Genomic DNA, 57671 nt, shown 5'->3' with positions numbered 1-57671 from the left:
GAGAAAATTCTTTACTTTCGTAGGCTCTTTCCATTAAGTGCAGTGACCACGCCACCAGGGCGACATCAAAAAGTAAAATAGGAAGCAACATATTTTTTAATATTTGTTAATACTTGTAAAATAATATTAACACCCTTTCAGATAAGTGTGTCTAACCTAAGATAGATGTCATTAAATGCTAAATAGTCATTTAAGAGAATGTTCTTACTGGCACGTTGCGAGCGCGCAGGTAATTTTTGATTTCTGCTACGCTTAAATGTCCGTAATGTAACAAGGATGCCAGTAATGCTGCTTCAGCTTTGCCTTCAGTTAGGGCAGTGTAGATATGTTCACAATTACCTGCACCACCAGAAGCAATCACTGGAATTTCGACAGTATCGGCAATTGCCCGTGTGATCTCGATGTCATACCCAGCTTGGGTTCCATCGGCATCCATACTTGTGACTAGGAGTTCTCCGGCCCCCCGTTTTTCAACTTCTTGTGCCCACAATAGGGCATCTAAGCCTGTATTTTCCCTGCCACCCCGCACATACACATCCCAACCTAGATTCTCCGGGTTATTTCTGCGTCTGGCATCAATAGCAACAACTATGCACTGATTACCAAAGCGATCGCTTGCCCGATTAATCAAGTCTGGATCACGCACCGCCGCAGAATTAATACTAACCTTATCTGCACCTGCTCTTAATAAAGCTTTAACATTTTCTAAGGATTGAATGCCACCACCCACAGTCAATGGAATAAAGACTTGTTCAGCAGTCCGGTAGACCACATCTAAAATAGTAGCTCGGTCTTCATGAGTAGCTGTAATATCCAGAAATACTAATTCATCTGCACCAGCTTCATTGTAAACCTTGGCCAGCTCTACCGGATCGCCTGCATCTTGGAGATTGACAAAGTTAACTCCTTTTACAACCCGTCCCGCCTTCACATCTAAGCACGGTAAGATTCTTTTAGATAACATAATAACTTTTGTACTTCTGGGTAATTGACCCGAATTTAAATTTTAAATTGGCGCGGGTATTTTAAAACGAAAATTTTCACATCCCTTGTTTTAAGCACGTATTGCAAAATGGGGCATCGGGCATGGAGCATTGGGCATTGGTTATTCTTTCTCGCCCTGCCTCACGGCAGTTGCTACAACGCTCTTAACCCGCGCAACGCACTGCCTCCCCTCCCTCCCTCACCACTCCTTAATCCCTCCCTAATCCATTAAAAGTAGATAGCTGAATTATGGCGATAATCTCCTCGAAAAAACAGCCTCCAGAACCTAACGGAGAACCAAAGCAGCGTCGAGAGTCGGCGAGGACACCTTGTACAGACAATATTTTGCAACCTGAAGCTGCTATTGATGAACAAGAACAGCAAGAAGAAGGTATTCGGCCGCATCGATTTGCCGATTATATTGGGCAAAAAGATTTAAAGGATGTGCTAGATATTGCCATCAAAGCAGCCAAGTCTCGTGGTGAAGTGCTGGATCACTTGCTGCTGTACGGACCGCCAGGATTGGGCAAAACCACAATGGCAATGATTTTAGCATCGGAAATGGGGGTAAATTACAAAATTACCAGTGCGCCAGCCTTAGAACGTCCACGGGATATTGTCGGGCTACTGGTGAACATGAAACCAGGAGATATTTTATTTGTGGATGAAATTCATCGCCTCTCGCGGATGACGGAGGAAATTCTTTATCCAGCGATGGAAGATTATCGCTTAGATATTACTATTGGTAAGGGTTCGAGCGCTCGGATCAGAAGTTTACCTCTGTCAAAGTTTACCTTAGTGGGAGCTACAACCCGTGTGGGTGCTTTAACTTCACCACTGCGCGATCGCTTCGGTTTGATTCAAAAACTCCGATTTTACGAAGTTGACGAACTGACTAAAATTGTACTGCGAACCGCTCAATTACTCAAAACCCCCGTTACAGAAGATGGTGCCACAGAAATTGCCCGTCGGTCACGCGGAACGCCACGTATTGCAAATAGGTTACTTAAAAGAGTCCGTGATTATGCGGAGGTAAAGTTATCTGGGGAGATTAATGAAAGCGTTGCATCAGAGGCATTGCAGCTATTTCAAGTAGATCCTTGCGGTTTAGATTGGACAGACCGCCAGATGCTAAGTGTCATAATTGAACAATTTAACGGCGGGCCAGTGGGGTTGGAAACAATGGCAGCAGCGACGGGTGAAGATACCCAAACAATTGAAGAGGTGTATGAACCTTACCTGATGCAGATTGGGTATTTAACTCGGACTCATCGGGGGAGGATAGCGACAAAGGCAGCATATAAGCATTTAGGATTCACGCCGCCTAATGAACAGTTGTCATTATTGTAATTATGGGAAATTGGGCATTGGGCATTAATTATGCTCCTCTGCTCCCCTGCCCCGCCATGTTTAAGATAGACACAGGTAAATCCAGATGATTAAGTTGATTGCTATTTTTTTCAGTCTATTACTTGTGTTTGGCTGGGGTACTCCAGTCATGGCACAATCTCAACCGCCCATTACTCAAGAACAGTTAAAACAAGGCGATGAGTGGGCAAATCAAGCGTTTACAGCAACGAATCAAGGTGATTTTGCCACGGCTGAAACTTACTGGACAAAGATTATTGAGCAATTTCCCACTAATGCAGGGGCGTGGAGTAACCGAGGAAATTCGCGGGTGAGTCAGAACAAATTACAAGAGGCGCTGGCAGATTATAACAAAGCGATAGAACTAGCGCCAAATGTCACCGATCCTTATTTGAATCGGGGTGCGGCGTTGGAAGGATTGGGAAAATGGGACGATGCGATCGCAGATTATAATCATGTCTTAGAACTCGATCCTCAGGATGCGATGGCGTACAATAATCGCGGTAATGCTACAGCCGGTTTAGGAAAATGGTTAGATGCGATCGCTGACTACAAAAAATCTAATGAGATAGCGCCAAATTTTGCTTTCGCCCGTGCTAACTATGCCCTCGCTCTTTATGAAACTAGTCAAATAGAGCAAGCAATCCGGGAAATGCGGAATATTGTCCGTAAATATCCCAAGTTTGCCGATATGCGTGCCGCCCTCACAGCTGCCTATTGGGTAAATGGAGAACAAGGGGAAGCCGAAAGTAACTGGGTAGCAGCTTATGGACTGGATAGCCGTTATAAGGACATCAACTGGGTAACAAATATCCGGCGTTGGCCCCCAAGTATGGTATCAGCTTTAAATAAGTTCTTGAAACTCCAGTAACATCTGTGAGGCATCATAACTATGTGGATTGTTTGATAATAAAATTATGCCCATAAATTTTGCACCCAATCGTGGATAATAGTTGTATTTACCTTGCATTTTTTTAAGTTTAGCTATGACTCATTTTGGGATTCTTTGTCCTGCTGCGATCGCTTCCACCCTATCCCATATCATTTCAAACTTTCTACACTAAAGTAGTCTCAAGAACTTGCTGATTTTGCTGACGCTTTCCAATTAGCACCATTGATACACCACCGCTTGGTGCTAATAGGACGCTTTTCCGAACTGGCAGTACTGGCTTTGTATCAGCTAGTTTCATTTGCCAACTAGATAGTATAGTTGCCAATACCAGTTTCATCTCAAACAGGGCAAATGCCATGCCAATACAGCGACGATTACCACCACCAAAGGGCAAAAATTCAGCCGAAGTAAATTGTCGTTCTAGAAACCGCTCTGGCTTAAACTGCTTTGAATTGGGATATAAATCTTCTCGATGATGGCTCAAATAAATACAAGGAACCAATATAGTACCAGGGTCAAATTTGTAGCCTGCAATTTCTAAAGGTGATTTAACCAATCGATTTAATCCCAACATCGCCACCGGATACAGGCGCATTGTTTCCGAACAAACAGCATTTAAATAAGGTAATCGGAAAATGGCGTTCGGGTCTTTATTGTCACCCAGGCTATCCAGTTCTTGCACCAGTTTTTCACGTATTTCAGGCTGATGATGAATCCAGTACAGCGCCCATGCCAAAGAACTAGCCGTAGTTTCATGACCTGCAACCAACAAAGTCATCAACTCATCACGTAATTCCAAGTCTGTCATCGGCTCACCTGCTTCATCACGAGCCGCCATCATTAAAGATAGAATATCACTTCGAGACTGGTCTGCAAGCGATCGCCTCTCTTGAATTTCAGCATAGATGAGATCATCCATTTCTTGCCGCAAACGTAGAAAACTTCCCCAAGGACTGCGAGGCCCTAAATCCTGTCGTAATAATGGGAACAGGAGCAGTATTGCCCGGAAAATAGGTCTTTTTGGATTCAGGATAGCAATCAGGATTTCTTTGAGTTTTTCATAACGAAGTCCGTCCTTTAGACCAAATACAGCCTTCAAAATCACTTGAAAGGAGATTTCTTGCATGGATGGCAAGACTGTAAAGGTTTCTCCGACTAGCCACTGGCTAGTTACTTGCTTGGTGATCTCACAGATTAAATCACCATAAGCCTGCATTCTTTCCCCGTGTAGAGGAGGTGTCAGCAATTTACGCTGGCGCTGGTGAGGTTTTCCTTCTAAGGATAGTAGAGAATTTGGCCCCAATAAAGGCGTTGTTGAACCTGCTGCTACACCAGAGTCTAAGTGTTTTGGATCTGTAGTAAAAATCTGCTGAATCGCCTGAGGATTACTAATGAATACTTGAGGAGTAAAAACTGGGCCAATCCGGAGAGTAAACGTATCACCATAGCGTTTAGCACAGGCTTCCATATATTCTAAGGGATTAGTAAGCCACTGATACGTCTGTACCCAAGGGTGAGTTTGGGGACCGTTAGGCAGTTTAAGTGCAGACATTTTTATTAATCTCCCAATGATTAAAGCAAGATTGTTCTCAGCTAATGATTCATGCACGCATAGCTTGATTGATCTTAGAACACAGATCAGGCAGATGAACTTACCAATTCCTGAATCTGCCTTGGGGTCAATTCTTGCACATTACTTAAAACTACCACTGCTCCTGCTGCTAGCAGTGTCTCAGCATAGGCATCACCACGGGCTGATGTTTCCTGCACATGGGGCGGTAAAACCCCTACACCAATCCAAAGGCGAGAAGAATCCAAAGCATGTGCTTTGTTGATGGTATACATATCTGCTACTGTATCTCCCACATACACTACAGCTAATTTTTGTTCAATTCCATTTTCTAATTCACGAACTGTAGCAAAAAGTCCAGTGGGGTCAGGTTTACCTGGCGCATCTTCCATCGCAATCAATACTGGAGATTTCAAACCCAGACGCTTTTCCAAAATGTAGTTAGCTGAACCACGAGTAGCACCGCTAAAAAACCCCCAAGCAATCCCAGCTTGGGTAAGTTGCTCTAAATAGCTAGGTTGTAATAATAAGGGTTCATTACAAATATACCCAGTAAAATTATTTGGGTCTGGGCCTCGGTAACGCGATTGAAAAAAAGCAACGATCGCATTGTAATCTAGTTGCAGTTGCTCGCGGGTCTGTTTTTGGGTTTCAAAGTAGCGGTAAATTAATTCTTGCGATGCTTCCCAATCATTATTCCACACACCTTCAGACTTGAGTTGGTCAATATCTAATGGTGTTGGACGATATGCTTGGGTAGTAAAATATTCTACGGTATCTGCGATCGCTCGACGATAGGAACCGCTAACATCACGCACAACGCCATCAATATCGAAAACAACAATCGCTTTTATTGAGGATTTTTCAGTCATGGGAGGGGTAAATTTGGGCGGGGAGCATAAAAAAGTTTAACCCCATTATGGATGCTCAATAGTTTCATTTTTCAACCTAAGGTAAAAAATCGGGGTCGAGGGCTTGTGGCGAGTCATAAGCATCTGTAGTTAGCGCCGACTACACCTTATGTTAGCCCATTCTCTAATTACCGAAACAGTGCTGAATAAAAAGTAAAATGATTAGGCTTAGGCATCAAATCAGTTCTGAGTAGTGAGGGCTGAATAAGAAGATTCATAAGTAATACTTTTTACCGAGTACTCCATTGTGTCCTTACTTCAATCCCCCGTTTCGCTCTCTTAGTAACCCAGCACTCCCGAATATTTGGTCATTTGATAGGGTATTGAGTTAAAATAAGCGATCGCTATCCTAGTTAAGTAATGCCTGGAAATTCCCGGAGGTGTGATTGACCAAGTTTATTTTGAAAATTTTGTGGTTAGACGAAAACGTTGCTCTAGCAGTCGATCAAATTGTAGGCAAAGGCACAAGTCCTTTGACTAAGTACTTTTTTTGGCCCAGAAATGATGCCTGGGAAGAGTTAAAAAAGGAACTAGAAGCCAAACATTGGATTACTGACCTGGATCGTGTCGAGTTGCTTAATAAAGCGACAGAAGTGATTAATTACTGGCAAGAGGAAGGCAGAAACCGTCCAATGGCAGAAGCTCAGTTGAAATTTCCAGAAGTTGCCTTCACAGGTAGCGCTTGATATAACAATATTAGCGATTGTGGTGTTCTACAAGCTGCCACAGTTTGATAGTTTTGTCCCTGCTACCACTTGCAATTAATTGTCTAACTTTGCTCACAGCAACAGCAGATACTGAGTCTACATGACCAGAGAGAGTAACAACCTCTTCTGCTGTGCTTACCCTCCAAAGTTTAACTGTTTTGTCGCAACTTGCACTTAGGAGCGTTCCGCCATCGGCAGTAAAAGCCACAGCCACCACAGACCAAGAATGGCCTACAAGTGTGCAAATTAGCTGACCAGTGTTTACCTCCCACAATTTAATAGTGTTATCATCACTACCCGTCGCCAAAATTTTCCCATCAGGACTAAAAGCGACTGTCAAAACCGCCCATGCATGACCCGAAAGGGTGCCTAACAAGCTATAGCATGGGCGGTTTTGAAATTCTTTGTGGGAACTTTCTAATGCAGGTATCTGCCATAGGCGAATTGTTCTGTCATAACTAGCGCTGGCTAAAAGCTTTCCTTGGGGACTAAATGCCACTGAATTTACTTGTAATTGATGTCCAGTTATCGTGCAAATTTCAGTGCCAGTATTTACATCCCAGAGTTTGATTGTCTTATCCCAACTACCACTAGCGAGAATCTCGCCATCTGGACTGAAAGCAACTGATTTCACAGCGTGTGAGTGTCCCAAGAGAGTGCAGATTTCTTCTAATGTCTCAATCTGCCACAATTTAATAGTTTTATCATCGCTAGCAGTTGCCAAAATTTTCCCATCAGGACTGAAGGCAACTGATTTTACAGCTTGAGAATGTCCTGATAAGCTAGCTAGGACTTTTTTGGTATTTAAATCCCACAATTTGACGATTTTATGATCACTAGCACTGGCTAAAGTTTTACTGTCAGGATTGATGGCAAGAGCATTCACACTACTCAATCTCCCAGAATGCTCAATTAGGGTATGCAAGCATCGCCAAGGAGGATTTGGTAATTTAAAATTTTGAGTTTTACATTCCATACCCATTGCTTGCATAACTTCATCAGCTGATTGAAAACGGCGATTAATAGCATTTTGCAGCAGCTTGTTGAGGATTTGCGCTAGGCGATCGCTAACCTTGGTAGTAAGATATTGTTGCCAAACCCAGCAATCATTAGCAATATCAAATAAATCAAAGGGAGGAATCTGGGTAAGTAAGTAAATGCAAGTTACACCTAAGCTATATAAATCACTAGCAAAAACCGCTTTTCCCCTCGCTTGTTCTGGGGCAGCATATTCTGGACTGCCGATACTGGTTTGTGATATTAGCCGATCAATTTCTGTGAAAATTTTCGCAGTGGTAAAATCGACTATGACTAAATCCCCTTTCTTAGTAATTGGGGATCTCCGAATGATATTGTGGGGTTTAATATCGCGGTGAATGATGTTGCGATCGCTAATAAACTGAAAAACTGGCAACACATCTTCTAAAAGTTCCCAAATCTGAGTTTCATTAAAAGCCCCTTCCTCCTCAACCACCTGAGCTAAATTAATGCCTGCAATAAACTCCTGCACTAAATAAAAATACCCGTTCTGCGGAAAATAAGCCAGTAAAGCCGGAATTTGGGGATGCTTGCCTAATTCTTCTAACTGTTGCGCCTTTTGCTGAAAACCTTTAGATGTTTCGGATTTTAGTGATAATTCTTGAACGACGCAAGGAACTGGAGGAAACTGAGCCTCATCTACAACGAGGAAGGTTTTACAGAATCCCCCTTTACCAATCTGCTTCATTAAACGATAACGTTCTTGTAAAAGCAAAACTTTCCTTTCAGTTAAATCGGCGGTTAGAAACCGCGTCTATACAGGCAAAACCCACCTCCGTGGGTTCTCAAACCCTTAATTTCTCCTTAGTCCGCGGAGGCGGACTACCCTTCAAGAACGCCAAGGGCGAACGTTTGTATAGCCGCGAATTCTATTCGCCCTGGCTCTAAGTTGACACGTATGGACAGATGTGCTGTCCTATTGGATGTTACTTATCCGCCGGGAAATTCACAATTATAGGTGGAAAACCATTTTCTGCGGTTGGTTGGGCTTTGGTAACTACTGGTTGGGAATGCAAAGGTGTTGGTGTTAATTCACCCTTACCAGTTTGATTCCATAAAATCATCGATAGTAGCCCATCTACTAAACCATTATTGCTGCCATTACTGCCAACTAAGACATCTGGAATCAAGCGGACATTGCGATCGCCTATAATCTGCATTAGTTGCATTGCTGTATAACCTTGTGGCCCCAAAGCTTCTACACCAGCGCGGTAGGTTTCAGCTTTGGCATTACCCGTAGCCCGAATCCCTTCAGCCTCAGCAATTGCCCGGAGTTTTGTCCCCTCAGCTTCACCGTTCGCCTGTTTAATTTGGGCTTGGGCTTTCAAATCAGCAATCTGCACACTCTGCTCTGATTTCACCATTTCTTGTTGGATATCAGCCATTGCTGTCTCCCGAACAAGTTGTTGCCGTTGGGTTTGCGCCATCTGCTGAACTTCATAAGTTTTGCGGTTTTCCTCAGCAATTTTCCGGTCTGTGAGTGTCTGCATTAATTCTTCTGGTGGGGTAATCAAACCAATCAACGAATCCACCGCTTGCACATCATAAGCACGCAAGGCAGATTTAACGTATTCGGAGGCTTCAGCTTGGCGCTCACTTCGCGCAATTAAGAAATCTAAGATAGTATACTCTTGAGCCGAGTTGCGGAAGTAATTTCCCACAATTGGACGCAAAACTTGATCGATGACGTTTTGCATCGAACCTAAGCGGGAAATCACTTTTGGGGCATCTGAAGCACCAATGTGAATAATTTGGAATATCTCTAAACTAAAGCTAAAACCATCAAATGACAGCAGTTTTAGTGCTTGCAAGTTTGTATCATAACCGTGATTTCCAGTAATTCTTTCAGTGAAGTTTAAGACAATATTTGTTGTCGGTACTAGCTCAATTTTCATCACCTTAGTGTTGAGCGGGTGTTTCCCAGGATACAATGGCTCAACCCAAACGCCCTTATGTCCTTGGTTTACCAAATTTCCGTGAGTGAAAGCTGCTCCGCTCACATCTTGGTGTTCCTTGCCTACGAAAGAAATCACCACACCCACATAACCGATCGGGATTTCAGTCATCGGGACTTGTTCAATATGGACAAACCAAGGGTTTAGGTTCCACGAACCCGATAATAATACGTGTTCTTGTAAACCCCGTTGTCCTCCAGCATCGATAAATTTTTGACCATTCTGGAAATTATCATGCCCGGTAATGATGCGTCCCGCGATTTCACCTGCTGCAATCGGTGAACCATCCAAAGTAGCAACAATACCAACCTTCTCTGCTGCTATTTCATAAATCTGCAACTGTTGTGGACTCATGCCATGAGTGCTAGCATTTGCTGCTGTAATCACTTTAAACAGGGCAGTATTAATCCGGTAGGTACCTGCGGTGAGAAAACCCATCTGTCGCCCTTTTTCTCCACCTTCAGTGAGGAATTTTCGAGCATCTTGGAAGTTGTCACAACTGACAATTTTACCCAAAATCCGCTCTGGTGGGTTGGATGCGCCATCTGCCGCCACAATCAAAGCGATCTCCCCTTGGGGAACGACAACTACCGGCTCTTTCTTTACAGAATATTGCCAAGGCCAATAGCCCCAGTGCCAACCAGGAGCTAAAGTATCTGCCTGCAAGCCAGCTTCCCCGTTGAGGGCAATCAAACTGCCGGCGGGGAGTCCGCGCCCGGAAAGGGTAAATTTCCTCACCACAATGCCGACTTCACGTTCGCCAATAACCACTAATCCGCCAAAGAACAGAGGCACAAATATGACTAAACCGCCGACAAGTAGGATGGGAACCAGTACAACAGGATTAATTCCAGCAGCTTGATATTGAGTTCTGCTAATTGGTAACTGGGCAATATTTGGTTTGGTCTGATTTAGCTGGACAGTCGCCGAAGTGATTTCTTTTACAGTAGTTATTTTTACAGGAGTAGCATTGGCAGAATGAATATTACCAGCGATCGCCAAAGACGTTGGCGCAGCCATCGCCAATGTTGCTACGATAGATGCTGCAAAACGAGCTACCTTATTTTGTTTACGAGTATCAAGCAAAGATGAAAAGCTTTTCATAATTTGTGCCCATTTGGGCAACTAATTAGTTAATTTAACACTTCACCAAGACTTGCCTCGATTTCTTAAACTTGGCGTAATTTTTTTTAAATTTAATAAATATCTTGTAGGTTAGAACATTGCCCAACCTACAAACTTGAAATAGAAATTTAAATTAGACCAAACCGCCAGCCGCTTGAAACCGAGCGCGGGCCCGTTTGAAGCCTTGAGTTGCTTGGATTTGGGCTTGGCGATCGTCTGCTGACACTTGACTTAGACGCGCTTCTGCTTGGTTGTAAGCAGCACGGGCTTCCTCAAGGTTAATTTTGTCGCCACGTTCAGCACCGTTAACCAGAATTGTCACTTCATTTTCTTCGACTTCGGCAAAGCCACCCAAAAGAGCGATCGCTTGCCAATTCTCATTTTTAGCAGCACGGACTCGCATTACACCAGTATCCAGGGCGGTCAAAAGTGGTGCATGTCCAGTGAGGATACCTAGTTGACCAGTAGTGCTAGGCAAAACAACTTCTTCAGCTGGGGCATCCCATACTGTTTTATCTGGGGAAATTACACGAACGGTTAATGTCATTTGTCTTTTGTCCTTTGTCTTCTATCCTCTGTCTTTTGCCACTAGTCATTAGCGATCGCACTAATGACTAATGACCAATGACTAATGACTAACCTTTGACTTTTTCAGCTTTGGCGATCGCTTCGTTAATATCGCCTACCAAGTAGAAAGCCTGTTCTGGCAGAGCATCCAACTCACCAGACAGAATCTTCTGGAAGCCTTTGATGGTATCTTCCAACTTCACGTATTTACCAGGAGAACCTGTGAACACTTCTGCCACAAAGAACGGCTGGGACAAGAAGCGCTCAACCTTCCGCGCCCGCGCCACGATTAGACGGTCTTCTTCAGACAATTCATCTAGACCAAGAATGGCGATAATGTCTTGGAGTTCTTTATAACGTTGCAGAGTTGATTGCACCGCACGGGCAGTATTGTAGTGTTCCTCACCGACAATGTTGGGCTGGAGCATGGTGGAAGTTGAACCAAGGGGGTCAACTGCGGGATAAATTCCTTTAGCTGCCAAACCACGAGACAGCACTGTTGTACCGTCCAAGTGGGCGAAGGTGGTAGCAGGTGCGGGGTCAGTGAGGTCATCTGCTGGTACGTACACTGCCTGAATGGAGGTAATCGAACCCTCTGTAGTTGAGGTAATCCGCTCTTGCAGTTCACCCACGTCAGTTCCCAATGTGGGCTGATATCCTACTGCTGAGGGCATCCGACCCAGTAGTGCCGACACTTCCGAACCTGCTTGTACAAACCGGAAGATATTATCAATAAATAGCAGCACATCCTGCTTGTTCACATCCCGGAAGTACTCTGCTACTGTCAATCCTGAAAGACCAACCCGCATTCTCGCTCCGGGTGGTTCGTTCATTTGACCGTACACTAGAGCAATTTTTGATTCGTTGAGGTTCTCGTTATTGATTACCCCAGACTCAATCATTTCGTTGTAGAGGTCATTGCCTTCACGGGTGCGCTCACCCACACCAGCAAATACGGATACTCCACCGTGCTGGGTAGCAATGTTGTTGATCAACTCCATCATGATCACGGTTTTACCAACACCAGCACCGCCGAATAGACCAATCTTACCGCCGCGTCGATAGGGAGTCAGAAGGTCAACAACTTTAATCCCAGTCTCGAACACCGAAGGTTTGGTTTCCAGGTCAGTGAATTTGGGAGCAGAGCGGTGGATGGGTAAACTTGCCTCAGCATTTACAGGGCCCCTGTTGTCCACAGGTTCGCCAAGGACGTTGAAAATCCGACCCAAAGTGGCTTTCCCAACTGGTACGTTGATGGGAGCGCCTGTATCGGTGACTTCAAAACCACGCACTAAGCCTTCGGTGGAACTCATCGCAACAGTTCGCACCTGGTTGTCGCCTAACAGTTGCTGTACTTCAACGGTGATGTTGATTTCCTGTCCAGCTTCGTTGGTGCCAACGATTTTCAAAGCGTTGAAGATTTGTGGCAATTTCCCACCGGGAAATTTAACGTCTACAACTGGACCAATGATTTGGGTGATGTAACCAATGTTTGTTTTTTCTGCGGTTGTGACCATGCTGCGCCTAATGATTGAAGCTAGATTTCAGATAAGGTCGGAGAAGACATAAAATTAAGCAATGTCACCTTTCACTGTAGCACCGCAAGGGGACACAACTCCCTTAGTAATTCCTTAAAAAGCAGCTTGGCGGCTGAGGTTGTAGTCCTCATCCTGACTAGATTCACAGAATAGACTCCAGTTCTTTATCCCTAATCTCATTTATCGGATGCGATCGCCCTTGTGCTATTGGGCTTTGTAACGAAAGATACCACTATGTAAAATTACTGAAGTATTTGCATTTAGAGCAAAAAAGCGAGATTTTGACACCTAACTTTTGCTTAATAGATTAAAGGTTTTATTAGCAGTTAACTTGCGGCTTTCTGTTGCGCTTGAGTTTAGAAATTACACCAAAACTACCCAAACCAAGCAAGCCAATCAAAGAAGCTGGTTCAGGAACAGCAGCAGTGTGATATGTTACATTATCTAGGGCTGTTTCGCTATTGTACCAATTTACACGAACTTCATCAACCAGTCCTGTATAACCCGATGACAGAAAAGTTGGTGTAGAAGAAGGTGTAAGCGATGCAGATGTTGCCTGTAGTGTTCCTTCATTGTAGAGTGAAAAGCTTGCGGGGTAAGAGGAATCCATTCCAGAAAAATAGCCGCCATCGAAGATTACGGGTGATGCAAAGTAGAATGGAATACTGGTTAAACCATTACTTCCCCACTTGATATAGTTCCCATAGATTCGGTTCGGAATTGACTCAGCAGTGTATGGGTTTTGCTCAAAACCGTAATAAGTCCAATTATTATCCCATTGGATTCCACCATAGCCATCCGGTACTAGAAGATTATCACCTTTTAGATCGTCAAACGTTACGACAGTAGACGCATTGGCACTTGTGGAGATGGCTAAAGCTGACAAAGTACAAGTTGCTAATGTCAGTGTTCCCTGTAAAACGTGATAAGTTTTCATTAATTAACCCTGTTGGATCTAAATGTACACAAACTTGCCAGTGAAATTAAACAAAAATCTCTCATAGCAGATGAAATTTAGCCTTTCGCTGCGATCGCAGATACAAGCAGTAATTATTAGGCTAATGGCATTGTATTAACTTGATTTCAGTAAACTAGTATAACTACAAGCATTATTGGTAAATAAAGTTGGAAAAACAAGTATTATGATTGGGATTCACTAAAAATTTACAATGTAACTTGTATTTTTATAAAAAATAAAACCTGTTAAAAGTATAATAGATAAAGCTTTTATGGCAATTTTACAGTTATTACTAAATTAATATATACAAATTTATCAAATTTTCGGATAAGTTTGTATAAGATAATACATATCTATCGGATATCATGTGTTTTATGTAGGCGCAGCCCATTGTAGACATCATCAACATAGCATTCACTAAAAATCAGTTGGGAAGATGCATATATCATGAAAGCTATCTACAAACTACATTTCCAAATCTTCTGAATATCCATAATATAAAGATAGATACTAAAAAACTGTTTTTAGCCAAGCCGCGATGTCTGAGTTGAGCGTAGCTGTGGCTTCATCCTCACACTTCCACCGAGCAACAGCTTATGAATTTCTCGTCAGCACGACAATATTTTTATCAGGAGATTCAGCAGTCTGACGAGCAGATTGACCTAGCAAAGGCAGCTTTGTATATTGCACAAGAAGAATATCCCAAGCTAGACCCAGAGGAATATCTCAACGCCCTTGATACAATGGCATGGGAGCTTCAAGAACGCCTGCCTGATTCACGATATCCTTTGCGGATAGTTCAAAGTATTAATCAGTATCTCTACGAGGATTTAAAGTTTTCTGGTAATAAAATTGACTATTACGACCCGCGCAACAGCTTTTTCAATGATGTAATCGACCGACGATTGGGGATTCCCATTACCTTAGCATTGGTTTACTTGGAGGTTGCGCGACGGATTGATTTTCCGATGGTGGGTGTGGGGATGCCAGGACATTTCCTAATCCGCCCAGATGTTCCAGATATAGAGATTTTTGTGGATGCTTTCAGTAGCGGTGAAATAATATTTGCTCAAGATTGCGAAGAACGACTGTCTCAACTTTATCAGCAACCCGTGACGCTACAACCAGAATTTTTAGCTGTAGTCAGTCATCGGCAATTTTTGGCGCGGATGCTGACAAATTTAAAATTTATTTACCTGAAACAGCAAGAATTAGAAAAAACGCTAGCAGCAGTTGAACGAATTTTATTGCTGTTTCCTAATCTAACTTTAGAATTGCGCGATCGCGGTCTGATCTATTATCAACTAGGTTACTATCCCCAAGCCATAAACGACCTACAAAATTATTTAGCAAAAGTTCCTAATGCCGAGGATGCATCTATGATTCGGCGGCTACTTACCGAATTGGGTAAGGATGGGTAGGGGAGTGGGGATTGACTGCTAACTCTAGACTATCGACTAATTTGCGCTTCCTCTGCGACTCGTTTGAGGTGGCGTAGCTGGGATTGCATATCTTCTTTTGTCCAAGACGCAGCAAAGGTGTTGAAACCCCAACTAATTAAAGGGTTAGGGATATCGTACTCAAAGCGGTTGAGTAGAAGCGTTCCTTTTTCTGTGGGTTGACATTCCCAGCGATCGCGCCCGTGAAAAAATCCCTTAAATTCCCAAACTACCAAACCCGGTTGTCGTTCCACAACTACGCTATTCAACGTAGGTTTTAGTAGAGGAATTTGAATGATAAAACGACTTTGACTGCCGACATCGGTACTCCAAGCTTCGCTTACAGGTTCGCAACGGAGAACGGGGTTAAGCCAGCGGTGCATGAGAGCTAAATCACTAATACAGCGCTCCACCACCGTAGCTGTTGCATTAATTTGAATCGATTGTTCCAAAACTTGGGACATTCTACATCTTTGGTGCTGTTGCTGCAATTAGAGTAACGCAAAATTCGCCATTGCCAGTAGATTAAATCAAATATTTGGTAACAAAGTCAAAAATTACTCTTGATATCAATGCCATAGATGTACGTTTTTACTGGTAAATTGATAGGCAAAACACTGACTCAGTGTTTGCGGCGAATACTTAAGCTTAATTCCCGAAAACCATGAATACAACTTGGCAAGGAATAACCCAGGTGATAGGAGTTGCTTTGTCCACGGGGGTGCAGCAATTTTTGGCACAATCGCCCAACCTGCAACTGGCGCAACCAGCAGTGAATCAAGGAATCGCTGATGTGCAAGGTATTGTTCAACAGTTGATTCTGTTTATACCCCGTCTGCTGGGGGCAGTGGCAATTTTGTTAGTAGGTTGGTTAATTGCAGCGATCGCAGCAGCAGTGACGCGAGGAATCCTCAATCGCACAAACATAGATAACCGCATTGCCGCAGGCATAACGGGTCGTCAAGATGTTCCCCAAGTGGAGAAATTAATCTCCAGCTTAGTCTTTTGGAGCATTATCCTGTTGACGGCGGTAGCTGTTTTACAGACATTGGATCTGGAGATAGCGTCTCGACCCCTGAATAATTTTCTCAATCAACTTATTGGCTTTTTGCCAAAGTTGGTTGGTGCGGGAATCCTTTTGGTAACCGCCTGGTTTTTGGCGACCATTGTGAAGATTATCACTGTGCGCTCATTACAGGCATTTAACCTGGATGAGCGTTTGAATCCAGAACCAGCAGACAGGGCACCCAGCCTGAATCAGGTGTCTCTGAGTCAGACGATTGGCAATGCTCTGTATTGGTTTATATTTTTACTGTTTCTTGCCCCAGTTTTGGATACTCTCGGACTACAGCAGGCTCTACAACCAGTACAAGCTCTAATTACAGAAATTCTGCTAATTCTGCCAAACATTTTAGCGGCAATATTAATTGCTGTAGTTGGCTGGTTCATCGCTAATGTGGTACGCCGGATTGTGACGAACTTGCTGGCGACAACTGGCATTGACTATTTAGGTAGTCGGTTGGGATTATCTTCCACTGCCGGAGTGCAACCTCTATCGAGTATTATCGGCACAATTGTCTATGTTCTAATTTTGATTCCTGTAGCGATCGCAGCGTTGAATGCCTTGCGAATTGATGCGATATCTGTGCCTGCGATCGCAATGCTGCAACAGGTTCTCAACGCTCTACCTGCCATCTTTACAGCCGTAGCAATTTTGATTGTTGCCTATTTCGTGGGGCGGTTTGTAGCGGATCTGGTTACAAGTATCCTCACCAATTTCGGCTTTAATAACATTTTCACCATTTTGGGTTTGACAACACCCAGCAGACGAATCGTAATTTCAACAGAATTAACAACTCCCCCGATTCCAAGCCGCACGCCATCGGAAATTGCAGGCATTGTTGCCTTAGTGGGAATCATGCTGTTTGCCACGGTGGCAGCGGTGAATATCCTGAATATTCCAGCCCTGACAGCATTAGTGTCTGGGATTGTGATCGTATTCGGGCGGATTTTGGCGGGATTGATAATATTTGCTATTGGCTTATTCCTGGCAAATCTGGCTTTTAACATCATTACCAGTTCCGGCGAACGCCAAGCCCAGATTTTGGGACAAGTGGCGCGGATTGCCATCATTGGCTTAGTTTCTGCAATGGCACTGCAACAGATTGGAGTTGCCAGTGATATTGTGAATTTAGCCTTTGGACTTTTACTAGGTGCGATCGCTGTTGCTATTGCCCTAGCTTTTGGTCTTGGAGGGCGCGATATTGCCCGCGAACAAGTTCAAGAATGGCTAAACTCTTTCAAAGGTAGAAACTAAAAGTTGATGAAGGCGCAATTTCATCTGTAAATCTCGGAAAGTGCGGTCATAAGCATCAATAGTGGAGAAAATCTATCGGCAATTGTGCTTAAAATGTTGAAAGTTAGAGTTTAGAAGCTCGGAGTTTGAGTGTAAAACTTGACGTTTCGAGTTCTAAAGCTCAAGTTCCGAGTTCAGAGGTCAAAGTTCCAAGTTCAGAGGTCAAAGTTCCGAGTTCAGAGGTTGAAGTTCCGAGTTCTAAAGCTCAAGTTCCGAGTTCCAAGGTCGAAGTTCCAAGTTCAGAGGTCGAAGTTCCGAGTTCAGAGGTCGAAGTTCCGAGTTCAGACTCGCGCAATCGAGTAACTACAATATTTTTATAACTTGAAAAAATCAAATTTTCAAAGGGTATTTTTAGTGGCGTTAACTGCGTAGGCGTAGCCCGTCGTAGACATCGCATCGAGGAAAGTTCTATCTCGCAGCAAAGTAAGCTCATACAAGGGAGCAACCTGCACAAATTTTTAATGCTAAGAAGCAGTAATCGCTTTAAAGAACAATAAATATCACTTAAATAGCTTTCTTTTAACTTACATATCAACTCAATTTGTTTAGCATCAAAGACTTTAATTATTGGTATAACTTTTTGATTGCATATTGGTTATTAATGTTGGGTTTTGTTCCTAAATCTAAACAAGGTTTATAATGCGGTCGATTCTATCGTCAGCAATTCTGGAACAATCGCTAGACTTGGCATTACTGCAACGGGAACAGCTATTCTCACCCAAGTTGTAGTAACGGCGATTTCCTACTCTTTGGATCTTTATCGGGGCGACATTACTGTTGAAGAGTATAAAAATCTAATTTTTGAAGCAGCAAAGGCAGCAGGTATTGCTACACCAATTGTTTTTTTAATATTAGTGGCTGTGTTAGCTTTATTTCCAGAATTTACAGTCATTTTGTCCGCACCAGTGGTTGTTGCAGGCTTCAATGCTTTATTTAGTATTAGTATTGCTACACCTATCATTCAATCGCTAGTTCGTCATGTCGAAGCTGGAGGTTTTGGGATAGAAACTGCTGATGCTTACAAGAGTGCGTTTGATAGTTCTGCGCTCTAAAATAAGCTCTTCCACATTATAAATTGCATAATTAGGGTGGGTGTCTCGCCCACCCGTAGCCAAAAGCGGGCTTTTCAATCCATCTGACAAGATTGGATAATTTATTTGTTGTAATTCCTAAATAATCCATAAAATCAGGTGCAACCTTTATAGATGGCAGAATATGACAACCTTTGTAAAATACTCGCAGAAAAATATCCCCGTGATTTTACCCGTTGGTTATTAAATCAAGAACCGCGAACAATTGAAATCTTAAAAACAGAATTGAGCATCGAACCGATACGTGCTGATTCTGTGACATTTCTGCAAACAGAAAATCTGATTTTACACCTGGAATTTCAAACTACAATCAAATCCCAAAAATCAATTGCTCTGCGGATACTAGATTATTACGTCCGATTGACACGGACATATCAAGTTCCTGTTACACAGATAGTGATTTTCTTGCAAGAGACAAGTAACGAAATCGCTTTTACTGAAGAATATGTCAGCGAAGTTACAACCCACCGTTATCGAGTTATCCGAATGTGTGAACAAGATTCAGCACTACTTCTTAGCAATCTGGCGTTATTACCTTTAGCACCGTTAACGCGAACAGATTCAGCCCAAGTGTTATTATCGCAGGTTGCCGAAGAAATTGCTAAAATTCCAGATATCGAGACAAGACAAAATACTGCTGCTTACACGGAGATTTTAGCAGGGTTGAAGTTTGAGAAAGATTTTATTCGTCAATTATTGCGGGAAGATATTATGCAAGAATCAGTGATTTATCAGGATATTTTGCAGAAGGGAGAACAAAAAGAAGCTTTTCGCTTCTTAAATCGTCAGTTAAATCGGCGATTTGGAGAAATCGATTCTTCAATATTCGAGATAATTCGAGTCTTATCTACTGAACAATTGGAACAATTAGGAGAAGAATTTTTAGACTTTTCAAATATATCTGATTTAGTTACTTGGCTTGAGCAGAATACAAGTAGCTAAAATAATTTATAATTTGTAATTACGAATTAGTTAAAGCCAGCTTACACGCAGCCTAGTCTCAACCTGAGAAGTAAGTGGGTGGATTGGGAGTCTTGTAAGGATGAACATGGCTAACCAAACCTTTATTAACTTCACGTCTATGCATCACTTTTTGAGTTTTACCTTGTGGAGTAATTCATCTTTAATGCGGTTGAGAATTGAAGTCTCATCCAGGTTTGCCAAAATCCGATTAATCACTGCTTTCGGCCCATCAGGCCCCCAAGTCGCGCCATTGGCTAAATAAACTTTGGTAACTTGTCCAATACCGTAAGAAGAAACACCAGCTACTCCCGCTTGGGTGATTGCCACCGATATATAAGGGCCCAGCGCCGCACCTGCGGTAGCTGTTGCAGAGATACCAAGTAAAGTTTTTAATCCACTCAAGCCCAAATTTGCTAACAACTCACTCGCACCAATTCCGCCCATACTCAGGGCGATTTTTTGTAGCAATTGTACAGCCCCAGCTTCGGTCATCGAGAAGCCATAGAGTTTAGATAAACCCAAAATCAGAGCAATATCAATGACCACACTACTGAGAATATCTACCACAGTTACAGGATTGAGTGCGATCGCTAATGCCTTAGTCATTACAGCCTTCCAAATCAACTGATTGGCATTCTGTTCCCGAATCATCAGTTTTCGCTCTACCAATTGCTCGTTTACAATGTCAGCATAAAGCATAGTATTGAGGGCAACCAAAGCTTTACCCTCACGGTGCAAAATCTCCAAAATTTTCAGCTTGAGTTCCTCAACTTTCGCACTACCTGTACGCAACTGTATGCCCCTGGTACCATCAGTGCGACGAATCGCCGTCTTCACCAATGGTGATGCCGCAGCCATGACAATTTCTAGAGGTGTGAGTAATTCCCGCACCCTTTCATCCCGAATTTTGTGATAAATTGCCATCCGGTCTGCTTCTGGATACTGGTCTACTTTGTTGAACACCAGAATGATCGGTTTGCCTGCTTCCCGCAACTGAGAAAGGGCCATGTATTCTAGCTTTGTCATGTCGCCAGATATCACAAACAGAATCAGATCCGCCTGTTTGGCAATCTGTTCAGCTAATGCGGCCCGGGTTGCACCATCTACTTCGTCTAACCCAGGAGTGTCAATTAATTCCACCTGGGATTGACCTACACCAGGGAGAGTGACTCGCAAAGCCCGTTCAGTTTCCCCAATCGCTTCCTCACTAATACTCCAATGAACTGTTTGTGCAGCACGTGTGACACCGTGCAGCGGTCCAGTTTCAAATACTGTTTGCCCAACTAAAGCATTGAGTAGCGAAGACTTACCACGTCCCACCATACCGAAAGCCGCAATCTGTACAACCATGCGGTCTAACTTCCCCAGCATGGTTTCCAAATCAGCAATTTCCGTCTCTAATCCGGTTTTCTCTTGGGGGGTGAGGTCGAGATTGGCTACCAAGTTTCGCAGCGCCGTTTGTGCTTGTTTATAATTCAGTTCCGTCTGAATATCTTCAAAACTGAAAATGGCACTATTCAGTTCTTCCTCCCAGCTGGGAGAATTTGCGTCAGTGTTGGCAGAATCGCCTTGATCAGGTTCTGGCAAGGGCAATGTCGAAGTCATATCAATTTGAGATTTGAATTTTGGGATTTTTAAATTAGCCCTGTCTCTTATCCTAATTATTTTTAACAGGGGTTTGTGGAGATAAAAGAGCAGGGAGAGCAGTAAGACACAAGAGTGGAAGTCATTCGATTTTGGATTTTGGATAATGGAATTGACCCCATGCATTAATGCACTTGCTCTGGATGATGAAATTTTTTGATTTCTCCACGACTCTTGTCGCTTGCTCTGGAACCTTTTAATAGAAGCTAGATTTTAATTTAATCCAAATTCTATTATCTAAAATCTAAAATTGTCTCGGTCAAAGACTCATCGGCGAGTATTAAAGACTCATTAACGGAGTTCAAAGACTCATCGGCGAGTATTAAAGACTCATTCACGAGTATCAAAGACTCATTAACGGAGTTTAAAGACTCATTCACGAGTATCAAAGACTCGTTGGCGAGTATCAAAGACTCGTTGGCGAGTATTAAAGACTCATTCACAAGTATTAAAGACTCGTTGGCGAGCATTAAAGACTCATCCCCTATTCCCGATGCCCAACTAGTGAACTAATGGCTAACAAAAAGTCATAAACTGAAAAATGCATCTAAATAACTCGTTAGGATCTTGACTAAATTACCTGTGCGGAAAATCGTTATTGCCGGCAACTGGAAAATGTTCAAAACCCAGGCAGAGACCCAGGAGTTTTTACAAGGATTTCTGCCCCACTTAGACGAAAGCCCCGAAGGACGAGAAGTGATATTGTGCCCTCCGTTCACTGATTTAAGCCTTTTGTCCCAGAGTTTGCACGGTAGCCTTATCCACCTGGGGGCACAAAATGTCCATTGGGAAGAATATGCAGCCTATACAGGCGAGATTTCTGGCCCAATGCTCACAGAAATTGGTGTGCGCTTTGTGATTGTCGGTCATAGTGAACGAAGGCAATACTTTGGTGAAACGGATGCAACCGTTAATCTGCGCGTCCGAGCTGCTCAAAGGTTTGGTTTGACCCCAATTTTATGTGTTGGCGAAACTAAACAACAACGAGATGCGGGAGAAGCGGAATCAGTGATTACTCTCCAACTCGACAAAGGCTTGCTAGATATTGATCAGGAAAATTTGGTGATTGCCTACGAACCTATTTGGGCGATCGGTACTGGTGATACCTGTGAAGTAACGGAGGCGAATCGGATAATTGGCTTAATTCGGAGCAAGTTGAGTAATCAGAATGTATCAATTCAATATGGCGGCTCAGTCAAGCCAAATAATATTGATGAAATCATGGCTCAACCAGAAATTGATGGTGTTTTAGTAGGAGGAGCAAGTCTAGAACCTGAGAGTTTCGCTCGAATTGTGAATTTTCAGTCAGTGTAATGTGCCTTTTTCTCGTTCCCATGCAGAGCATGGGAATGCCTAATGTAGATTTATGCCAAGCAACTTGATAATTCGAGAACGCTGTTTTGAGTGGGGACAGCGGACTTATTTGATGGGCATTTTGAATGTGACGCCTGATAGCTTTAGTGATGGGGGTGAGTTTAACACTACCTCTGCTGCTTTAGTACAGGCGCAAGCACTGGTAGCTGCTGGTGTTGACATTATCGATGTGGGCGGTCAATCAACTCGACCAGGGGCAAAGCAAATAACTCTAGCGGAGGAACTTGACCGAGTACTATCAGTGTTACAGGTGCTGAGACCAGAAATTTCAGTCCCGATTTCTGTAGATACAACTCGTGCTGCTGTAGCCAGGTCATCTGTACAAGCTGGAGCGGATATTATTAATGATATTTCTGGCGGCACTTTTGACTCAGAAATGTTGCCAACAGTGGCAGAATTAAATGTGCCGATTATTTTAATGCACATCCGGGGAACACCACAGACAATGCAACAACATACTGATTATCAAGATTTGCTCAAAGAGATTTATAGTTTTTTGGCAAGGCAAATTGGGATAGCAACTGCTGCGGGCATTGAGCAGGATAAAATTATTATTGATCCTGGTATTGGCTTTGCTAAGAACTATGAGCAAAATTTAGAAATTTTTCGCGGCTTGCGATCGCTCGCACCACTCAACTGTCCTATCTTGGTAGGAGCATCTCGCAAAAGTTTCATTGGTCGCATTTTAAATCAACCAGATCCAAAAGGCCGAGTTTGGGGAACGGCAGCAGCTTGTTGTGCTGCTATTTTTAATGGCGCTGATATTCTGCGAGTTCACGATGTTCAAGAAATGCGCGATGTGTCATTGGTAGCTGATGCACTACTGAGAAAATTCGCACAGCCTGAGTGTTAGGTATTACCATTTTCGGATTTTTTGCCGTGACCTTCTGTCATTATCGACTCATTGATCAACTCATGAAACATTTCAGTTGAGTTGGCTGGGTCTACAAAGACAATTTTGGCATTATTACTCTCACCAAGTTTTTGGCTAGCATCTACGTAATCTTGAGCCACAAGATACCGCAAAATGTCCCTAGTATCTGGATTGGAACGTAGAGCTTGAGAAATGATTTGCACTGAAGCCATAGTTCCTTCTGCTTTTTTAATGGCAGCTTCCTTTTCCCCTTCTGCTTCGGTAATCAGCGCCCGTTTTTTGATTACAGCGGCTTGCTCCTCTTCCCTCGACTTTCGTACACTTTCAGGTAGTGTAATACTCTGAAGGTCTAACCGGAGAATATCAATTCCCCAATCTACCGTTATATTATTCAACTGGTCTAAGAGGGCTGAGTCCATCTCTGCCCTGGAGACATTGGTCTGCTCTAGGGTGTTTTGGGCAATAATTTCCCTGAGCGTGGTTGTAGTTACCTGTGTCAATGCCCCTTGCAGATCCTCAATAGCATAAAAGCTTTTCTCAATATCTCTAATGCGCCAGTAGACAATAGCATCCACTTCCACGTAAATATTATCTTGGGTGATCACATTCTGAGGTTTGATGTCTAAAAACTGCTCTCGTGTAGTATCTTCCATCACAACCTGATCGACCAAGGGAACAATAAAGTTTAGCCCAGGTTTAAGTTTCCGATGATACCGCCCCAGGCGTTCGACTAGGGCTTCATTACCTTGATTAATCAGTTTTGCAGAACCTAAGGCATAACCTATAAGCACTAAAACTATAAAAATGATTGGCTCCATATATACTCCTATTCAGCTTTTGGGAGAATTTAGTGTCAAGGATATGCTACTAGCTTGTCATATCTTTGAGTTTAATGTTTTGAGTCTGTAATTTTATCAATACTAGCAGCGATGTTTGATGTCGAGTCGCTGCACGGCTTATACATATTCTGTAAGTACGATAGTTTCGCAGAATGCGATCGCTATTAAAGCACCTTGATCACACGCTGGCAAGGATTACTTTATCTAATCAACATTATTTGTACTGATATCTTCAGACAGTTGGGAATTTTATTCAGTATATTCACTTAATAACATATAGCATGTGTAAAATTTATAACAACTTAAAAAACTCCACTATAATTGGATTTAAATTGGCTTCAGCCATTAAAAATCTAAAAATATTATGGGCAGGTTGTTAATCAAACTTATAGGTTTAATCCTACTTTTCATCGGCTTATACTTTTTTGGTCAAAATATCATATTTGTTAGCAGTTATTATTCATATTTTTTCGGTAGTTTACCTGCTACTGCTTCAGTTTTAGCAACTATGACAGGTGTATTTGCATTAGTTTTTTTTCGTAGAGAAACTGGTAACTTGGGATGGATTTTTCTAGGCATTGGTATAGTACTAGTTTTCTTAAGTGGTGGAGTTATTTTAAAGCCAACTAGCTTATGGAATTTCATAATTGCTTTCACCGCATTAGCATCTGGATATAAATTATTGAATGAGGGTAGAATCAACTTTTAAAATCTGTAAATATAATCTATCTTCTCATGTTTATTAGTAGTTAATACCAATTCTGAAATATGCGCCATATATGAGGAACGAACCGCAAAGGAGAGGCAGCGCGTTGCGAACTTTCCCAAAGTTGGAGCGACGGTAGTCGCAAAGAACACAAATAAAGAAATAAGAAGTCAATAAAATTTGGTGCTGGCTCACAAAGAAATGGTATATAGCGGTTCCTGCATGGGTAAGGTAGAGAAAAAATGATTAACCACATATAAATAGGACTTACGCAATAACTCTCTGAAACCTTATTCCTTTATGTCCTACCCTGCGGGAAGCCACTTCATGTCTATGCGTCCTTTGCAGTTCGTTTTTTCATGATTTTGCGTAAGTCCTGATAAAGACAGATACAAGGTAGAACATAGCAATGGCGTGTCTCTACCCGTGTACCTTATTCTAATGAGAATCGCTATATAACCAGCTTTTAGAGATTGTCTCCTTAAAAGTCTCTAACTGGGAATGAGTAATGGGGGGCTACCGCCTCAAGACTAGCTCCAGAGCCGCTATAAGGTATATTTTCAGTCAGAGGCTCTTAATGAGGTTTTAAAGGAGTTTTAGCTTAAGTTGACACCAATGAGCTTTTTCTGTGCCCCTACCAAAGACAGTATTCATTCACCCTTAAGACTCAGAATTATTAATGGTGCGGCTATTACAAAGATTCATCGCCTTTTCTACTCCCTGCTTGAGGCTTAGTTCAATACACTCAACCACGAACTGAAGTACAAGAGACATTTGCTGATTTTCGGCTGCGGAAAATCGCCCCAACACATGGGAGATAGCATCAGAATCATCGTTATTAGCTGCACCTTTCGGTTTACCAATACCGATTCGCAAACGGGGAAAGTTTTGGGTACTAAGATGTGCGATCGCACTTTTCATGCCGTTATGTCCCCCAGCTGAACCAGACAACCGCAGGCGAGTTTTCCCCAAAGGTAAATCCATATCGTCATAAATCACTAGCACTAACTCAGGAGCTAATTTATACCAACTTGTTACCGCTTGTATTGCTTGTCCTGAGCGATTCATATAAGTTAACGGCTTTAGCAAGCGAATCTTACCTCCATTTGGGGCCATACCTTCGCCATATTCACCCTGAAATTTACGATTTTCTGCTAAGGGAATGCACCAAGAACGGGAGAGAGTTTCTAGAGCAGCAAAGCCGATATTATGTCGTGTTTGGTCGTATTTAGCTTCTGGATTCCCCAACCCGACAATTAGCTGGGGAATCACCAAAGCTGGTTGTGTAACAGCTTCTGTCATTTTGGCTACAGTCGATCAATTTTAGATTTTAGATTTGCGCTAGCGTAGCGTAAAGCCTTCTCTTCTCCCTACAGCCCTTCTCAAGACAGGAGACGCTACGCGTAGCTTACTTCCACGTTCGCGGAGCGTCCCGTAGGGAAGTGGTATGGGCATCCTACGGCAGGCGCTAGCCTCTCCCTTTGGGAGAAGGGGAAATGCACTCGCGTTTGAGAGGCTTCGCTTAGAGCGAGTCTCTGAGCGTCTTTTGGATTGAAAGAAACCACAAGGGTATAAGGCTTGTGATTTTATATTGACGATTTTGATTTGTTCCGTCCACTAGAGACGTTGCTGTAAACCGCAAAACAATCTAAAATCCAAAATCCGAAATCCAAAATTGGTATAGTGCAATCTCCTAGCTAAGTTGGGAAGAACTAGTGGTATCCTGCTCAGATTTAGCAGGATGGATTTGTTTAGGTTCCAATTCAGCAGTAGTCTTTACAGTTTCTTCTAACTGTTCTGCTTCTTTTTGAAACTCGTTTTGAAACTCCTTGGAAGCTTCTTGGAAACTACGAATTGTTTTGCCCACACTCCGACCAATTTCTGGCAGCTTCTTTGGGCCAAAGATTAACAATGCCACTACCATAATTACAGCCATTTCCGGCAGACCGATACCAAATATATTCATTTTTGTCTCCTGTAAACTATAGAATCACTATAGAAACTCACATATTATGTAGTCTACTCAATAGTTAGTGTGAACTGAGCGTTAACAAAAAAACCCGGCGGAACCGGGTGTAACTTAACTTGTTATCCAAACTTGATAGCTATGTATTCGTTAGCGTCCTAAAGTCCGCCAATCGACAAGTACATCCTGAACCAACAGTGATTTATTGTAAAGTTGCAGAATAATTAGCAGAAACACTAAAAATAGCGCCATAAAAACAGCCATCACAGGGGTAGTACCCCAACCTGGAGCCACTTTCCCATACTCAGAGTTCAGTGGTTTCAGGATATCTCCCAACCTAGTCCTTTGTGCCATAGTTCACCTAAGATTACTTGCCAAAGCTTTTTTTAATCTTCTGTAATATTCTATAAGAATAGCACTCATAATCTATCCCTCAATTATGGAACCCGCAATAGTTCTTAGTATTTCTGTGGCTGCCGTGGTGATTGTCATCACCGGACTGTCGATTTATACCTCCTTTGGCCCTCCTAGCAAGCAATTGAACGATCCGTTTGATGATCACGAAGATTAAAAGAGTTAGGAGTTAGAAGCTAGGAATCAATGCTAGTAGAGTTTGGCAAAAATCCAGCTTAACAAGACTTGGGGCAAAATCCCCTTATTAAAGGTAGGCAAACTTCCGCCCCAGTGTTAGTAATGACTCATTCAAGCCTGGGATTAATCGCTGGTACCACCTTGAAACTGGCGATTTTCCAAGGCTGTATTGTCAAGATTTGTTGCTGAGATGAGAATTCAGTAGTAGAGGGACGCTCTAACAAATCTACTGTATCTCCTAAATTCAAACCTAAATCACTTTGCAAAGATAACTCCGCTGTTTCTCCGTGACATTCATAACACCGCAAAATTAGCTGCTGTGGGTCATCCTCAGATGGTTTCAAGGCCATTAAGATTAGATTTTCAGCTGATAAATCTAGAAATTTTACCTCTAACCCCTGTTTGCTAGCAAACAGGGGAGAATTTTTATGTAGGTTTTGATTAACGGGATTCAATAGCACTTGCAACGGGATGTTCAATTCATAGCCGCGCCGTACCGTATGGGCTGATTCCCAGCTATCAACATGAGGATACAAGACATAGGTAAATTCATGCCAACCTCTATCAGCCTCTGAGTCCGGCCAATTCGGACTGCGTAGAAGTGTCAAGCGGAGTTGATTTGGTTTGCTGTCATAACCGTATTTACAATCATTTAGCAAACTAACTCCGTGAATACCCTCCTGTGTTTCTCCTGTTAAATCAGCCCAACGCAAAGCGGGAACTTCCCATTTTGCTTGTTCTGCGGGGGTTTTTGGTTTAGTTGGGCGGCGAATCGCGCCACAGGGAATTTCATAGGTAGCAAAGTCTGCTTCAACATTCAGAGGAAAAGCAGCTTTCACCAATACATGATTTTCTTGCCAATTGACGGTAGTAGCTATGTTCAGCAGAGGTGAACCAGCTTGTAAAATATAGTCTTGGCAAAATTCTGATTCACCCAACTGACGCACCACGCGCACACGACTTTGCACTGGCCCTTGTTCTAGCCACTGAATAGATTGAAGATTTGTTGAAGGTAAGGGATGCTGGGCATAATTGGGGTCTATATTCCAAGCATCCCAATATTGACCACTGTCTTTAAAAGCTTGTAGTTGATTCCCCGCCCCACTCAAAACTTCTCGTTGATAAGTTTTGTCAAAAACACTTGATAAATCTCCGGTGTCAGGATCAATGACAACTCGCAGGAATTCATTTTCTAAAATCCAGTCTGGGAGGAGTAGGGGGGATGGGGGAGATGAGGGGGATGAGGGGGAAAGCCAAAATATGCGGTAGCCAACGGGTGGAATTTCGGTGGCGAGAAATAGTAAGGTTGATGGTTCAGATAATTGTGAGACAAGTTGCTTTCCAAAAGCATCGTAAATTTGCCATTCTTGGGTAAATGTTGCTGGCGTAGGTAAGGCTACAAAGACTACTTCAGAACGCTGCCAATTGAGAGAATTGAAAACGAAAACAGGCAAACTATCAGATTTTGGTGGTTCTGGTCGGGTAATGTGAGATGCGATCGCTAAGAGTGATTTATCCAATATCTTCGTTCCCACTTGTTCCACTTGTTGCCACTGGGGCAACGCATCCAGATAAACTTGGGTAATTGAAGAACCAGGTAAAATATCGTGAAACTGCTGAAATAACATTAGTTTCCAAGCTGCTTCGATTTCTGCTTTGGGATATGTCACACCACAGCTTACAGTTGCCAAGGTAGCAAATAGTTCAGCTTGATACAATAAATTTTCACAACGACGATTCCAACGTTTTTGATCTGCGTGGGTAGTGTAGCAACCGCGATGGAATTCGAGGTATAGTTCGTCATTCCAAGTGGGGCTTTTGATTTTGGATTTTGGGTCGCACCTTTGGTGCGCTGATAGCGCAACTTGGATTTTGGATTGTGAAGTTAACTGACTACTAATCTCCTGTAAATACTTTTCAGCCGTCGTAAATTCTAAGTCTGGGAACAAAGGTGACTTTTGCCAGCGTTGGGCAGTTTCTAACATATCACGGGTGGGACCGCCGCCGTGGTCGCCGACACCGGCAAGCCAGAGGGATTCTGGTAAACCAGTTTGGGCTTGCCATTCAAGAGCATAAGATGCCATTTTAACTGGGTTAATGCTTTCACCGATAAGTGCAGACATCAAACTAAAAACTTCGCTCCCGTCAGGCGATCGCCACCAAAAAGCCCCATAATCAAACTTAGTAGTATCATTCCACCGCAACTTCTGCGTGACAAAATACTCAATTCCGGCATTAGCGAAAAACTGCGGTAAAGTTGCACAGAAACCAAAACTATCTGGAACCCAAACTATAGTTGAAAGCTTACCGAATTTTTCTTGGATGTAACGCTGACCATACAATAGCTGACGGACTATTGATTCACCAGCAATCAGGTTGAGTTCCGGTTCCACCCACATTCCGCCAACAACTTCCCAACGTCCAGCGGCTACCTGTGCTTGAATTGCCTCAAATAAATCCGGGCGATGTTCCTCAATCCAAGCATAAAGTGCAGGAGTCGAATGACAGAAAATTAACTCAGGAAAATCTTCTTGCAACTTCAGAACCGACTCAAAGGTGTTTTGCGCCACATTCCAAGTTTCACTCACAGTCCATAACCATGCTAAATCTAAATGAGCATGACCCAACAATAAAATTTTAGATTTTGGACTTCCGCTCCTTTCGGCAACTCTACCAGACGCTACGCGATCGCTCAGTCGAACGATTTTGGATTGAATTAAATTTTGACGTAGAGATAAAAACGATTTTACTAATCCCTTCTCTTCCTCGGTGTCCTCTGCGCCTCTGCGGTTCGTAATCTCCCCCACCATCGCCGCCAAAACATCCAACTTCTGTGGCGCAAACCTTTCCAAATAAAGTTGCACCACAGCTAACTCATCAGCCACAAAACCCGGATCGGGATTATTATCATCAATAGACTCATAAACTAGGAGCGATCGCACTAAAGCACCATCACTATGTCCCGGACTCACTAACCGCAAAGCGACAATAAACTCTTCCCCTGGCGTCACCCCTTGACTGATAAGCACTCTAGGCGAACAATCAAATAAATCACCCTCCAGCACTAACTCCCCATTCACATAAATCTCAGCAGAATCTGCCCACCAAACCAGCGCCAGCCGCAAAGATAAGCCAGCTAAGGGATAGCCCTGTAAATCTTGAGGCACTACCAATCTTTGCACTAGCCATAGTACTTTTTTCCCGCCTGTCCAAGTGATATGTTCTTGAGCATTCAATTGAACAGGTTGCCAATGAGACAAATCAGCAGCTACAACATTAGTAATAATCAGGTTAGATTCCTGATATAGCCAAGTAGACTGAAGATTAACTTGACAAAAAGAGCGTAGTTGCTCAATTACTTGTGAGATTAATTTGGTATCAGATTGAGAGACATTCGAGGTCATATTTTCGCTAAGATGAGGTGTTGGTCGTTTTTATTGTTTGGCGCGAGTCTCACAACTTAACAAGACTTGAACTAAAAAATTACTACTATGTCTTCTGGTTCCTCTGGGCGTTATCAAAGCAAACTATTTAACTTTGTCCACCAGCAATCTCGGCGGGTGACAGAACAGTGGGAACACACCTTCCGGCATTTGCAAGTTGCCACTAAGTGGGGTGTGGAACTACTACTTTACCCAGTGTATCTACTGTTTCATTCATCTGAATCATCTGGGAAAACACTACATACCAAAGAACCCCAAACTAGACTAAAGTTACAACCAAATGATACTGATTTCCAGCCCGAAATGCCAAATGTTGATACCCCTATTCAACATGCATTAGAAACTCTCCATTATCTATCAGATGATCAACCTGTCTCTACTGCTGCAAAAATATTTGAACCTTTCAATCCCTTAGCTTTATTGGGAGTTTTTCGGCTGAAATTCGGTGATAATAACTTGACAAATAACGTTAGTCTCACTCAATCATTAAATATTACAGAGAATAACACCGGAGTTCTCAACCCTTCACAGCGAGAGAATGCTCTCAAACAGCATCTTCCAGTAGTGCAGGGAATTGCCACAGATTTGATGAACCGGAATTTAGTACTTGTTACTGTCGGTAATGAAATTCTAGATATTTTAACACCTCAACAGCAGGCAAAATTAGAAGACAGAATTATTAACGAAGTTGCTAATTACTGGCAGTCTTTTCTACGAGACGCTGTGCGTACTCCTACGGGGAAGCAAGCTACGCGTAGCGTTCCGTTGGCGCAGCCTCTTGTAGAGGAGGAAAGGCGGTTGCTCGAAGCTAAAAAAGAAACGGAGTTACTACCACAAATTGACCGGTTATTAGCAAAACTCACTGACGGAAATACAGCCACTATTCCAGTTTTAACTGAGGAGATGCCAAAAGAAGTTAATACAAATAGATTATTAGCGTTTCTAGATATAGCCGTTGCTAAATTGGAGTCAAATGCTTTAGTACCTGTGCAAGAACGTAGCCAGGAAATTGTCCAAGTTGCCCAAACTCAGTTAAACATATTTCTTTATGGCAAAGAGCAATTAGCTGGTAAGGGAGAAGTTGCACCTAATACTGATGCTTTGGAGACTCATACACTGAATATTCATGCTTTGATTGAGGGAGCACTTAATTACTTTTTTGGTGTTGGTACTAGAAAAACACTTGAGTCAACAACTAATGATGATAGATTGCCAGGTAAAATATTACCATCACGCTTTAAAAAGGCCTTGTCTAAAAGCCGTCAGTTGGAAAAACAGGATTTAACAGATGATCCTTGGCTAACCTGGAATGATTTATTTGGTGATAGCGAAACAGTTGCTGACAAGCCAGTTACACTTTCTCAAAAGACAAATCCTGCTTTAGCTCCAAATTTATCAGTAGGGCATTTTCCACAAAATAATTTGAGTGTAAAACAACCTAAAGTCGGATCTGGCTTGGTGCGAAGGAAACAACCAATTAGTATTCTTGCTGCAAGTCGAAAAACATCTGGAAAAGTCGCCTCTGCAACACAAACTGAAACCCACATTTCCCAAACTAAAAGCGATCGTAAAGGGGAAATTTTGCAACAGCAATTTCACCAAAGTAGTCAAGTTGAGGCACAGCCAGATTGGATAGAAACCAAAGCAACTTCAACAGGCTATGAGAAGCACCCCTTAGAACAACTTCTAGAATGGGTTGATTATGTTATGCTATGGCTAGAAGAAAGATTTGTAAATATTTTTGAGTCGTTACGGCAGCTATGGCTGAGGAAATAAGCAGATATTAATAATCTCTTTCCTTGGGCGCTTTCTCCCAGAAACTTAACTCGACGTTGCACATTGAAAAATAACAATTACAGTGTTATTGGATCAACCGCTACAATAACTCACGATTTTTATCTTAAAATTACGACTTTTTTCTTAAACTCACGATTTTTTGCAAGACTTGGAAGATACAAAATATAAAGTTGAAGTTTACACTAGTGACAGCGGTGTGCCCCTACAATCGATTCATTTGTTGCAAAGATTTTTGGAAATAGGAGCAATTTTTGCGATCAGCCAAAAAAAAGCATCATCCAGGTTTGCCCTATGTCAGTCCTTGTAAATTGACGAAGGTATTGTTATCTGAAAAATATATTGCTGAGGATTGAGAATTATTTTCAACCAAAATAGGCTCTCCCTTTACTCCTTTACGGGTAAGAGTACAAATCTTATAAAAGTTTTCACACTCAAAGATTACCAAAACTAGCTCTTTCCCAGTTTGGTAAGAGGATGGTAAAGGTTTCCCTACCTCGCATTCCATATCAATTTCGTTGTCACGCCACTGTAACTTCCAAATACGTTTTTCGGTTATTGGTGCTTTGACAGACTGAGCGATGTCTACGACGGGCTACGCCTACGCATTATATACCTGCTCTGCTTTAATATTATCCTTAGCTGCTGGCACAAAAAACTTCATAGGCTTTGATTACAAGTAACGTGAGTTTTACTAGCACCAGCGTAACGCAGTTACCAAGGCAATCTGCTCCCATTCCATGAGAAAAACTGTCCACTATCGCCTTCCTGAAGCTGTTCGATCACAGCCAATAATTGGGTAACAGTACGTTCTACTGAAAATAATTGTTCCGCAGGTACATTTCTCTGGAAAGGATGGGAAAGACGCGTATCAGTTGTACCAGGATGCAATGTTACTATTAATGCTTTAGGACAACTTCTTTTATACTCAATTGCCGCAGTTCGCATCAACATATTGAGTGCTGCTTTAGAAGCGCGATAGCCATACCATCCACCAAGTTGGTTATCGCCAATACTGCCCAATTTAGCAGATATAGTAGCTAACACACTGCGTTCTCCATGACGAAACAGAGGCAATAGATGTTTAGCCAGCAAGACAGCACCAATACTATTTATCTGAAAGTAGCGCAGCAAATTTTCTGAATTGATCTGTCTTAAACTTTTTTCAGGTTGTAAATTATCTTCATGCAGCAATCCTACACAGTTGACTACCAAATGCAGTTTGTCAACTTTAGTATGTATTTTTTGAATAGCTTCAACAATCTGTAACTCGTCAGTAATATCCATCTCCAGACAAATTAATCGCTGAAAATGTTCGCCTGCAAGAGCTATTAAATCGGAGGCAGATTCCGGTTGACGATAAGTTGCATAAACTTTGGCTATTCTGTCATTTTCTAGCAATATCTTCACAAAACCCAAACCAATGCCTCGGTTGGCTCCCACAATTAATGCATTGACCGGATTAATTTCATTGATAAAAGACATATTTGATTTATGATTCAACAATAGAAAAATTTAATAAAAATTATGAGCAATGTTGGGTTATGCTTCCCTTAAACCAACCTACGCAGATTAGCCAAATTAGAGTATTTATGGTTTACTTACCAATACAAAACTTGCTAAAGATTCTATCTAAAACTGATTCTGTAACTTCTTCTCCGGTAATTTCTCCTAGTGCTTGAATCGCACCTCGTAAGTCAATTGTCCAGAAATCAAGAGGTAACTGCTGGGTAATTGTTGCTTGTACTTGTTTCAAGGAGATTTTAGCTTTAGTTAAGGCTGCTGCTTGTCTTTGATTAATGGCTAAATCCATATCAGCAGCTTGGACTTTTCCGGCTTTAACTATCTCTAAAATTGCTGTTTCTAAAATATCAATTCCTTGATTTCTTGCTGCTGCTGTAACAATTTTAGATTTTGGATTTTGGATTTGGGATTGAATAATTTTTCTTTCGCTTTCTTCTAATAAGTCAATTTTGTTAATAACTATAATCAACGGACGGTGTTGTACCTGTTCATAAATTTCTTGATCGCCTTCTGTCCACCCATCTGAAGCATCGATGGTAAGCAAGACTAAATCAGCTGCATTGGCAGCACGACGCGATCGCTCGACACCAATTTTTTCTACTTGGTCTGTTGTTTCCCGAATCCCCGCTGTATCTAGCACTTGTATGGGAATTCCTCCGACAACTAACTGAGATTCCACCACATCACGGGTTGTACCAGGTAAATCAGTTACAATGGCGCGATCGCTCTGGCTCCAAGCATTCAATAAGCTGGACTTACCCACATTTGGACGCCCAACAATTGCCACTTTTAAACCTGTGCGTAGCAACTCACCTTTGTCTTTGGTTTCCAATAATCTAGTTATTTCTGCGGCAATTTTCTCTATTTCTGATATTATTACTTTATCATCCAGCGGAGTCAAATCTTCCTCAAAATCGATTCGAGCTTCGATTTCTGCCAAGATATCTAAACAGTTGGCGCGTAACTGACGGATCGGATGAGCTAATTTTCCCTGTAAACCAGCTAAGGCAGTTTGGGCAGCTTGAGGCGATCGCGCCCCTACTAAGTCAGCAATACCTTCGGCTTGCGTCAGATCCAATCGTCCATTCAAAAAGGCGCGGAGAGTAAATTCTCCCGGTTGGGCTAGTCTAGCGCCATTTTCCAAACATAGTTGCAACACCTGCTGCACTGCCATTATTCCCCCGTGGCAATGGAATTCCACCACATCTTCACGGGTGTAAGAACGGGGTGCTTTCATAATCAGCAATAAGCCTTCATCCACCAGTTGTTGCGTCTGGGGATGGCGAATGTAACCGTAGAGAATCCGGTGAGTTTCCCAAACTTGCCGTCCTGGTGAATGAAAGAGAGTTTGGGCTAGAGCCATTGCTTGGGAACCTGATACCCGCACAATACCAACGCTACCCTGTTGGGGGACAACAGCTGTAGCGATCGCAGCGATGGTTCCAGTAGTGGCAAAAACTTCTGACATGAGCGCCCTTTATGAGAGTGAGGAGTGAGGAGAGACGCGATTAATCGCGTCTCTACAGAAGTTAGGAGTAAAAATCATAACTCATAACTTATAACTCATAACTTTCTAAATGGTAGGTATTTAGACTAATTAGATGGCAGCTGTCAAGGTAAAATTTACCTGGAGGGTGATGCCTGATAGTAAAGAGTGAGAAGTTAAGGGTAATAATCATAACTCACAACTTATAACTCATAACTTTTAGAGAGAGGAATTTACTGTGGAGCAAAAAATTAACTGCGCCCAAGCCTGTGTTAACGGCTGTGTTTTAGGGAATAAATGCCCCAATATCGAGTTTAGAGAGGCCGCTGCAAAATTTCTTCAAGATACTCCCTTAGACAAAATGTTGGAGTTGGCACAAGAACGTCTGCGGAAAAAAATTACAGAACCACCAAAATGGGTTTTTCCTGAAGATCCATAGCATTCGCGCCAACAGGCACAAGCAAGACAGCGTGGAGGTTAAATAGTATCTGGATCTATATTTAATTCTTGCAGTTTTGCCGCCAAGCGATCGCTGCGTTGCTTTTCTTGTTCAGCCTGTTGTGCAACTTCTTCCGGCGTCGAGTTTAATGCCCTACTTAATGTACATACTAGATACGTTAAAAAAGCTGTATGAAAATCCAACTGAGGAGATTTGGGAAACTAAAAACTTTCACTGCCTTGAAATTGCGCCCCAAAACTATCTTCTGACATACACATTGATTCACAAAGAGCGAATGACTCGTCGCTCGAGTTGGCGAAGAAGCGAACTAAGTTGGAAAATTGCCTACCACCAAGGTGCTGTTGTTTAAAAGTTCACCTTTGTCTCTATTCAAGTTTGCCTAATTTTCATCGCACTCGAAGAGAAAATTTTGGAAAGGCGATCATTTACAATTATAAGATAGTTCGTCATTGCATTGGCGCAACCTTCCCGTAAGGTACGAAGTGTTGGCGGTAGCGTCTGGTAGAGTTGCAATCGCAAAGACTGAGATTCCTACGCCTCACTTCCTGCCGCTGGCAATGACATCTTACATTTAATTGTATCTACTTACTTATTTGATGATTAGAGAGTATAAGTTACCACAATAGGAGAATTTAATGTCTAACCCAGATGAGCTGATGAAAGTGCGCTCAACCGAACTTACCGATGAGAAGCTAGCTCAAGGTATACCTCTTACTGTACAGGGGCTAGAGGAAATAGATAACAAAGTACTCGCTGAGTTTGAACCTGATTATGTAGAGGAAAACCCAGACGAAATTCTCCCTTTACCGTCAGACACAGTGGAATAAGAAATCATCTGACCAAAGTCTATGCTAGTCATGGGGGAAGTCTGAGTTGAAAAGCTGGTAACTTTCATCTTCTCACTTCTCCCGCCTTTTTTCCCAATTCACATTAGGCGTGATTTTACGTAAATCCTGGTTAAATTAGAATCATTGCTAGTGATGTTGTTTAAATATCTAACCCAACCACAGTTAATTCAGGGGGATGTTCAACATTAAACTGGTAATATATCTCTCGTCGCTCCTGTGGTGGAAAAGTTAACTGCCATTCTAAAATCCCCATTTCACCAAGTTGAATTTGTGGGTTGCTGCGGCTGAGGCGCACTTTAATTTGCTCGTCGCGACTAATTGGTAACTGTTCAGTTACTTTTAGATTTACTTCTTTGTCTAGTAAGTTAGTAATTATCAACCGATAACTATAAGTAATCCGGCGCTGGTTGCTAATTAATCTTTTGTCTACCAGACGTTCAACTAAGTCGCGCTCAATTTTTAAACCTTCATCAATCCCTAAGTTCAGTTTAAACTCTTGCCCTGGTGCAATATTGTCTAACTGAGTTGTCCCAATAAAAACATTGTCGCGGAAAATATTTGCTTTACCTGGTAACAAAGTCGCACCACTGGGACTATTTTCCACATTAGCTTGCAGATAAGCAAAACTTACCAAGCGCGGCATTGCTACATAATCAAAGCTACAAGGATAATCATCATTGAAAATTGTAGTTTTATGGGGTGCGCCATCACTGGGAATGTTACCACCATTCAGTTTAAAGTTAACTACACTCCCTTCTTTGGATACTTGTGCTGCAACAGTTTCTGCTGGGATAAAACTATCCTCTGCAACGTCTTCTTCTTGCCAATCCGCTCTGGCAGCAGAAGCAGGCGGCTCTGCTATGCTAGGCAGCAGTGGTGGCTGGGCAGCTAATCGAGATCGTCGTTCTCGCACTTTATGAAGACGTAGGGTATCAATATACCAAGGTTCAAGTTTGGGTGGGAGTGTACCTAATCCCGGTTTAGCGGTAGAAAGGGTGAGATTTGCACCAATCCAATCTTCGCCACTACTCTGAGTGATTTCTGCAAGGTAGCTCAGATGTACAATATCGCTGCTAGTGCTAAAGCGCAAGTCATAAAGGGGAGTCCAACTAGCGCGATTCACTAAGTATGATACCTCTAATTCAAATTCGCCTTCACCCGTAACTTCAGTTGCCACAACTAAGCTAAAATTTTCTTTGGGATGGGGTGTTTGGATTTTCTGCAATGAGGTGAGGAGTGCTTGCAATTGTTTGTCTAATTCTTGCTGTTGGGTTTTGCACTCCCCAGATGCGATCGCATACTCACTATACTGGCTTCCGAGAAAGTTCAAAAAATCCAAAGTTTCGCTAAGGCTGAGATTTTTTCGGGATAAACTCTGTGCAAAAGGTTCCTCTGTTTTTTCACGTAAGCCGGCGATAAAACTAGACTGCAATGCTAAAGCATCGACTTGGGCTTGTAGGTGGCGTTTTTCTGCTTCTAACTGCTGAATTTGCCTTGTCAAATGTGCTACTCGTTCTGCTATAGGTTCAGTGGTGTAAATGCGATCGCAACTCACTCCAAGCATTCGCACCCCTACTGTACCTGTACCACTTACCCTGACAGACTCAGTTTCCAGAGTCTCTGGCACTGGGGTAATTACTAATTGCTGTTCAATTCCTGTTAAAGATACTACACCCCGCCGTGTAACCAATGCTCTGTCAGCATACACTGTAACAGCTACAATCTCGCTTTGTACTGTTTTGCACCAAGACGGTATTTCCGGGTTAACCACTGCCAGTTTTCCCCCATTTTTAATTGATTCTGCTGGTTAATTGTCAATGTTTCCCGGTCTAACCGTCAACCCCTTTAGGGAATCCAAATAAAAAAATATTCAACTACTTTTTGTGGGGTGGGCGTCTCGCCATTGGTGTCAAGTTAACGTGAAAGCCCAGCCTGATAAAAGAGTGAAAATTTTTCGACAAGATTGGATAATTTATTTGTTGAAATCCCTTAGTTTACCGAGGAATTGGTTCAAGTGTACTAGAAGTCACAGCGCTTTGCTCTACAAAATTCTTTGCCGCAGCCAGTAGATACTCATAATAGGCACGAGCGACGATAGATAGCTGCTTCCCACCTGGGTAAACCATGTACCAATTCCGCTGAATGGGAAAGTGTTGTACATCTAAAATGCTAAACTCTGAGGCGTCTAATAGTAAGGTATGACGGGATAAAACCGAAATTCCTAAACCACCTGCGATGGCTTGTTTAATTGCTTCGTTACTTCCCAATTCCAGCTTAACTTTTACTGTAACGCTTTCTTCTTCAAATAGACTTTGGACGGCGCGACGAGTTCCTGAACCAGGTTCGCGCATAATAAAAGGTTCGTTAGACAGGCGTTGTATCGGAATATTTTTTTCCTTGGATAACGGATGATTGACTGGTGCAAAGACTATCAAAGGGTTTTCTAAAAATGCTTCGCAATTCACATCCATATTGTCTGGAACTTGGCTCATAATATATAAGTCATCCAGATTATTACTCATCCGTTCCAAGATTTGCTCGTGATTCGTTACTTGCAGCGAGATATCAATCCCTGGATAAAGTTGGCAAAACGGCCCTAACAAACGTGGGATAAAATATTTTGCTGTTGTAATCACTGCCAAGCGTAATTGTCCCTGTTTTAGCCCTTTTAAATCTGCTACCTTCATTTCAAACTGGGCTATATTTTCAAAAATCTGCCGACAAGTGGCAAATAATTCCCGTCCTGCCTCGGTGAGATACAACCGCTTGCCTACCTGCTCAAATAATGGCAACCCTACCGATTTTGTGAGTTGCTTGATCTGCATAGAAACGGTAGGTTGGGTGAGAAACAATTCCTCCGCAGCGCGAGTAAAGCTACTGTGCCGTGCCGCCGCCTCGAATACCTTTAACTGGTGCAGCGTCGCTTGCTTCAAGGGTGATTCTCCTATATATAGCGATTAATAGATATAAAACTAGTATTGCTGAACGCTGGCAAATTATATAGTGATGCTCACAGAAAGTTACGAGTTTTATTCATAGATAAAACTCTATCCCTTCTATTAAATAAAGGTATTTTATTTATGGATTTAAGAAGTTATTATCAGAACAGCAAAAGCGTAAGATGCCTTCCCCGTAAATGATGAATGTTGAATGATGAATGAGGATTTTCCAAAATTTATCTATCATCATTCATCATTCCATAATTCTTTTGTAACTTTTGTAGGTAGCTTGGTTAAGTCTGGTAATCTTAGTACCTCAATTTCAGCAACTTGTTCTTTAATATTCACTGGTAAGTTTAACGGTTGGCGTTCTTCTATCCAGCAACTTGCTAATGGCAAGGTTTGCTCCATTTCGTCTAGGGGTCGGGGAATTACCATCACTGCATTCAATTCCCCAATGCGTTCTGCCTCAAACATGCCGGCTTCCACAGCTACCGCCACATTTGCTACGGAACCACGAATAATGGCTGTACACAAACCCGCACCAATTTTTTCATAGGCTGCTAAATGAACATCAGCAGCTTTGAGCATCGCATCACATGCTCCTACCATCGCTGGAAATCCTCGTGTTTCTACCAAACCAATTGCTTGGTTACTCAGACGGCTGTAATTGCCCTCCTCCATCAATTTAGTGAAACGGGTTGTAATGGGAAGCACTATATCTAAGTTGGGATAAGGTCGGGGAATCACCAAGCTAGAAATCAACTGACCAAACTGTTCAGCCGTTTGGACACCGGATTCTACGGCAAGACGCACGTCAGCAATTCCACCCCGCACGATCGCAGTACAATGACCACTACCAGTTTTTTCATACCCAATTAGATGAACTCCTGCCGATTTCAGCATCATATCCGCTGTACCAACTATCGCCGGAAAGCTGCGGGTAGAAACTAAACCCAAAGCAGTATCCTGATAGGTTTCTTGACTACTCGCTCCCTGGATGGTACGAATAGACCGTTGATTATATGTTTCCATGTGAATTCTCCAAAATAGGGAAAAAGCCGACAACTTACAATTAACACTTACTCGGACTAATCGTCAGAGTTTGGGTCACTCAAGGATTGTCTATGAGGAAACAATGTGGTCAACAGTCTGTTTATGCTCCCTTGCCCATAAATTTGAGTCCCGAAACCGTTAAGGGATTCTGTGGTTAGCTGATTGGGGTCTGAGTCATGTTTTATAGACTCTTGAGCGGCTTCTTGCAAGGTGGAGTCAGGATCATTGGCTGGCTCCTCTACAGGAGGAGACTGGCTTTCTGGAGTAGCGGGAGATTTAAAGTAAGAAATCGACTTGTGTTGTTTGAAATCCAAAAAAGCCGAAGCTGAGAAGTTCGTTGAAGAAATTACCTTTTCCTTATCTCCACCTGAGCCATTTTCCTCTTCCTTCTGCGGTGGCCCAGTTGTAGCCGTGGGGTTATTTGTAGATGGTTCCGGTTGCTTTGTTTGGGCAATCTGCCGACTGGTGTCTCCCAAAATTGAACCAGGTGGAACTACTTGTCCAGCTTCAATCGAATAGTTAAAAACTGTTGTTGCTGTACCAATGCAAGCATTTGCTCCAATTTTGCCCTTGCCAACCATCAAAAAACCGGCTCCCAGGTTTGCGCCTGCTTCTACCTCTAGGGTTCCTTCATAAACTTGGAGAATTGATCCCATACCAATACAGACCCCTGGCCCAATGATGATCTTGCTGTTTACAGCCGCTTGGAGGATCACCCCAGGTGCAAGTACTGCGCTTGGATGAATAGTCACCTCACCACTAATGTAAGAATCAAAGTTATTGCTGAGGCGCAGTGACAGCACAGACATGGAAATTTTAACCTCAGAAGCCGGAAGAAAATAGAGAGTTAGGAATTCATAAAAAGTTGGGAGTTAGAAGTTATGAGTTAGAAGTGTGGGAATTTTTAAGATTAAAGTTTTGATTCAAAGCTTATTCCTAACTCCTAATTCCTAACTCCTAATTCCTTAAGGTCGTTGGATAATCGTTTCTAATACCCGACGTTTGGCTTTAGGGTCAATACCAATTAAGCGCACATATTCTCCTTGGTATTCGCCGAGGTGTCTTTCTACGGCTGCGATCGCTTCTCTTTCTGAGGAGGCTTGAATTTGACCGATACTAGTCCAAGAACCAGTCCGGAACCGCCGTTGGTCTACGTGTTCTATGCTAATTTTAGAGCCGCTAGCCAAGAATTGCCGGAGTTGGTCTACTACTTCAGTACTCAAGCGCGTACTGGTAGCTGTTGCCGTAGGAGTAGCAGAGACCCCACTGCTAGTAAATGATTTCTGAGTGCCTGAGGAGGCTACTTGACCATTTGGACGTTGGATAATGGTCTCTAATACCCGCCGTTTGGCTTTGGGGTCAATACCAATTAAGCGCACATATTCTCCTTGGTATTGGCCAAGGTGCCCTTCTACGGCTGCGATCGCTTCTCTTTCTGAAGAGGCTTGAATTTGACCAGTACTAGTCCAGGAACCAGTCCGGAAGCGGCGCTCATCTACGTGTTCGATGCTAATTTTATTGCCGCCAGCCAATAATTGCCGGAGTTGGTCTACTACTTCAGTACTTAAGCGACTACTGGTAGCTGTTCCCATTGCGGAGGATGCACTGCTAGTAAATGATTTTTGACTGCCAGAGGAGGCTACTTGACCATTTGGACGTTGGATAATGGTCTCTAATACCCGCCGTTTGGCTTTGGTATCAATGCCGATTAAACGCACATACTCGCCTTGATGGCTTTCTATACATTCTTCCAAGCCGGAAATTACTTGATTTATGGAAGTTGCTTCAATTGGCTTGCAACTAGTCCAGGAACCAGTTCGGAAGCGGCGCTCATCTACGTGTTCCATGCCAATTTTGTAACCACCTGCCAAAAGTTGGCGGATTTGCTCTACAGTTTCCCCATTGACTTTGCCACTGCTAAAGCCGTTACTGTTACCATTACTGCTGCTGTAACTGCTATTGCCACGATTAGCAGGAGCTTTAAAGTTGGTAGGTGGTTTTACATCACCATCCGGGCGTTGGATAATGTTTTCTAACACACGTCGTCTACCTTTGTCAATGCCAAATAGTCGGACATACTCGCCGCTATGGTTTCTTACACAGCTTTCTAATGCTGCGATCGCTTCACCGATGGATCTTGTTTCAATTGGTTGGCAACTAGTCCAAGAACCAGTGCGGAACCGTCTTTGGTCTACATGTTCCGTACCAATCTTATACCCTTGCTCTAATAGATAGCGCAACTGCTCTATTGTTTCTGCACCCAAGCTATTGCTCGACACTTCACTACTCCTTTCCAACTCTAAGACGGTAATACCATTACCTGTATAAGATTTAGCGTTCTCATCCCGAATGGGTGCTATACATTTGCTATCTGCAGCACAAAGATAACCAGACCGTAATGCCTGATTAATCCCAACCACATGATGAGCAAATTCCTTATCCTGATCTTCCACATCTGGCAAGCGGTCAGCTTGCTGTTGGCTAGTAATTACCGCTCCTGAAGGTACATATTTACCTGGGGGAATTTCTACGTCTTGAATTAAAGCGTGCAGCATCACGATGCAACCTGCACCCACCCTGGCATTAAACACCGTAGAGCGAAAGCCAATGAAGGAATTATCCCCGACATAAGCTGGTCCGTGAATTAGAGCCATGTGAGTAATGCAAGCATTTTTACCTACCCACACCGAGTATTTATTTTGGTCATCGCCAATTACTCGACCTTGCTCCAACCCATGAATCACAACCCCATCTTGAATATTAGTGTTTTCACCAATATAAAAAGGTGTGCCTTCATCTGCTCTAATCGTAGTCCCCGGGGCAACGATTACATTTGCACCGATCCGCACATCTCCAATCACATTGGAGAATGAATGTACAAAGGCAGTTTCATGGATTTTGGGTTCAGCTAAATTCCTTGACCACGGGGTTGGGGGTGCCGCCGTGTTACGGACTGCCATTTCAAGACTCCTCCTGTATTAAGTTAGGAGTTATGAGTTAGGAGTTATGAGTTTTTGCTTTTCACTCCTGACTCCTTACTTCTCTAACTGTTGACTATCGATATTGATCTTTTTTGCTGTAGATCATGCGATCTTCAACATAAATGGTATCTATGATCGCTACTACCACTGCATCTAATGGTCGCTGTTCATTGCCAACAACTTTACGAGCAGCACTGCCATTACTGACAAGTACCCACTCATCTACTCCTGCTCCCACAGTATCTGCTGCTACCTCATATTGTGGCAGGATGTTTCCGTCTTCATCTACTAATTGTAACAACAGTAGTTTGACACCTCTAAGACTTGGATCTTTTTGGGTGCTAACTACTGTGCCGCGAACTTTGGCGACTTGCATTACAAATTACGGTCTTCTACCGAAAGGACGAATTGCATTCACATTTTCCCGGAACTGCTCTACGTCTTCTGTATACCGAATTGGTAGGACGTATTCCAAGTTCTCGTGAGGACGAGCAATGATGTGAGTAGATAACACTTGTCCGCCATTGACTCGCTTCACTGATTCAACACCTGCGGCCACAGAAGCTTGCACTTCCGACACGTCACCCCGGACAATTACCGTAACTCGACCACTGCCAATTTTTTCATAGCCCACTAGAGTAACACGGGCAGCCTTCACCATCGCATCAGCAGCTTCCACTACCGCTGGAAAGCCTAGCGTTTCAACCATTCCCACTGCAATTGACATTAGTTTTAATCCCTATTTAAAGTTTTTAGCCTTGGACAAAAGCGATGCTCAAAAAAGGTAAAGAGCGTTAATTAACTTTGTTTAAACAGCTCTTAGGTACGGAACTGTTCCACAGCTTCTGTGTAACGAATCGGCAAGACGTATTCCAGGTTTTCATGAGGACGAGCAATGATGTGAGTGGATAAGACTTCACCACCATTTACTCTTTTCGCCGCTTCAACCCCGGCAGCTACGGAAGCTTGCACTTCCGATACATCTCCCCTAACTATTACGGTGACGCGAGCGCTACCAATTTTTTCATACCCTACTAAAGTGACACGGGCGGCTTTCACCATCGCATCAGCAGCTTCTACGACTGCTGGAAAGCCCTTCGTTTCAATCATTCCAACTGCAATTGGCATCGCAGAACTCCTACAAAATGAATCTAATCAGTACTGTCGCTTAAAATTTTTGACGGGGAGAGCTTTATCTTAGAGCTAAGAAAACACTTCCAAATTAAGCATAGGAAAGCTTGGCGTTCCTGGCAATATAAATTACTATAATAGTTTATGATAAGAAAGTTTTAAAAAACTTAACATAAATTTATCTGCGCTTCTGACTAATTAAAGTTTACTGATTCCTAGAGCAGCCACTTATGCTTTATAATTTCTTTATCACATTTACAAAACGACATTCATAACCAAGGGTAATTTTATCTGGCGGGTGACGAGAAGCGGCTGTATCTTTTGCTGTTTCTATCTTCTGCCAATTTTAGCTAGATGTGCAAGGACTAGGTGAAAAATATATAATTTTTTCAAATATATCGTATAAACTACTTTGCTCAAAGTAGAAAGACAAATGTAAAAAGGTCAGTGAGGTTAATGCAAGTAAATGCTTTAGAGTATGTAAAGTTATATTTTACAAAATTTTAATAGAGTAAAGTGAAGTAAAAATACTTCTGATAATTTAGTTTAAACAATAGTAAAAAACATTGATATTTTCTTAAATTAATTTTTTAGAATAAATAATTGTGTGAAAGCTTTTTTCAAATCAAGGCTAAGTCGTCAAGGGAAATTTAAATGAATCAATTTCTATTTTCAACAAGTTGGTTTGTGCCTTTATATAGCTTATTGGGTGCAATTTTGACGTTGCCGTGGGGAATAGGGATAATTCGGCGAACAGGGCCAAGACCTGCGGCATATATAAACTTGTTAACGACAGTTTTGGCTTTTGCCCATAGCCTGTTTGTATTTAAAAATATCTGGGATAGAGAACCAGAAAACCTACTGGTAAACTGGTTCAAAGCTGCGGATTTAGACTTCTCTATTAGCTTGGAACTATCGCCAATCAGTATTGGGGCAACAGTTTTAATTACAGGGTTAAGCTTACTGGCACAAGTTTACGCTCTGGGTTACATGGAAAAAGACTGGTCGTTGGCGCGTTTTTTTGGGCTACTGGGATTTTTTGAAGCAGCGCTGAGTGGTCTAGCAATCAGTGATTCTTTGTTTCTTAGCTATGCCCTTTTGGAAGTCCTGACGCTTTCGACTTACTTGCTGGTAGGGTTCTGGTATGCTCAACCACTAGTAGTGACAGCAGCGCGAGATGCGTTTTGGACTAAACGGGTAGGAGACTTGTTGCTGCTGATGGCTGTAGTGACGCTTTCCACCTTAGCCGGCAGTTTGAACTTTTCGGATTTATATGAGTGGGCGCAAACAGCTAATTTAAGCCCAATGACATCAACATTGCTGGGGTTGGCATTAATTGCAGGGCCTGCTGGTAAATGTGCCCAATTTCCACTGCACCTGTGGTTAGATGAGGCCATGGAAGGGCCCAATCCCGCCTCGGTAATGCGAAACTCACTAGTAGTAGCTGGTGGTGCTTATCTTTTGTATAAACTGCAACCATTGTTAGCCCTGTCACCAGTTGCCTTAAATACCTTGGTAGTCATGGGCACTGTGACAGCTATTGGGGCAACATTAGTATCTCTAGCTCAAATAGACATTAAGCGATCGCTGTCTCATTCCACCAGTGCATACATGGGCTTAGTGTTTTTGGCGGTGGGGTTGCAGCAAGGGGGTGTGGCCTTGATGTTGCTGTTAACTCATGCGATCGCTAAAGCATTATTATTCATGAGTTCGGGTTCGGTAATCTTGACTACCCAAAGCCAAGACTTAACAGAAATGGGCGGTCTGTGGTCACGGATGCCAGCCACCACCACTGCCTATGTTGTCGGTTCAGCGGGAATGGTATCACTGCTACCATTGGGAAGTTTCTGGGCAATGCTAGCATGGGCTGACGGTTTCGTGAATATTAGCCCTTGGGTGATTGGGGTTTTAATATTGGTCAATGGCTTGACAGCATTTAATTTGACGAGAGTATTTAGATTAGTCTTCTGGGGGAAACCGCAACAAAAGACCCGTCGCACTCCAGAAGTTGGTTGGCAGATGGCCTTGCCAATGGTGATTCTTACAGTGCTGACTCTGCTTGTACCTCTGATGCTACAGCAATGGTACTTACTACCCGATTGGGAAAGTATTAATTGGTATGTAGCCTTAGCGTTGTTTGGGTCTACCGTGGTAGGCGTAGGTGTAGGGTGTACAGTTTATCTGCACAAAGCTTGGTCAAGATCCAGAATCTTGGCATGGAGATTTCTGCAAGACTTGTTAGGTTATGATTTTTATATTGACCGCGTTTATCTTGTAACTGTGGTAAGTGCAGTAGCACTGCTATCTAAAATTTCTGCTTGGAGCGATCGCTATTTAGTCGATGGTTTAGTAAACTTGGTTGGGTTTGCGACAATTCTCGGCGGACAAACTTTAAAATACAGCATTTCTGGGCAATCTCAGGGCTATATGTTGACCATCCTAGCAGTTGTCAGCGTCCTGGGTTTTTTCATCAGCTGGTCATCGGGTTTACTAAATAAATTGCCTTTTTAACTGAGACGCGATTAATCGCGTCTGTTAAGAGTTAAAAGTTACTATTCTCCTCTGCTCCCCTTACCTGAATTCTATGCTTAGTGTTTTAATTTTAGTGCCGTTAATCGGTGCAGCTTTTATTGGTTTCTCACCCTCTGGTATCAGTGGGAAATTTGCCCGTGGGGTGGCTTTGGTCTTTGCGAGTATTGTTTTCTTATGGACAATCGTACTAGCAATTCAGTTCCATCCAGGGGAAATCACTCAACAGTTTGCCGAGTCTCTCCCTTGGGTAGATGTTTTAGGCTTGAACTATAATCTTGGGATAGATGGTTTATCTTTGCCGTTGCTGGTTTTAAATGGATTGTTAACTTGCATTGCCATCTACAGCAGCGATGAATCTTTACAGCGTCCTAAATTTTATTACTCTTTGCTCCTATTATTAAGCGCTGGGGTGACTGGAGCCTTTCTGGCACAGGATTTACTGCTATTTTTCCTGTTTTACGAATTAGAACTAATTCCGCTGTATCTCTTGATAGCTATTTGGGGTGGAGCTAAGCGGGGTTATGCGGCAACAAAATTTCTCATTTATACCGCCGTTTCTGGAATCTTGATTTTGGCAAGTTTCCTCGGCATGGTTTGGTTGAGTGGTTCCTCTAACTTTGCACTAGCAACCTTGAACACTACGACTCTACCTTTAGCGACACAGCTTTTACTGCTAGCGGGGATTTTGGTAGGTTTCGGGATTAAAATTCCCTTAGTTCCCTTCCATACTTGGTTGCCAGATGCTCACGTTGAAGCTTCCACACCAATTTCTGTGCTGTTGGCTGGGGTGTTGTTAAAGTTGGGAACTTACGGCTTACTGCGGTTTGGCATGAATTTGTTACCAGAAGCTTGGGCTTATATGGCTCCTTGGTTAGCGACTTGGGCAGTAGTAAGTGTACTCTATGGTTCATCCTGCGCGATCGCTCAAACTGATATGAAAAAAATGGTGGCGTACAGTTCCATTGGACACATGGGCTACGTACTTTTAGCGGCGGCGGCAGCTACACCATTAAGCGTATTAGGTGCTGTCATGCAAATGATTAGCCACGGCTTGATTTCGGCAATGCTGTTTTTGCTAGTAGGGGTTGTGTATAAAAAAGCCGGAAGCCGTGATTTAGAAGTCCTCCAAGGACTGCTGAACCCAGAACGGGGTATGCCCGTAATTGGTAGCTTGATTGTTGTGGGAGTCATGGCCAGCGCTGGTATACCAGGAATGTTAGGGTTTATTTCCGAATTCGTAGTATATCGGGGGAGTTTTCCAGTTTTTCCAGTGCAAACCTTGCTATGCATGATTGGTACAGGCTTAACTGCGGTTTACTTTCTAATACTCCTCAACCGCGCTTTTTTTGGACGCCTGTCTGCACAAGTTACCAACTTGCCGCGTGTGTATTGGAGCGATCGCGGCCCAGCTGCAATTTTAGCTGTGCTAATTGTGATTTTCGGCATTCAACCTGGTTGGTTAGCACGCTGGAGTGAACCAACAATTACAGCAATGGTGAATACTCAAAACGTTGTAGCAACAGTGTCCTTGGATAAAAAAGTGGGGAATGGGGAGTAGGGATTGGGGAGTGGGGAGATGAGGGAGATGAGGGAGATGAGGGAGACAAGGGAGAGGTGGAAGACAAGGGACACAAGGGAGAAAGATTGCTACCTTGTCCCCCTTGTCCTCTTCCCCATGCCCGATGCCCAATACTTAATGGAGAAATCGCAATGGTAACTATTAGAAAGAAATTCACAAACGAACCTTTACCTGAGTTTATTGAACGCCTGCAAACAGGACAGGCATTACTTTCCGATAGTCCAGAAAATGTGGTGGAAGTAGTTGGTATTCTCAAAAGCTATGGCGTAGTTATAGATGCCTATTCAATAAATCTGAATTATATTGCCGAACATCAGTTTTTAGTATTTTTCCCATTTTTTAAATACTTTAATGGAGAAGTATCTTTTCAGAAATTACTTCGTCACTGGTGGCACGATCGCATTAACTTTGAATATGCCGAGTATTGCATGAAAGGCATGATGTGGCACGGTGGCGGCGGTTTAGATACATATTTAGATACAAAAGAATTTCAAGAAAGAGCGAAAGCTGTCATCACAGCTAAATTCAAAAATAATCCTTTAATTTTAGGTCTTAACCAACTGTTTCCAGACTTTTTGACCGAACAGTTACGCGTTTCTGCTTACTACACTGGTTTAGGTCAATTTTGGCGAGTCATGGCTGATATTTTCCTCAGCTTATCAGACCGCTACGACAAAGGCGAAATCAAATCAATTCCCCAAATTGTAGACCATATTAAAGCAGGGTTAGTGGAAAATGCATCCAAGCCAATTACCTACACTGTCAAAGTTCGGGAAAAACTCTATGAAATCATTCCTGAAGACGTTGGTTTGACTTTCTTAGCAGACACAGCAATACCTTATGTAGAAGCAGTTTTTTTTAGAGGAACACCTTTCCACGGCACAGTTTCATACAACGCCCAAGCTTATCAAATATCCCCAGATCAAAGTCGATTCCAGTATGGCGCATTATACGCCGATCCTTTACCCATCGGCGGTGCAGGTATTCCTCCTACCTTGTTGATGCAAGATATGCGTCATTATCTTCCGGAGTACTTGCATGAAATTTATCGTCGCAGCCTGCGGGGTGAAGACGATTTGCGAGTGCAAATTTGTATGACTTTCCAAAAATCGATGTTTTGCGTGACCACAGCAGCGATTTTAGGACTGGCGCCTTATCCTTTAGATACTAAAGATCCATCTGAGGAAAAAGCTAATCGAGTTTATTTCGCAAAGTGGATGAGTCGCTTAGAAACTTCCCGATTGCTGGATGTGAATAAATAGTTGACTTTTACTCAAAATTATGCATCTGGCTCAAGGCCTAGAGATCGCAATTGAGCAGTTAAGCGATCGGCTTTTTGTCTTTCCTGTTCAGCCCGTTGAGATTCCTGTTCAGCCCGTTGGCTTTCTTGTTCGGCTCTTTCCTCACCAGTCAACAACAAATTACCCTGCAAATCCCACCAACGCAACCAGGGCAATTGGGCGTTTTGATATTCTCCTTGCCATAAGCCTAACTCAACTCCCAAGGGCGTGATCGGATAAAAGGTCATAGGGCTGTCCTCGCGCAGGAGTTTGTTGTTGATTTTAGCAAGCACAGACGCAAACAGAAATCTGAAAAACTAAGTATTCTAAGCTTACGGAAACGCCTAACGCCGAGCGATCGCTAAAACATTAGTCTCAAAGTACACGCAGTAAACTGGGAATGCTTTCGATCGCTGACAAATTCCGAATTTCTGCCAAAGCTTGCCGAAAGTTACCTTCTGGCACATCATGGGTAACAACCACAATCTCTGCTAGTTCTCCTTGAAAGCCAGTTTGGACAATTGACTCTAAGCTAACGCCATAGTTACCAAAGCAAGTCCCCAATTTCCCGATAACTCCAGGTTGGTCATTCGTGAGGAAACGGGCGTAAAACCGAGTTATCAGTTCTGCCATCGGCGCAATTTGGCAGTATTCTTGATGTCCACAAGCCATTAAAGGATTTGCAACTGCTGTATTGGTTTTGATGACAGCAACTAAATTTAAGATATCTGATGTGACAGCACTGGCGGTTGCACCAGCACCAGCACCGGGGCCGAAAAACATTACTTGCCCAATGGGTTCTCCTTCGATAAGAATGGCATTGTAAACGCCGTTGATGCTAGCCAAAGGATGAGCTTGGGGCACTAAAGTGGGATGGACTCTGACAGAGAGAAGGGATGAGAGAGTATTTCGTTTAGCGATCGCTAATAATTTAATCACAAATCCCAATTTTTCGGCGTAGGCAATATCTGTTTTGCTGACTTGCCGAATCCCCTCAGTATAAACATCTTGTAAGTTGATGCGTCCACCAAAGCCTAATGATGCCAAAATGGCAATTTTATCTGCTGCGTCTAAGCCATCGACATCGGCTGTGGGGTCAGCTTCAGCATAACCCAAGCGCTGGGCATCAGCCAAAACATCGCTGAAGTTGCTGCCTTCTGTTTGCATCCGCGTCAGGATGTAGTTAGTTGTACCGTTAACGATGCCTGTTACAGTGTGAATGCGGTTAACACTTAAAGACTGCTTTAGGGGTTGAATCACAGGAATACCACCACCCACAGCAGCTTCTAGCATGACATATACGCCAGCTTGATTGGCAGTTGTGAAAATTTCCGTTCCAAAGCGGGCGATCGCTGCTTTGTTGGCAGTGACTACATGCTTACCATTACTTAAAGCTTTGAGGATTAGCGATCGCGCCGGCTCCAATCCACCCATCACTTCGACAACTATATCTACCGCTGGGTCGTTGACAATAGCTTCTATATCTGTAGTTAAGACTTCCGTAGACAATTCTACTGCTCGGGGTTTATCAAGCGATCGCACTCCCACCCGATAGATTTCTATCTCTTGCAACAACGGGTGACGCCCAGCCCCATCTTGCAACAACTGCACTGTCCCCGTTCCTACGGTGCCGAATCCCAGTATTCCTAATTTCACACCCACAAATTTTGCACCCAATTTATTTTTTAAGTACTGAGTGCTGAGTGCTGAGTACTAAATGCCAAGTAGTTAGAAGTATACTTTACTACTCAAAACCAAGAACTCTTTCCTCAACTATTTATAATATTCATAACAAAACAATTGTAGGGTGAGCATTGCCCACCCTACTCATTCATAACTTAGAACAGGCTAAACTATAGCTATCCGCTAACGGAACTCAGCACTTAGTAGGTTTCTACGTGCCAGCGATGAGCTTTTTTGAGTTGCTTCTGGTAATCACTCCAGGTTACACCTTCCTTAGCAGCAGCAGTTGTTAAGGCTGCATCAATACCTTCTTCCATACCTCGCAAACCGCAGATGTAGGTATGGGTTTTTTCATTTTTAATCAACTGCCACAATTCATCAGCATGTTCCGCTACGCGGTCTTGGATGTACATTCTACCGCCTTGAGGATTTTTTTGTTCCCGGCTGATGGCACCAGTGAGGCGGAAGTTTTCAGGATATTTTTGTTGAATTTCTTCCAGTTCTTCCTTATATAAAAGGTTTGGAGTTGTCGGCACACCAAATATTAGCCAAGAGAATCCTTTAAATTCGTATTCTGGGTTAGCTGCTTTTTCTGCATCTTTAAACTGACGCCACAGATAAGCTCGCATAGGAGCAATACCTGTTCCGGTTGCCATCATGATTACATTAGCATCAGGGTCTTGGGGTAATAACATTTCCTTACCCACAGGCCCTGTAATTTTTACATCTGCTCCTGGTTCAAGGAAACACAGGTGTGTAGAGCAAACACCGTAGACTGTTTCGCTAGTTTCTGGGTGCTTATACTCTAACTGACGAACGCACAATGAGACTGTCTTATCATCGACATCATCGCCATGACGAGTTGAGGCGATGGAATATAATCTAAGTTTTTCCGGCTTGCCGTTCTTGTCTAATCCTGGTGGAATAATCCCAATACTTTGACCTTCTATATACTTCAAATCCCCGGCAGAAATGTCAAATTTGAGGTGTTGAACAATACCAATCCCACCTTCTTTGACTAGCGGTTCATTAGATATTACCTTACCAATAAATGGAGCATTGGGACGGTAAGTGTTAACAGGAATATCACCTTGGTCTTTTTTGGCTTTCGCTTGAGTCATGGTGTTGCCTTTCTTGTCCTTGTTCTTGAGCTGTTCTTGTGCTGGTGGTTCAGCTAAGTCTTTAGCTTCACTATCAGCATTTACAGGTGTGGCTTTACCATTCCCTTCACTATTAGCAGTTTCCCCAGATGTAGCTAACTCGCTGACTTCGCTGTTAGCATTCCTAAGTGAGGCTTTACCATTAACTTGCTCTAGAGCAGTTATGGGCTGGATGCTAACAATTGTGCCGCCTAGACGAGTGATACGTCGCATTTCTTGATTCATGCGGTTGTAAGGCACTCTGATGAACACACTGCCACTTTTACGAATTGGGTAGTTAGTTTGATCAGTTTCTTCCCTCTGACGCAAACCCACTACTTCATATACGAAGAGGCGGCTACCTAATTCTGTGTTGGCAGCACCCTCAACAGCACCTTGATTGTACATTCGTTCTACCACTCCGATAATTTACTTAACCGTTTTTCAAAAAAAACTATTCCCCTACCTTGCCAGCTTTAGTTTAACGGATTTTCGTTTCACAAAACTGGATAAAGAAGGAAAAACGGCATCATTAAATTAATGCCTTGCTAAGTATACTCACCAAAGACATGCAGGCATAGCAAAAAACACACCTGTTCACCTTCTAAGGTAAAGGATAAGTCTTGTAGAGAATGTTAATAAGGAGTCAATTTAATCTTTTTTTCGTTAACTACGACTCATATTAGGGAGATAGCTTTTTACCTTACTACCTAAGGAGCAACTTCCAATGGTAGATATTGTTGGAGGGCTGCTTTGATTGGTGGAAGTTACTACTCAGTTTCCCTCCAAAAATTGCCGTTGTGCTTGCCTACTCCAAGAATTTAAATCGGAGAATGGCAAGGACAGGAAGGTTTTCTTTTGATTGGTTTTACTTCTTTAAATCTACTACTCTCCCAGAATGTTGTTAGCTATATTCATCACCTGTCTATAGATAATTAGATGATTAGTAGATTGTGGCGTCGGTTTGTCTACCTTTAACAAGGCATTTTGCCCCAAGTCTGGTCAGTGTAGGTACTTTACAGCCAATAATTTGACTAATGCAATTTTTTTGCTCATTCGTTGGATAGATTTTTGCTTTGAATATCTTAGGCATTGTCAAGCCGGAATTACAATTTAAGAAGATTAACAAATTCGTGGCAATAATAAATTATACCTTATAGACTTGATTATATATCATAAGTAGCAGCTAGACAGAGGTACAACACTGATGGGCGGTGCTGATCCCCATTTTTAAATTAACAGCTAAATCAACAAAATGATTGATGAACTACGCTAATTCTTTCAGACAGCAATCTTGTATGGAATACCCCCTTCTGTTAAAATCAAATACACCACTAGGATTAAATACTTACCGGCACCAACATTCAGGCTAGTCCGACGAGTAGCAACTTAATTACTTTGTTGCCTACCCGCTTGGTGTCTTATAGATGTGCTAGGTAGCAAGAACGCAGGATAAACCAAAGGGGTAAACTCCTGGCTTCAGAATCTGCTGTGTGAAAAAATATTGACACAATTTTAGTATTTTAGAGGAGATTTATGACAAGTAAGCCGGAACGCGTGGTACTGATTGGAGTAGCCGGAGACTCTGGGTGCGGTAAATCTACGTTTTTGCGTCGTTTGATAGATTTGTTTGGTGAAGATTTAATGACAGTCATCTGCTTGGATGATTATCACTCCCTGGATCGCAAACAGCGTAAAGAAACTGGAATAACTGCATTAGACCCCAGGGCGAACAATTTTGACCTGATGTATGAGCAAATTAAAGCGCTTAAAAATGGTCAAGGGATTGATAAGCCGATTTACAACCATGAAACCGGCTTGCTTGATCCGCCAGAGCGGATCGAGCCAAATCGCATTATAGTTGTTGAAGGACTGCATCCTTTATATGATGAACGGGTGCGATCGCTAATCGACTTCAGTGTTTATTTTGACATTAGCGATGAAGTCAAAATTGCCTGGAAAATTCAGCGAGATATGGCTGAACGTGGTCATCGCTACGAAGATGTGTTAGCGCAAATCAATTCTCGCAAACCTGACTTTGATAAGTTTATCGAACCACAAAGAGAATTTGCCGATGTAGTTCTTCAGGTATTACCTACGAACTTGATCAAAAATGACACCGAGCGCAGAGTCTTAAGGGTACGTATGCTTCAGCGGGAAGGTAAGGAAGGCTTTGATCCAACCTACCTGTTTGATGAAGGGTCAACAATTAATTGGACTCCCTGTGGACGCAAGCTGACCTGTTCCTACCCTGGTATGCAACTGTACTACGGTTCAGATGTTTACTACGGACGCTATGTCTCAGTATTAGAAGTGGATGGTCAATTTGATAACTTGGAAGAAGTAATTTATATCGAAACCCATCTCAGCAATACATCCACAAAATATCAGGGTGAATTGACTCATTTGTTACTCCAGCATCGCGAGTATCCAGGTTCCAATAATGGTACTGGTTTCTTTCAAGTACTTACAGGTTTGAAAATGCGTGCTGCCTATGAGCGGTTAACAGCTACGGAAGCAAAGTTAGCGGTTCAGGTTTAAAAGCAGCAGTGTTTGTGTCAAAGTCTGTGGGGGCGCTTCTGGGTGTCCTCCTTTTTTTTGTTTTATTAAATACATTTTGTCCACAAAATAATTAGCATAAATTTATCTTATTTAGAGATACTTACCTTATAAATAGTGGTTTTGATCAATATTAAGAAGATACTAACTACTGAAGTATAAATATTGTTATGATTTCATAAATTAGATAGTTGAACTAAATACCCACATTTAGTCAGCGAAAAAAACTCAATAAAGGAGGAATTTCCTTTGTCTCGTCGATATCTATTTACCTCCGAGTCAGTCACCGAAGGTCATCCTGATAAAATCTGCGATCAGATTTCTGATACCATTCTGGATGCCTTACTGACACAAGACCCCAGCAGCCGTGTCGCCGCTGAAGTAGTAGTTAATACTGGTTTGGTGCTAATCACTGGTGAAATAACCACCAAAGCCAATGTGAATTTCGTCAATCTTGCCCGCAAAAAAATTGCCGAAATTGGCTACACCAATGCTGATAACGGCTTTTCTGCTAACAGCACCAGCGTTTTGGTAGCTTTAGACGAACAATCACCTGATATAGCCCAAGGCGTTAACACCGCCCAAGAAACCCGCCAAGAAGATAGTGATCAACTATTCGACAAAATTGGCGCGGGCGATCAAGGTATAATGTTCGGTTTTGCCAGCAGCGAAACACCAGAACTGATGCCCTTACCCATCAGTCTCGCCCACCGCATTGCTCGCCGATTAGCAGCAGTTCGGAAAACGGGTGAACTACCATACCTGCGTCCTGACGGCAAAACCCAAGTAACTGTAGCTTACGAAGACGGGCGCCCTGTAGGTATTGATACTATCCTGATTTCCACCCAGCATACAGCCACTATTGGGGAAATTACAAATGAGGCGGCGGTACAAGCCAAGATTAAACAAGACCTCTGGTCAGCAGTAGTCGAACCTGTTTTTGGCGACATTGACATTAAGCCTAATCAGGAAACACGTTTTTTAGTTAACCCCACTGGCAAATTTGTCGTTGGTGGCCCTCAGGGAGACTCTGGTTTGACAGGACGGAAAATAATCGTTGACACCTACGGTGGTTATTCACGGCATGGTGGCGGCGCTTTTTCCGGTAAAGACCCCACCAAGGTAGACCGCTCTGCTGCCTATGCGGCTCGCTATGTGGCGAAAAATATTGTTGCCGCTGGGTTAGCAGACAAAGTTGAAATCCAGCTATCCTATGCTATTGGCGTAGCGCGACCAACAAGCATTCTGGTGGATACCTTTGGCACTGGCAAAGTAGATGAAGAAACCTTACTGGAATTAATCAACCAGCACTTTGAACTGCGTCCAGCAGGAATTATCCATACCTTCAATTTACGCAACTTACCAAGTGAACGAGGCGGACGTTTTTATCAGGACGTCGCGGCTTACGGTCACTTTGGGCGGGCTGATTTAGACTTGCCTTGGGAACAGACCGATAAAGCCGAATTGTTGAAGCAAGCAGCAAACGAGTCACTTTCGGCAGTAGTTGCTCCGGTATTAACTTAGAATAATACGTTACTACAAAACATTTAACATGTTTAAATAAGGGTATAAGCAACTTGACAACTTGCTTATACCCTTATTTATCTTTCAACTGTCGTCAGTTAAGAATATATCAGTGAAAATTTTAGACGCGAAATTTTGCGTCTCTACGTAGGTTATATGCCCTTAATAGACCTCTTGCAAAATAAGTTTTATGTTATGGTGGGGGTTTGGAATTTTGAGACAGCTAAACTTAACTCGTAGTTGTAAATTGCTGCGAG

48 protein-coding genes and 4 pseudogenes (1 of these 52 running past the window's edge) are annotated in these 57671 nt (G+C 42.7%); 19 read left to right on the top strand and 33 right to left on the bottom strand.

What is annotated here, in order from left to right; all coding sequences use genetic code 11:
* Window positions 1–91: the 5' portion of a hypothetical protein gene (locus V7K21_RS15715; RefSeq protein ID WP_100901219.1), read on the bottom strand. 104 nt of this gene lie to the left of the window's left edge; only the first 91 of its 195 coding nucleotides appear in the window; the start codon lies at window positions 89–91; the stop codon falls past the left edge of the window.
* A gap of 99 nt (window positions 92–190) precedes the next feature.
* The gene (gene hisF / locus V7K21_RS15710) at window positions 191–964 is read right to left on the bottom strand and encodes an imidazole glycerol phosphate synthase subunit HisF (RefSeq protein ID WP_335175737.1); all 774 of its coding nucleotides are present in this window, start codon (window positions 962–964) and stop codon (window positions 191–193) included.
* A 269-nt stretch (window positions 965–1233) separates the two neighbouring features.
* Here hisF and ruvB point away from each other — a divergent pair, with 269 nt between their 5' ends.
* Both ruvB and V7K21_RS15700 read left to right on the top strand, forming a co-directional pair.
* On the top strand, window positions 1234–2334 hold the full coding sequence (gene ruvB, locus V7K21_RS15705; RefSeq protein WP_335175735.1) for a Holliday junction branch migration DNA helicase RuvB: 1101 nt from the start codon (window positions 1234–1236) through the stop codon (window positions 2332–2334).
* A gap of 85 nt (window positions 2335–2419) precedes the next feature.
* The gene (locus tag V7K21_RS15700; protein WP_335175733.1) at window positions 2420–3223 is read left to right on the top strand and encodes a tetratricopeptide repeat protein; all 804 of its coding nucleotides are present in this window, start codon (window positions 2420–2422) and stop codon (window positions 3221–3223) included.
* Window positions 3224–3407: 184 nt separating this feature from the next.
* Here V7K21_RS15700 and V7K21_RS15695 read toward each other — a convergent pair whose 3' ends face one another.
* Window positions 3408–4796 carry a cytochrome P450 gene (locus V7K21_RS15695; protein ID WP_335175731.1) on the bottom strand — a complete coding sequence of 463 codons (1389 nt, stop codon included), beginning with the start codon at window positions 4794–4796 and terminating at the stop codon, window positions 3408–3410.
* Between the two features lie 86 nt (window positions 4797–4882).
* Window positions 4883–5686 (bottom strand): TIGR01548 family HAD-type hydrolase, encoded by an 804-nt coding sequence (locus V7K21_RS15690; protein ID WP_335175729.1) that lies wholly within the window; start codon window positions 5684–5686, stop codon window positions 4883–4885.
* A gap of 425 nt (window positions 5687–6111) precedes the next feature.
* Here V7K21_RS15690 and V7K21_RS15685 point away from each other — a divergent pair, with 425 nt between their 5' ends.
* Window positions 6112–6411 (top strand): 30S ribosomal protein PSRP-3, encoded by a 300-nt coding sequence (locus tag V7K21_RS15685; protein ID WP_273765874.1) that lies wholly within the window; start codon window positions 6112–6114, stop codon window positions 6409–6411.
* Window positions 6412–6421: 10 nt separating this feature from the next.
* On the opposite strand, the gene V7K21_RS15680 is transcribed toward V7K21_RS15685, so the two are convergent.
* The 5 genes from V7K21_RS15680 to V7K21_RS15660 form a co-directional block, all read right to left on the bottom strand.
* Window positions 6422–8158, bottom strand: coding sequence for a serine/threonine-protein kinase (locus V7K21_RS15680; RefSeq protein WP_335175845.1), 1737 nt, complete (start codon window positions 8156–8158; stop codon window positions 6422–6424).
* Between the two features lie 238 nt (window positions 8159–8396).
* Complete coding sequence (locus tag V7K21_RS15675; RefSeq protein ID WP_335175727.1) at window positions 8397–10529, bottom strand: SPFH domain-containing protein; 2133 nt, start codon at window positions 10527–10529, stop codon at window positions 8397–8399.
* 154 nt (window positions 10530–10683) lie between these two features.
* Entirely contained in the window at window positions 10684–11097 is a 414-nt protein-coding gene (gene atpC / locus V7K21_RS15670; protein ID WP_298905807.1) for an ATP synthase F1 subunit epsilon, read from the bottom strand.
* A gap of 88 nt (window positions 11098–11185) precedes the next feature.
* Window positions 11186–12634 (bottom strand): F0F1 ATP synthase subunit beta, encoded by a 1449-nt coding sequence (gene atpD / locus V7K21_RS15665; RefSeq protein WP_335175724.1) that lies wholly within the window; start codon window positions 12632–12634, stop codon window positions 11186–11188.
* Window positions 12635–12974: 340 nt separating this feature from the next.
* Window positions 12975–13592, bottom strand: coding sequence for a PEP-CTERM sorting domain-containing protein (locus V7K21_RS15660; protein WP_335175722.1), 618 nt, complete (start codon window positions 13590–13592; stop codon window positions 12975–12977).
* 617 nt (window positions 13593–14209) lie between these two features.
* Here V7K21_RS15660 and V7K21_RS15655 point away from each other — a divergent pair.
* Complete coding sequence (locus tag V7K21_RS15655) at window positions 14210–15034, top strand: SirB1 family protein (protein ID WP_335175720.1); 825 nt, start codon at window positions 14210–14212, stop codon at window positions 15032–15034.
* 29 nt (window positions 15035–15063) lie between these two features.
* On the opposite strand, the gene V7K21_RS15650 is transcribed toward V7K21_RS15655, so the two are convergent.
* The gene (locus V7K21_RS15650) at window positions 15064–15516 is read right to left on the bottom strand and encodes an SRPBCC family protein (RefSeq protein WP_335175718.1); all 453 of its coding nucleotides are present in this window, start codon (window positions 15514–15516) and stop codon (window positions 15064–15066) included.
* 200 nt (window positions 15517–15716) lie between these two features.
* Between V7K21_RS15650 and V7K21_RS15645 the strand changes: the two genes are divergently transcribed.
* The 3 genes from V7K21_RS15645 to V7K21_RS15635 all read left to right on the top strand — a co-directional run bounded on the left by V7K21_RS15645 (window position 15717) and on the right by V7K21_RS15635 (window position 19441).
* Window positions 15717–17369 (top strand): mechanosensitive ion channel, encoded by a 1653-nt coding sequence (locus V7K21_RS15645; protein WP_335175716.1) that lies wholly within the window; start codon window positions 15717–15719, stop codon window positions 17367–17369.
* Window positions 17370–18019: 650 nt separating this feature from the next.
* Complete coding sequence (locus tag V7K21_RS15640) at window positions 18020–18460, top strand: hypothetical protein (protein WP_335175714.1); 441 nt, start codon at window positions 18020–18022, stop codon at window positions 18458–18460.
* 153 nt (window positions 18461–18613) lie between these two features.
* On the top strand, window positions 18614–19441 hold the full coding sequence (locus tag V7K21_RS15635; protein WP_335175712.1) for a DUF4351 domain-containing protein: 828 nt from the start codon (window positions 18614–18616) through the stop codon (window positions 19439–19441).
* Between the two features lie 144 nt (window positions 19442–19585).
* On the opposite strand, the gene V7K21_RS15630 is transcribed toward V7K21_RS15635, so the two are convergent.
* Both V7K21_RS15630 and V7K21_RS15625 read right to left on the bottom strand, forming a co-directional pair.
* The gene (locus V7K21_RS15630) at window positions 19586–21067 is read right to left on the bottom strand and encodes a GTP-binding protein (RefSeq protein WP_335175710.1); all 1482 of its coding nucleotides are present in this window, start codon (window positions 21065–21067) and stop codon (window positions 19586–19588) included.
* Between the two features lie 272 nt (window positions 21068–21339).
* Window positions 21340–21549, bottom strand: a complete 210-nt coding sequence (locus V7K21_RS15625; RefSeq protein ID WP_335175708.1) for a hypothetical protein — start codon at window positions 21547–21549, stop codon at window positions 21340–21342.
* Between the two features lie 139 nt (window positions 21550–21688).
* On the opposite strand from V7K21_RS15625, the gene tpiA reads away from it, so the two are divergent.
* Both tpiA and folP read left to right on the top strand, forming a co-directional pair.
* Window positions 21689–22420, top strand: a complete 732-nt coding sequence (tpiA, locus tag V7K21_RS15620) for a triose-phosphate isomerase (RefSeq protein ID WP_335175844.1) — start codon at window positions 21689–21691, stop codon at window positions 22418–22420.
* 52 nt (window positions 22421–22472) lie between these two features.
* Complete coding sequence (folP, locus tag V7K21_RS15615) at window positions 22473–23333, top strand: dihydropteroate synthase (RefSeq protein WP_335175706.1); 861 nt, start codon at window positions 22473–22475, stop codon at window positions 23331–23333.
* On the opposite strand, the gene V7K21_RS15610 is transcribed toward folP, so the two are convergent.
* Window positions 23330–24172: an SPFH domain-containing protein gene (locus V7K21_RS15610; protein WP_335175704.1), complete on the bottom strand. Its 843-nt coding sequence runs from the start codon at window positions 24170–24172 to the stop codon at window positions 23330–23332. The two genes, folP and V7K21_RS15610, sit on opposite strands and share 4 nt — an antisense overlap.
* Before the next feature lie 385 nt (window positions 24173–24557).
* On the opposite strand from V7K21_RS15610, the gene V7K21_RS15605 reads away from it, so the two are divergent.
* Window positions 24558–24902 carry a hypothetical protein gene (locus V7K21_RS15605; RefSeq protein WP_335175702.1) on the top strand — a complete coding sequence of 115 codons (345 nt, stop codon included), beginning with the start codon at window positions 24558–24560 and terminating at the stop codon, window positions 24900–24902.
* 657 nt (window positions 24903–25559) lie between these two features.
* On the opposite strand, the gene pth is transcribed toward V7K21_RS15605, so the two are convergent.
* The 3 genes from pth to psbH all read right to left on the bottom strand — a co-directional run bounded on the left by pth (window position 25560) and on the right by psbH (window position 27219).
* A complete protein-coding gene (gene pth, locus V7K21_RS15600; protein WP_335175700.1) occupies window positions 25560–26201 on the bottom strand; it encodes an aminoacyl-tRNA hydrolase in 642 nt (213 codons plus the stop codon).
* A 391-nt stretch (window positions 26202–26592) separates the two neighbouring features.
* Window positions 26593–26865, bottom strand: coding sequence for a TatA/E family twin arginine-targeting protein translocase (locus tag V7K21_RS15595; RefSeq protein ID WP_273765901.1), 273 nt, complete (start codon window positions 26863–26865; stop codon window positions 26593–26595).
* Window positions 26866–27015: 150 nt separating this feature from the next.
* Window positions 27016–27219 carry a photosystem II reaction center phosphoprotein PsbH gene (gene psbH, locus V7K21_RS15590; RefSeq protein ID WP_298917766.1) on the bottom strand — a complete coding sequence of 68 codons (204 nt, stop codon included), beginning with the start codon at window positions 27217–27219 and terminating at the stop codon, window positions 27016–27018.
* An 85-nt stretch (window positions 27220–27304) separates the two neighbouring features.
* Between psbH and psbN the strand changes: the two genes are divergently transcribed.
* A complete protein-coding gene (gene psbN / locus V7K21_RS15585; RefSeq protein ID WP_335028454.1) occupies window positions 27305–27436 on the top strand; it encodes a photosystem II reaction center protein PsbN in 132 nt (43 codons plus the stop codon).
* 127 nt (window positions 27437–27563) lie between these two features.
* Here the strand turns inward: psbN and V7K21_RS15580 are convergent, their stop codons facing one another.
* Window positions 27564–30860, bottom strand: coding sequence for an alpha-mannosidase (locus V7K21_RS15580; protein ID WP_335175698.1), 3297 nt, complete (start codon window positions 30858–30860; stop codon window positions 27564–27566).
* A gap of 87 nt (window positions 30861–30947) precedes the next feature.
* On the opposite strand from V7K21_RS15580, the gene V7K21_RS15575 reads away from it, so the two are divergent.
* Window positions 30948–32675: a hypothetical protein gene (locus tag V7K21_RS15575; protein ID WP_335175696.1), complete on the top strand. Its 1728-nt coding sequence runs from the start codon at window positions 30948–30950 to the stop codon at window positions 32673–32675.
* Window positions 32676–33407: 732 nt separating this feature from the next.
* Here V7K21_RS15575 and V7K21_RS15570 read toward each other — a convergent pair.
* Together V7K21_RS15570 and mnmE are read right to left on the bottom strand one after the other, a co-directional pair.
* Window positions 33408–34178: an SDR family NAD(P)-dependent oxidoreductase gene (locus V7K21_RS15570; RefSeq protein ID WP_335175694.1), complete on the bottom strand. Its 771-nt coding sequence runs from the start codon at window positions 34176–34178 to the stop codon at window positions 33408–33410.
* 112 nt (window positions 34179–34290) lie between these two features.
* Window positions 34291–35685 carry a tRNA uridine-5-carboxymethylaminomethyl(34) synthesis GTPase MnmE gene (gene mnmE / locus V7K21_RS15565; protein WP_335175692.1) on the bottom strand — a complete coding sequence of 465 codons (1395 nt, stop codon included), beginning with the start codon at window positions 35683–35685 and terminating at the stop codon, window positions 34291–34293.
* Window positions 35686–35941: 256 nt separating this feature from the next.
* Here mnmE and V7K21_RS15560 point away from each other — a divergent pair, with 256 nt between their 5' ends.
* On the top strand, window positions 35942–36142 hold the full coding sequence (locus V7K21_RS15560) for a hypothetical protein (RefSeq protein ID WP_335175690.1): 201 nt from the start codon (window positions 35942–35944) through the stop codon (window positions 36140–36142).
* Between the two features lie 38 nt (window positions 36143–36180).
* Here the strand turns inward: V7K21_RS15560 and V7K21_RS15555 are convergent.
* Window positions 36181–36291, bottom strand: a pseudogene (locus V7K21_RS15555) (Uma2 family endonuclease); the annotation flags it as partial.
* 507 nt (window positions 36292–36798) lie between these two features.
* On the opposite strand from V7K21_RS15555, the gene V7K21_RS15550 reads away from it, so the two are divergent.
* Window positions 36799–36990: a hypothetical protein gene (locus V7K21_RS15550; RefSeq protein ID WP_273765912.1), complete on the top strand. Its 192-nt coding sequence runs from the start codon at window positions 36799–36801 to the stop codon at window positions 36988–36990.
* Between the two features lie 160 nt (window positions 36991–37150).
* Here V7K21_RS15550 and V7K21_RS15545 read toward each other — a convergent pair whose 3' ends face one another.
* The 9 genes and pseudogenes from V7K21_RS15545 to V7K21_RS15510 form a co-directional block, all read right to left on the bottom strand.
* Window positions 37151–38782: a mucoidy inhibitor MuiA family protein gene (locus V7K21_RS15545; protein WP_335175688.1), complete on the bottom strand. Its 1632-nt coding sequence runs from the start codon at window positions 38780–38782 to the stop codon at window positions 37151–37153.
* 223 nt (window positions 38783–39005) lie between these two features.
* Window positions 39006–39944: a LysR family transcriptional regulator gene (locus V7K21_RS15540; protein ID WP_335175686.1), complete on the bottom strand. Its 939-nt coding sequence runs from the start codon at window positions 39942–39944 to the stop codon at window positions 39006–39008.
* A gap of 252 nt (window positions 39945–40196) precedes the next feature.
* A complete protein-coding gene (locus tag V7K21_RS15535) occupies window positions 40197–40985 on the bottom strand; it encodes a BMC domain-containing protein (protein ID WP_335175684.1) in 789 nt (262 codons plus the stop codon).
* A 56-nt stretch (window positions 40986–41041) separates the two neighbouring features.
* Window positions 41042–41815: a transferase gene (locus V7K21_RS15530; protein ID WP_335175682.1), complete on the bottom strand. Its 774-nt coding sequence runs from the start codon at window positions 41813–41815 to the stop codon at window positions 41042–41044.
* A gap of 156 nt (window positions 41816–41971) precedes the next feature.
* Window positions 41972–42217 (bottom strand): annotated as a pseudogene (locus tag V7K21_RS30765) (ribulose bisphosphate carboxylase small subunit); the annotation flags it as partial.
* Between the two features lie 102 nt (window positions 42218–42319).
* Window positions 42320–43966: pseudogene (locus V7K21_RS15525) on the bottom strand (ribulose bisphosphate carboxylase small subunit); the annotation flags it as partial.
* Window positions 43967–44060: 94 nt separating this feature from the next.
* Window positions 44061–44363 (bottom strand): EutN/CcmL family microcompartment protein, encoded by a 303-nt coding sequence (locus V7K21_RS15520; protein ID WP_335175678.1) that lies wholly within the window; start codon window positions 44361–44363, stop codon window positions 44061–44063.
* Window positions 44364–44369: 6 nt separating this feature from the next.
* Window positions 44370–44714, bottom strand: coding sequence for a carbon dioxide-concentrating mechanism protein CcmK (locus V7K21_RS15515; RefSeq protein WP_010995041.1), 345 nt, complete (start codon window positions 44712–44714; stop codon window positions 44370–44372).
* Between the two features lie 92 nt (window positions 44715–44806).
* Window positions 44807–45115: a carbon dioxide-concentrating mechanism protein CcmK gene (locus V7K21_RS15510; protein WP_190891121.1), complete on the bottom strand. Its 309-nt coding sequence runs from the start codon at window positions 45113–45115 to the stop codon at window positions 44807–44809.
* 657 nt (window positions 45116–45772) lie between these two features.
* On the opposite strand from V7K21_RS15510, the gene V7K21_RS15505 reads away from it, so the two are divergent.
* The 3 genes from V7K21_RS15505 (at window position 45773) to V7K21_RS15495 (ending at window position 50491) form a co-directional block, all read left to right on the top strand.
* On the top strand, window positions 45773–47629 hold the full coding sequence (locus V7K21_RS15505; protein ID WP_335175677.1) for an NAD(P)H-quinone oxidoreductase subunit F: 1857 nt from the start codon (window positions 45773–45775) through the stop codon (window positions 47627–47629).
* A gap of 73 nt (window positions 47630–47702) precedes the next feature.
* Complete coding sequence (locus V7K21_RS15500; RefSeq protein WP_335175675.1) at window positions 47703–49208, top strand: NADH-quinone oxidoreductase subunit M; 1506 nt, start codon at window positions 47703–47705, stop codon at window positions 49206–49208.
* 152 nt (window positions 49209–49360) lie between these two features.
* Entirely contained in the window at window positions 49361–50491 is a 1131-nt protein-coding gene (locus V7K21_RS15495) for a CO2 hydration protein (protein ID WP_335175673.1), read from the top strand.
* Between the two features lie 17 nt (window positions 50492–50508).
* Here the strand turns inward: V7K21_RS15495 and V7K21_RS15490 are convergent.
* The 4 genes and pseudogenes from V7K21_RS15490 to V7K21_RS30760 form a co-directional block, all read right to left on the bottom strand.
* A pseudogene (locus tag V7K21_RS15490) lies at window positions 50509–50748 on the bottom strand (Uma2 family endonuclease); the annotation flags it as partial.
* 136 nt (window positions 50749–50884) lie between these two features.
* Window positions 50885–52171, bottom strand: a complete 1287-nt coding sequence (locus V7K21_RS15485) for a homoserine dehydrogenase (protein WP_335175842.1) — start codon at window positions 52169–52171, stop codon at window positions 50885–50887.
* A gap of 221 nt (window positions 52172–52392) precedes the next feature.
* Window positions 52393–53739, bottom strand: coding sequence for a ferredoxin--NADP reductase (gene petH / locus V7K21_RS15480; protein ID WP_335175671.1), 1347 nt, complete (start codon window positions 53737–53739; stop codon window positions 52393–52395).
* Between the two features lie 535 nt (window positions 53740–54274).
* Window positions 54275–54424 (bottom strand): helix-turn-helix domain-containing protein, encoded by a 150-nt coding sequence (locus V7K21_RS30760; protein WP_442948892.1) that lies wholly within the window; start codon window positions 54422–54424, stop codon window positions 54275–54277.
* A 443-nt stretch (window positions 54425–54867) separates the two neighbouring features.
* Here V7K21_RS30760 and V7K21_RS15475 point away from each other — a divergent pair, with 443 nt between their 5' ends.
* Window positions 54868–55872, top strand: a complete 1005-nt coding sequence (locus V7K21_RS15475; RefSeq protein WP_273765939.1) for a phosphoribulokinase — start codon at window positions 54868–54870, stop codon at window positions 55870–55872.
* Between the two features lie 267 nt (window positions 55873–56139).
* Window positions 56140–57414, top strand: a complete 1275-nt coding sequence (gene metK, locus V7K21_RS15470) for a methionine adenosyltransferase (protein WP_335175668.1) — start codon at window positions 56140–56142, stop codon at window positions 57412–57414.
* Window positions 57415–57671 lie beyond the last annotated feature (257 nt).

The sequence above is a fragment of the Nostoc sp. genome, from assembly GCF_036919595.1.
GTDB lineage: Bacteria > Cyanobacteriota > Cyanobacteriia > Cyanobacteriales > Nostocaceae > Nostoc.
The sequence above is the reverse complement of the archived record's forward strand: the minus strand, read 5'-3'. Positions and strand labels throughout refer to the sequence as shown.

What these genes read in the sequence shown, in the direction of transcription:
- V7K21_RS15680 (WP_335175845.1), bottom strand. Translation starts at nt 8,158, where the DNA reads ATGAAGCAGATTGGTAAAGGGGGATTCTGTAAAACCTTCCTCGTTGTA.
- V7K21_RS15655 (WP_335175720.1), top strand. Translation starts at nt 14,210, where the DNA reads ATGAATTTCTCGTCAGCACGACAATATTTTTATCAGGAGATTCAGCAG.
- V7K21_RS15570 (WP_335175694.1), bottom strand. Translation starts at nt 34,178, where the DNA reads ATGTCTTTTATCAATGAAATTAATCCGGTCAATGCATTAATTGTGGGA.
- V7K21_RS15610 (WP_335175704.1), bottom strand. Translation starts at nt 24,172, where the DNA reads ATGGAGCCAATCATTTTTATAGTTTTAGTGCTTATAGGTTATGCCTTA.
- V7K21_RS15530 (WP_335175682.1), bottom strand. Translation starts at nt 41,815, where the DNA reads ATGTCTGTGCTGTCACTGCGCCTCAGCAATAACTTTGATTCTTACATT.
- V7K21_RS15505 (WP_335175677.1), top strand. Translation starts at nt 45,773, where the DNA reads ATGAATCAATTTCTATTTTCAACAAGTTGGTTTGTGCCTTTATATAGC.
- pth (WP_335175700.1), bottom strand. Translation starts at nt 26,201, where the DNA reads ATGACAGAAGCTGTTACACAACCAGCTTTGGTGATTCCCCAGCTAATT.
- V7K21_RS15550 (WP_273765912.1), top strand. Translation starts at nt 36,799, where the DNA reads ATGTCTAACCCAGATGAGCTGATGAAAGTGCGCTCAACCGAACTTACC.
- V7K21_RS15535 (WP_335175684.1), bottom strand. Translation starts at nt 40,985, where the DNA reads ATGGAAACATATAATCAACGGTCTATTCGTACCATCCAGGGAGCGAGT.
- V7K21_RS15475 (WP_273765939.1), top strand. Translation starts at nt 54,868, where the DNA reads ATGACAAGTAAGCCGGAACGCGTGGTACTGATTGGAGTAGCCGGAGAC.
- V7K21_RS15700 (WP_335175733.1), top strand. Translation starts at nt 2,420, where the DNA reads ATGATTAAGTTGATTGCTATTTTTTTCAGTCTATTACTTGTGTTTGGC.
- psbH (WP_298917766.1), bottom strand. Translation starts at nt 27,219, where the DNA reads ATGGCACAAAGGACTAGGTTGGGAGATATCCTGAAACCACTGAACTCT.
- folP (WP_335175706.1), top strand. Translation starts at nt 22,473, where the DNA reads ATGCCAAGCAACTTGATAATTCGAGAACGCTGTTTTGAGTGGGGACAG.
- hisF (WP_335175737.1), bottom strand. Translation starts at nt 964, where the DNA reads ATGTTATCTAAAAGAATCTTACCGTGCTTAGATGTGAAGGCGGGACGG.
- V7K21_RS15650 (WP_335175718.1), bottom strand. Translation starts at nt 15,516, where the DNA reads ATGTCCCAAGTTTTGGAACAATCGATTCAAATTAATGCAACAGCTACG.
- V7K21_RS15515 (WP_010995041.1), bottom strand. Translation starts at nt 44,714, where the DNA reads ATGTCAATTGCAGTGGGAATGGTTGAAACGCTAGGCTTTCCAGCGGTA.
- V7K21_RS15695 (WP_335175731.1), bottom strand. Translation starts at nt 4,796, where the DNA reads ATGTCTGCACTTAAACTGCCTAACGGTCCCCAAACTCACCCTTGGGTA.
- V7K21_RS15580 (WP_335175698.1), bottom strand. Translation starts at nt 30,860, where the DNA reads ATGACCTCGAATGTCTCTCAATCTGATACCAAATTAATCTCACAAGTA.
- V7K21_RS15575 (WP_335175696.1), top strand. Translation starts at nt 30,948, where the DNA reads ATGTCTTCTGGTTCCTCTGGGCGTTATCAAAGCAAACTATTTAACTTT.
- atpC (WP_298905807.1), bottom strand. Translation starts at nt 11,097, where the DNA reads ATGACATTAACCGTTCGTGTAATTTCCCCAGATAAAACAGTATGGGAT.
- V7K21_RS15510 (WP_190891121.1), bottom strand. Translation starts at nt 45,115, where the DNA reads ATGCCAATTGCAGTTGGAATGATTGAAACGAAGGGCTTTCCAGCAGTC.
- V7K21_RS15605 (WP_335175702.1), top strand. Translation starts at nt 24,558, where the DNA reads ATGGGCAGGTTGTTAATCAAACTTATAGGTTTAATCCTACTTTTCATC.
- psbN (WP_335028454.1), top strand. Translation starts at nt 27,305, where the DNA reads ATGGAACCCGCAATAGTTCTTAGTATTTCTGTGGCTGCCGTGGTGATT.
- V7K21_RS15645 (WP_335175716.1), top strand. Translation starts at nt 15,717, where the DNA reads ATGAATACAACTTGGCAAGGAATAACCCAGGTGATAGGAGTTGCTTTG.
- V7K21_RS15595 (WP_273765901.1), bottom strand. Translation starts at nt 26,865, where the DNA reads ATGAATATATTTGGTATCGGTCTGCCGGAAATGGCTGTAATTATGGTA.
- V7K21_RS15635 (WP_335175712.1), top strand. Translation starts at nt 18,614, where the DNA reads ATGGCAGAATATGACAACCTTTGTAAAATACTCGCAGAAAAATATCCC.
- V7K21_RS15690 (WP_335175729.1), bottom strand. Translation starts at nt 5,686, where the DNA reads ATGACTGAAAAATCCTCAATAAAAGCGATTGTTGTTTTCGATATTGAT.
- mnmE (WP_335175692.1), bottom strand. Translation starts at nt 35,685, where the DNA reads ATGTCAGAAGTTTTTGCCACTACTGGAACCATCGCTGCGATCGCTACA.
- atpD (WP_335175724.1), bottom strand. Translation starts at nt 12,634, where the DNA reads ATGGTCACAACCGCAGAAAAAACAAACATTGGTTACATCACCCAAATC.
- V7K21_RS15660 (WP_335175722.1), bottom strand. Translation starts at nt 13,592, where the DNA reads ATGAAAACTTATCACGTTTTACAGGGAACACTGACATTAGCAACTTGT.
- V7K21_RS15495 (WP_335175673.1), top strand. Translation starts at nt 49,361, where the DNA reads ATGGTAACTATTAGAAAGAAATTCACAAACGAACCTTTACCTGAGTTT.
- V7K21_RS15630 (WP_335175710.1), bottom strand. Translation starts at nt 21,067, where the DNA reads ATGACTTCGACATTGCCCTTGCCAGAACCTGATCAAGGCGATTCTGCC.
- V7K21_RS15500 (WP_335175675.1), top strand. Translation starts at nt 47,703, where the DNA reads ATGCTTAGTGTTTTAATTTTAGTGCCGTTAATCGGTGCAGCTTTTATT.
- V7K21_RS15520 (WP_335175678.1), bottom strand. Translation starts at nt 44,363, where the DNA reads ATGCAAGTCGCCAAAGTTCGCGGCACAGTAGTTAGCACCCAAAAAGAT.
- V7K21_RS15675 (WP_335175727.1), bottom strand. Translation starts at nt 10,529, where the DNA reads ATGAAAAGCTTTTCATCTTTGCTTGATACTCGTAAACAAAATAAGGTA.
- petH (WP_335175671.1), bottom strand. Translation starts at nt 53,739, where the DNA reads ATGTACAATCAAGGTGCTGTTGAGGGTGCTGCCAACACAGAATTAGGT.
- V7K21_RS30760 (WP_442948892.1), bottom strand. Translation starts at nt 54,424, where the DNA reads ATGCCTAAGATATTCAAAGCAAAAATCTATCCAACGAATGAGCAAAAA.
- ruvB (WP_335175735.1), top strand. Translation starts at nt 1,234, where the DNA reads ATGGCGATAATCTCCTCGAAAAAACAGCCTCCAGAACCTAACGGAGAA.